General features: G+C 59.3%; 40 protein-coding genes (2 of these 40 running past the window's edge). 17 read left to right on the top strand and 23 right to left on the bottom strand.

Translation table 11 applies throughout. From position 1 onward, the window contains the following. The 4 genes in view from HFK74_RS19525 to HFK74_RS19510 are tightly spaced (at most 29 nt apart) and all read left to right on the top strand, a layout consistent with a single transcriptional unit that may run on beyond the window. Positions 1-8 carry the 3' end of an isopenicillin N synthase family oxygenase gene (locus HFK74_RS19525; protein WP_180204898.1) on the top strand. It extends 1,030 nt beyond the left edge of the window, so the window shows 8 of its 1,038 coding nt (coding positions 1,031-1,038); the start codon falls outside the window, past its left edge; it ends in the stop codon at positions 6-8. 29 nt (positions 9-37) lie between these two features. After that, positions 38-865, top strand: a complete 828-nt coding sequence (locus HFK74_RS19520; protein WP_180204897.1) for a MetQ/NlpA family ABC transporter substrate-binding protein — start codon at positions 38-40, stop codon at positions 863-865. Further along, positions 862-1,839 carry a methionine ABC transporter ATP-binding protein gene (locus HFK74_RS19515; protein ID WP_180204896.1) on the top strand — a complete coding sequence of 326 codons (978 nt, stop codon included), beginning with the start codon at positions 862-864 and terminating at the stop codon, positions 1,837-1,839. The genes HFK74_RS19520 and HFK74_RS19515 overlap by 4 nt, the downstream gene beginning before the upstream one ends. Then, positions 1,836-2,507: a methionine ABC transporter permease gene (locus HFK74_RS19510; RefSeq protein ID WP_180204895.1), complete on the top strand. Its 672-nt coding sequence runs from the start codon at positions 1,836-1,838 to the stop codon at positions 2,505-2,507. The genes HFK74_RS19515 and HFK74_RS19510 overlap by 4 nt, the downstream gene beginning before the upstream one ends. 47 nt (positions 2,508-2,554) lie before the next feature. Here the strand turns inward: HFK74_RS19510 and HFK74_RS19505 are convergent, their stop codons facing one another. The 6 genes from HFK74_RS19505 to HFK74_RS19480 form a co-directional block, all read right to left on the bottom strand. Continuing rightward, positions 2,555-3,343, bottom strand: a complete 789-nt coding sequence (locus HFK74_RS19505; RefSeq protein ID WP_180204894.1) for an SDR family oxidoreductase — start codon at positions 3,341-3,343, stop codon at positions 2,555-2,557. A 561-nt stretch (positions 3,344-3,904) separates the two neighbouring features. Further along, the gene (locus HFK74_RS19500; RefSeq protein WP_180204893.1) at positions 3,905-5,452 is read right to left on the bottom strand and encodes an amino acid ABC transporter permease/ATP-binding protein; all 1,548 of its coding nucleotides are present in this window, start codon (positions 5,450-5,452) and stop codon (positions 3,905-3,907) included. Positions 5,453-5,517: 65 nt separating this feature from the next. Further along, positions 5,518-6,312 carry an ABC transporter substrate-binding protein gene (locus HFK74_RS19495; RefSeq protein WP_180204892.1) on the bottom strand — a complete coding sequence of 265 codons (795 nt, stop codon included), beginning with the start codon at positions 6,310-6,312 and terminating at the stop codon, positions 5,518-5,520. Between the two features lie 45 nt (positions 6,313-6,357). Beyond that, positions 6,358-7,428 carry an isopenicillin N synthase family oxygenase gene (locus HFK74_RS19490; protein ID WP_180204891.1) on the bottom strand — a complete coding sequence of 357 codons (1,071 nt, stop codon included), beginning with the start codon at positions 7,426-7,428 and terminating at the stop codon, positions 6,358-6,360. A gap of 14 nt (positions 7,429-7,442) precedes the next feature. Beyond that, positions 7,443-8,294, bottom strand: a complete 852-nt coding sequence (locus tag HFK74_RS19485; RefSeq protein ID WP_180204890.1) for a sugar phosphate isomerase/epimerase — start codon at positions 8,292-8,294, stop codon at positions 7,443-7,445. 228 nt (positions 8,295-8,522) lie between these two features. Then, complete coding sequence (locus HFK74_RS19480; RefSeq protein WP_180204889.1) at positions 8,523-9,614, bottom strand: site-specific integrase; 1,092 nt, start codon at positions 9,612-9,614, stop codon at positions 8,523-8,525. A gap of 78 nt (positions 9,615-9,692) precedes the next feature. Between HFK74_RS19480 and HFK74_RS19475 the strand changes: the two genes are divergently transcribed. Beyond that, positions 9,693-10,598, top strand: a complete 906-nt coding sequence (locus tag HFK74_RS19475; protein ID WP_180204888.1) for a DNA-binding protein — start codon at positions 9,693-9,695, stop codon at positions 10,596-10,598. A 402-nt stretch (positions 10,599-11,000) separates the two neighbouring features. Here HFK74_RS19475 and puuE read toward each other — a convergent pair whose 3' ends face one another. Both puuE and HFK74_RS19465 read right to left on the bottom strand, forming a co-directional pair. Then, on the bottom strand, positions 11,001-11,894 hold the full coding sequence (gene puuE / locus HFK74_RS19470) for an allantoinase PuuE (RefSeq protein WP_180204887.1): 894 nt from the start codon (positions 11,892-11,894) through the stop codon (positions 11,001-11,003). Further along, positions 11,894-12,766, bottom strand: a complete 873-nt coding sequence (locus HFK74_RS19465; RefSeq protein ID WP_180204886.1) for a GNAT family N-acetyltransferase — start codon at positions 12,764-12,766, stop codon at positions 11,894-11,896. Before HFK74_RS19465 ends, puuE begins: the two co-directional genes overlap by 1 nt. A gap of 562 nt (positions 12,767-13,328) precedes the next feature. Here HFK74_RS19465 and HFK74_RS19460 point away from each other — a divergent pair. The 8 genes from HFK74_RS19460 (at position 13,329) to HFK74_RS19425 (ending at position 32,118) form a co-directional block, all read left to right on the top strand. Further along, complete coding sequence (locus HFK74_RS19460) at positions 13,329-14,420, top strand: DUF3616 domain-containing protein (protein WP_180204885.1); 1,092 nt, start codon at positions 13,329-13,331, stop codon at positions 14,418-14,420. Between the two features lie 97 nt (positions 14,421-14,517). After that, the gene (locus tag HFK74_RS19455) at positions 14,518-16,548 is read left to right on the top strand and encodes a S8 family serine peptidase (protein ID WP_180204884.1); all 2,031 of its coding nucleotides are present in this window, start codon (positions 14,518-14,520) and stop codon (positions 16,546-16,548) included. Positions 16,549-17,375: 827 nt separating this feature from the next. Further along, a complete protein-coding gene (locus tag HFK74_RS19450; RefSeq protein ID WP_180204883.1) occupies positions 17,376-18,449 on the top strand; it encodes a hypothetical protein in 1,074 nt (357 codons plus the stop codon). Between the two features lie 456 nt (positions 18,450-18,905). Next, positions 18,906-19,349: a hypothetical protein gene (locus HFK74_RS19445; RefSeq protein ID WP_180204882.1), complete on the top strand. Its 444-nt coding sequence runs from the start codon at positions 18,906-18,908 to the stop codon at positions 19,347-19,349. 78 nt (positions 19,350-19,427) lie between these two features. After that, positions 19,428-22,652 carry a DUF6603 domain-containing protein gene (locus HFK74_RS19440; protein WP_180204881.1) on the top strand — a complete coding sequence of 1,075 codons (3,225 nt, stop codon included), beginning with the start codon at positions 19,428-19,430 and terminating at the stop codon, positions 22,650-22,652. Positions 22,653-22,654: 2 nt separating this feature from the next. Beyond that, positions 22,655-25,534, top strand: coding sequence for a hypothetical protein (locus HFK74_RS19435; RefSeq protein ID WP_180204880.1), 2,880 nt, complete (start codon positions 22,655-22,657; stop codon positions 25,532-25,534). 4 nt (positions 25,535-25,538) lie between these two features. Next, positions 25,539-30,530 carry a hypothetical protein gene (locus HFK74_RS19430; RefSeq protein ID WP_180204879.1) on the top strand — a complete coding sequence of 1,664 codons (4,992 nt, stop codon included), beginning with the start codon at positions 25,539-25,541 and terminating at the stop codon, positions 30,528-30,530. Between the two features lie 13 nt (positions 30,531-30,543). Next, positions 30,544-32,118 carry a hypothetical protein gene (locus tag HFK74_RS19425; RefSeq protein ID WP_180204878.1) on the top strand — a complete coding sequence of 525 codons (1,575 nt, stop codon included), beginning with the start codon at positions 30,544-30,546 and terminating at the stop codon, positions 32,116-32,118. Positions 32,119-32,244: 126 nt separating this feature from the next. Here the strand turns inward: HFK74_RS19425 and HFK74_RS19420 are convergent, their stop codons facing one another. The 8 genes from HFK74_RS19420 to HFK74_RS19385 are packed head-to-tail and all read right to left on the bottom strand — an operon-like array spanning position 32,245 to position 44,158. After that, on the bottom strand, positions 32,245-34,500 hold the full coding sequence (locus tag HFK74_RS19420) for a S8 family serine peptidase (protein ID WP_180204877.1): 2,256 nt from the start codon (positions 34,498-34,500) through the stop codon (positions 32,245-32,247). Between the two features lie 11 nt (positions 34,501-34,511). Next, positions 34,512-37,319: an amidohydrolase family protein gene (locus tag HFK74_RS19415; protein WP_180204876.1), complete on the bottom strand. Its 2,808-nt coding sequence runs from the start codon at positions 37,317-37,319 to the stop codon at positions 34,512-34,514. A gap of 1 nt (position 37,320) precedes the next feature. Then, positions 37,321-38,538, bottom strand: a complete 1,218-nt coding sequence (locus HFK74_RS19410; RefSeq protein WP_180204875.1) for a hypothetical protein — start codon at positions 38,536-38,538, stop codon at positions 37,321-37,323. Between the two features lie 16 nt (positions 38,539-38,554). Then, entirely contained in the window at positions 38,555-40,144 is a 1,590-nt protein-coding gene (locus tag HFK74_RS19405; RefSeq protein WP_180204874.1) for a glycerophosphodiester phosphodiesterase family protein, read from the bottom strand. Next, positions 40,141-41,796, bottom strand: a complete 1,656-nt coding sequence (locus tag HFK74_RS19400) for a GMC oxidoreductase (RefSeq protein WP_180204873.1) — start codon at positions 41,794-41,796, stop codon at positions 40,141-40,143. Before HFK74_RS19400 ends, HFK74_RS19405 begins: the two co-directional genes overlap by 4 nt. Next, a complete protein-coding gene (locus HFK74_RS19395) occupies positions 41,793-42,275 on the bottom strand; it encodes a gluconate 2-dehydrogenase subunit 3 family protein (RefSeq protein WP_180204872.1) in 483 nt (160 codons plus the stop codon). The genes HFK74_RS19400 and HFK74_RS19395 overlap by 4 nt, the downstream gene beginning before the upstream one ends. Continuing rightward, the gene (locus HFK74_RS19390) at positions 42,272-43,279 is read right to left on the bottom strand and encodes an HAD family hydrolase (RefSeq protein WP_180204871.1); all 1,008 of its coding nucleotides are present in this window, start codon (positions 43,277-43,279) and stop codon (positions 42,272-42,274) included. The genes HFK74_RS19395 and HFK74_RS19390 overlap by 4 nt, the downstream gene beginning before the upstream one ends. Before the next feature lie 21 nt (positions 43,280-43,300). Beyond that, positions 43,301-44,158, bottom strand: coding sequence for a hypothetical protein (locus tag HFK74_RS19385; RefSeq protein ID WP_180204870.1), 858 nt, complete (start codon positions 44,156-44,158; stop codon positions 43,301-43,303). 423 nt (positions 44,159-44,581) lie between these two features. Here HFK74_RS19385 and HFK74_RS19380 point away from each other — a divergent pair, with 423 nt between their 5' ends. Together HFK74_RS19380 and HFK74_RS19375 are read left to right on the top strand one after the other, a co-directional pair. Further along, positions 44,582-46,162, top strand: a complete 1,581-nt coding sequence (locus HFK74_RS19380; RefSeq protein WP_180204869.1) for a hypothetical protein — start codon at positions 44,582-44,584, stop codon at positions 46,160-46,162. Between the two features lie 1,362 nt (positions 46,163-47,524). Then, positions 47,525-47,899, top strand: coding sequence for a hypothetical protein (locus HFK74_RS19375; RefSeq protein ID WP_180204868.1), 375 nt, complete (start codon positions 47,525-47,527; stop codon positions 47,897-47,899). Here the strand turns inward: HFK74_RS19375 and ilvA are convergent. Further along, a complete protein-coding gene (gene ilvA / locus HFK74_RS19370; protein WP_180204867.1) occupies positions 47,891-48,904 on the bottom strand; it encodes a threonine ammonia-lyase, biosynthetic in 1,014 nt (337 codons plus the stop codon). The two genes, HFK74_RS19375 and ilvA, sit on opposite strands and share 9 nt — an antisense overlap. A gap of 351 nt (positions 48,905-49,255) precedes the next feature. Between ilvA and HFK74_RS19365 the strand changes: the two genes are divergently transcribed. Further along, positions 49,256-49,711 (top strand): VOC family protein, encoded by a 456-nt coding sequence (locus HFK74_RS19365; protein ID WP_180204866.1) that lies wholly within the window; start codon positions 49,256-49,258, stop codon positions 49,709-49,711. 151 nt (positions 49,712-49,862) lie between these two features. Here HFK74_RS19365 and HFK74_RS32990 read toward each other — a convergent pair whose 3' ends face one another. The 6 genes from HFK74_RS32990 to HFK74_RS19335 all read right to left on the bottom strand — a co-directional run bounded on the left by HFK74_RS32990 (position 49,863) and on the right by HFK74_RS19335 (position 56,413). After that, positions 49,863-50,651, bottom strand: a complete 789-nt coding sequence (locus HFK74_RS32990) for a 2-keto-4-pentenoate hydratase (protein ID WP_218953739.1) — start codon at positions 50,649-50,651, stop codon at positions 49,863-49,865. A 182-nt stretch (positions 50,652-50,833) separates the two neighbouring features. Beyond that, complete coding sequence (locus HFK74_RS19355) at positions 50,834-51,646, bottom strand: GntR family transcriptional regulator (protein WP_180204865.1); 813 nt, start codon at positions 51,644-51,646, stop codon at positions 50,834-50,836. 40 nt (positions 51,647-51,686) lie between these two features. Next, the gene (locus HFK74_RS19350; RefSeq protein WP_180204864.1) at positions 51,687-53,006 is read right to left on the bottom strand and encodes an MFS transporter; all 1,320 of its coding nucleotides are present in this window, start codon (positions 53,004-53,006) and stop codon (positions 51,687-51,689) included. A 93-nt stretch (positions 53,007-53,099) separates the two neighbouring features. Next, positions 53,100-54,026, bottom strand: a complete 927-nt coding sequence (locus HFK74_RS19345) for a ketopantoate reductase family protein (protein ID WP_180204863.1) — start codon at positions 54,024-54,026, stop codon at positions 53,100-53,102. Then, positions 54,019-55,104 (bottom strand): isocitrate/isopropylmalate dehydrogenase family protein, encoded by a 1,086-nt coding sequence (locus HFK74_RS19340; RefSeq protein WP_180204862.1) that lies wholly within the window; start codon positions 55,102-55,104, stop codon positions 54,019-54,021. Before HFK74_RS19340 ends, HFK74_RS19345 begins: the two co-directional genes overlap by 8 nt. A gap of 379 nt (positions 55,105-55,483) precedes the next feature. Next, the gene (locus HFK74_RS19335) at positions 55,484-56,413 is read right to left on the bottom strand and encodes a LysR substrate-binding domain-containing protein (RefSeq protein WP_180204861.1); all 930 of its coding nucleotides are present in this window, start codon (positions 56,411-56,413) and stop codon (positions 55,484-55,486) included. A gap of 229 nt (positions 56,414-56,642) precedes the next feature. On the opposite strand from HFK74_RS19335, the gene HFK74_RS19330 reads away from it, so the two are divergent. Beyond that, positions 56,643-57,671 carry the 5' portion of a dicarboxylate/amino acid:cation symporter gene (locus tag HFK74_RS19330; protein WP_180204911.1) on the top strand. The gene runs 258 nt beyond the window's last position, so 1,029 of the gene's 1,287 nt are visible here — the first part of the coding sequence; the start codon lies at positions 56,643-56,645; its stop codon lies beyond the right edge, outside the window.

Here is a 57,671-nt window from a genome sequence, read left to right as displayed (position 1 = left end):
GCGCCTGACCCCTCACTTTCGAAAAAGGATTACGAACATGTTCAAGAAAACAGGATTGACCCTGGCCGTGCTGGGCGCTCTGGTAACGTCCTTCAGCGCGCTGGCCCTCGAACCCCTGCGAGTTGCGGCGGACCCCGTGCCCCACGCGCAGATTCTGGCGTACATCCAGAAGATCGACCCGCAGCTGAACCTCAAGGTCATCGAGATTCCCAATGGCGTGAATTCCAATGAACTGCTGGTGCATGGCGACGTCGATGCCAACTACTTCCAGCACCTGCCGTACCTGAAGTCGCAGGAGCAGGCCCTCGGCGAAAAACTCGCGGTGGCGGCGACCGTGCACATCGAGCCGCTGGGCATCTATTCCCATCGCCACAAGAGCTTCGCCCAGGTACCGGTAAAAGGCACGATAGCGGTCCCCAATAACGTCACAAACCTGAGCCGCGCACTGTACCTGTTGCAGGACAACGGCTTGATCAAGCTCAAGGCCGGTTTCAATGACCCGGCCAAGGACCAGGCAACACCGAAGGACATCGCCGAAAACCCGAAGCAGCTGAAGATCCTCGAAATCGAATCGCCGCAGATTCCCCGCGCGCTGGATGACGTGGACCTGGCGGTGATCAACGGCAACTACGCGTTGGAAGCCGGTCTGGTGCCCGCCAAGGATGCACTGGGCCTGGAAAAAGCCGAGCACAACCCGTATGCCAACATCCTGGTGACCACGCCCAAATTGCAGGACGACCCACGGATCAAGCAACTGGCCAAAGACCTGACCTCGCCTGAAGTCGCCAGGTTCATCAGCGATAGTTTCTCCGGTTCGGTCATCCCGGTCGTCCCGGTGAATGTGGCGGCGGCCAGCAAGCCATGATCGTCGTCGAGCGGTTGAGCAAAACCTACGCGTCAGCGCCGTCGCCGGCGCTGGATCAAATCTCCCTGAGCATTCCCGACGGTGCGGTCTACGGAATCCTGGGGCGCAGCGGTGCGGGTAAATCGACGCTGCTGCGTTGCCTCAACCTGCTCGAACGGCCCAGCGCCGGGCGCATCCTGCTGGACGGCGAGGACCTGACGGCGCTGTCCGACCTGGAACTGCGCCGACAGCGCCAACGCATCGGCATGATCTTTCAAGGGTTCAACCTGCTGCACTCGCGAAATGTTTTCGACAACGTCGCCGTGCCGCTGGAAATCGCCCGCGTCAGTAAAGAGCAGCGTCACTCCCGGGTGAGGGAACTGCTCGACCTGGTGGGTCTGAGTGACAAGGCGCGGGCCTTTCCGTCGCAACTGTCCGGTGGGCAGAAACAACGGGTGGGCATTGCCCGGGCCCTGGCAGCACGACCGGCTTATCTGCTGTCGGATGAGGCCACCAGCGCCCTCGACCCGCAGACCACCGCCTCGACCCTGGAATTACTGCGCGATATCAATCGTCAGTTGGGGCTGACCATCGTGCTGATCACTCACGAGCTGGACGTGGTCAAGTCCATCTGTGATCACGCGGCGTCACTGGCCCATGGCCGACTGGTCGAAGCCGGGCCGATTGCCCGATTGCTGGCCGATCCGGCGTCGAGCCTGGGCCGCTCACTGCTGCCGGGGTACACCACGCCCTTGGGCCATGATGACCAGGCTTTGGAACTGAGTTTTTTCGACAACCAGCGGGCTGCCCCGGTGCTCAACGAACTGGCGCAACAGGGCGTGGAGCTGGACTTGCTGGCCAGTGGCATCGAGTCCATCGGCGGACAGAAGGTCGGGCGCTTGCGCGTGGCGTTTCGTGATGCCTTTGATGAACCGAAACTGGCGCAGGTCGTGGCGTTTCTCAAGCAGCGTGGCGTCAGGGTGGAGCGCTCATGAACCGGATCATCGACTGGAACGAGATCTTTCAACTGGTACTCAATGCAACGGGAGAAACCCTGTACATGGTCGTGCTGGCAGGGTTCTTTACCTTGCTGATCGGCTTGCCCCTGGGCGTGCTGCTGTTCATCAGCCGCAGTGGTGGCCTGTACGCGATGCTCCGGCTCAACAAAGTGCTGGGTGGGCTGGTCAACCTTGGTCGCTCGCTGCCATTCGTGGTGATGCTGATTGCCCTGATCCCGCTGACACGACTGGTGGTCGGTACCACGCTGGGCAGCACCGCGGCTGTCGTGCCGATCACCATTGGTGCCTTTCCGTTCTTCGCCCGAATCGTCGAAAACGCCCTGGACGAAGTGGACAAGGGCCGGATCGAAGCGATCCTCGCCATGGGGGGTGATATCTGGCACGTGATTTTCAAGGTGCTGTTGCCCGAAGCGCTGCCGGCACTGCTGGCGGGCATCACGTTGACGCTGGTGATGCTGATCGGGTTTTCATCCATGGCTGGGGTCATTGGCGGCGGCGGGTTGGGCGACCTGGCGATTCGTTACGGCTACCAGCGTTTCAACAACCAGGTGATGGTTGTCACGGTGGTGGTGCTGGTGATTCTGGTGCAGAGCGTGCAAAGCCTTGGCGATCGACTGGTACGCTCCCTTGCTCACCGTCGTTGATGGGGGCGGCCAGGGCTGCAATCGCAAGCCCTGACTCCCTGCCGTGTCTATTGGCTGGAGCGAACAGCTCCACCATCGATCAACAGGTTCTGCCCGGTCAGGTAGCCCGCATGGCTGCTGCAGACGAAGGCGCAAAGCGCACCGAACTCCTCGGGGGAGCCGAAGCGTCTGGCCGGAATTTCGCTACGGCATTCGTCGAGGAATGCCTCACTGTCCTGCCCCGACTCCTGGGCAGCGGCGACCAGGTTGTCACGCAGTCGATCGGTGTCGAATGAGCCCGGTTGCAGGTTGTTGATCGTCACGTTGCGACTGGCAAGGTTCTCCTGCCGGGCAAGCCCGGCGATAAACCCCGTCAGGCCGCTGCGCGCACCATTGGACAGGCCCAGGCTTTCGATAGGCGACTTCACTGCGCTCGAGGTGATGTTGATGATGCGGCCAAATCCGCGTGACGCCATGCCGTCGACCGTTGCCTTGATCAACTCGATGGGGGTGAGCATGTTGGCATCCAGCGCCTTGAGCCAGGCGTCGCGGTTCCATTCGCGGAAATCCCCGGGTGGAGGGCCTCCGGCGTTGTTGATCAGGATATCGAAATGCCCATGGGCCGCGAGGGCTGCCGCACGCCCCTCGGGCGTTGAGATGTCGCCGGCGACGGCAATCACCGTCACTTCAGGGTTGATCGACCGGAGTTGACGGGCTGTCTCATCCAGCGTCTGTTCGCTCCGGGCGGTGATCACCACGTTCACGCCTTCGCTGACCAGTGCCTGTGCGCAGGCTTTACCCAGGCCTTTGCTGGCAGCGCACACCAGCGCCCAGCGTCCTGCTATTCCAAGATTCATGCGTGTGTTCCTGAAAGATAAAAGTTCAAGGGAAAGGGTCAATACTGTTCACTTAAGCATGGGGTTGCATTTAAGAACTGGATTGGGGGGATATCCATTGCTGCGGTAACGGCCACTTATGGTTTCGCCCTTACGGCGAGTCCCTTTTTCAAAACGAACGCCAAAAAAGGAACCAAAAGGCTTTGCCCCACCACTTGGTGCCTCGCCTAGGCTCGGCATGCCGTAACGAAGGCATTGCTCCGTGGGTCGCCGCGCTGGGCCATCCCTGGCCCGGCGCGGCTAAACCGGCGTCCTGCCGGTTTCCCCACTGCGCAATGCCTGCGTTCGGCCATCGTGGTTAACGGGGCACCCAAATCCAAAGCAAAGCGAGGCGGCCTTAAAGCCGACCTGACTTTTGCAGATACCCCCAATCCCCTGTAGGAGCCAGGCTTGCCGGCGAACCAGACGCTGCGGTGTGTCTGTTGTACCGCGTTATCGTTCTTCGCCGGCAAGCCTGGCTCCTACAGGGGAAGGCGGACAGGCCTGCAATCAGGTCGGATTTAAGGCCGCCTTGGGGGCTATTCATGCAAGGTCCACCGTCGCCGACGGGTTTGGCGATCGGGCGGCGATCCCCATGAAGCGTCGCACGCGTTCCCCCTCGGCATCGCAGAGGATGGTGTCAGGTGCGGCATCGAGTTGGATATTGCCGTTCTCCATGAAGATCACCCGATCGGAGATGGACATGGCGAAGTCCATTTCGTGGGTGACGATCAGCATGGTCATGCCTTCCTTGGCCAGGTCGCGGATCACGTTCAGCACGTCGTTGACCAGTTCCGGGTCGAGGGCTGAGGTCGGCTCGTCGAACAGCATGATCTGCGGCTCCCTCGCCAAGGCTCGAGCAATCGCCACGCGCTGTTGCTGCCCGCCGGACAGTTGGTGTGGGTACTTGTGGGCATGGGCCAGCAGGCCGACCTTGTCCAGCAGCGCATACGCACGATGTTCACTCAGCTCGCCCGGCTGGCCGTGGTAACGCGGCGCCAGGGTGACGTTGTCGAGGATGGTGCGGTGCGGGAACAGGTTGAAGTTCTGGAACACCATGCCGATGTGCCGCACGCCTTTGCGCAGGCGGGCGCTGTTGGGTTTGTCCGAGGCTTCGATGAATTTGTCGCCGAACAACAGGATGTCGCCGGTATCGATGCTTTCCAGGCCGTTGACCGTGCGGATCAGCGACGTCTTGCCGGAACCGGATGGCCCGATGATCGAGACCACCTGGCCGTAGTCGACATTCAGGTCGATGCCCAGCAGCACTTTGTGCGTGCCGTAGCTTTTCTGGATGTTCTTCAGTTGCAGGATGGGCGTCGCGTTGTTGCCGGCCGCTTTGCGCGCACTGTCGGGCAAGGCTTCGGCGCAGGCCCTGAACTTGGCCACGGCGGCGTCATCGAGGGTGTGCGGTTTGCGGAAGTTCAGATCCAGGTAGCGTTCCAGGCGCTGCAGGAAAAAGCCGAACACGGTGACGATCAAGACGTAGTAGACGCCGACCGCCGCCAAGGTTTCCATGACCAGGAAGTTGGTGGCATAGAGGCGTTGGCCGACCGTGAGGATTTCGGTCAGGGAGATGACCGAGACCAGCGACGTCAGCTTGACCACCGTGATGTATTCATTGATCAGGGTCGGCAGCGAGATACGGAAAGCCTGGGGGATCACGATCAGGCGCTGCATGCCGAACAGGCCGACACCCAGCGCGCGACCGGCTTCCTTTTGGCCCTTGGCCACGGAGATCAGTCCACCACGGTGGATTTCCGCCATGTACGCCGCTTCCGTGACCACCAGGGCCAGCAAGCCGGAATAGAAGGGGTTGGACAGGATCGGCCCGCTGCCGGGAAACAACTGTGGCAAGTTGTAGACGAAAACCACCAGCACCAGCAGCGGGATGCTGCGGAAGAACCAGATATAGACCGCTGCAGGAATGCGCAGCAAAGGCGAATGGGACAGCTTGGCCGTGGCCAGGACAAAGCCTAGCAGCATGCCGATGAACCAGGCCAGGGCGCTGAGCTGGACCACCGTGACGCAGGCCTTCCAGAAGTCCGGCAGGGAGAACAGGGATAAGAAATACGACCAATCGAATTGCATGGGGCACCTCGATCTGCCGCCCCCGTGCAGGGGGAGACAGATGACCAGACTACAAGGACAGGTTCTTATTTGGCGGTCGGTTCTTCCAGGCCATATTTGCTGAGGATGGCTGCGTACTCACCGCTCTTCTTGATTTCCTCGAAGGCCTTTTGCACGGCCTGGAAGGTTTCGTCGTTACCTTTCTTGACGAAGATGCCCAGGGTTTGTTGGTAAATCGGGTGCTCGGTGGTGATCACTACCCGGCCATTGGTCTTTTCCGCAATCATTTTTGCGGCGCCGGCGATTTCAACCTGGGCCTGGATGTTTTTGGACAACAGGGCTTGGGTCACTTCGGGCGCCGAGGGGTATTCGCTGACGGTGATGGCGCCTTTGTTGTTGGGCACGCAGTACTCATCGGACAGCTTCCTGAACTCCTTGACCCAGGTCGTGCCCTGCTCCAGGCCCAGTTTCAACCCGCACAGGTCTTCAGGTTTTTTCGCGTTGATCTCGCTGCCCTTGGGCACCATGACCGAGGCACCGGTGTTGGCATAGGCGATGGTCTGCGCCTGGGTCTGGCGCTCCGGCGTGATGTACATGCCGGAAATGATCGCGTCGTATTTGCCAGAGTTCAAACCGAGGATCAGGCTCGGGAACTTGGTGTCGACGAACTCCACCTTGGCGTTCATGTGCTTGGCCAGCGCCGCTGCCACTTCGGGGTCCGAACCCACCACGTTCTTGTCCTTGTCATAGGACTCGAAAGGCGGGTAGGTGATTTCCATGCCGACCTTGAAGGTGTCTGACGCGGCCATGCTCACTGAGGCGGCAAGCATGCCGGCGGCCAATACAGCCAGGCCCAACAGGTTTTTCTTATTGTTTTTCATTTTTACTGACTCCGGCGTAGGTAGGGGTGTAGCTGAAAACTTCAATCAGGACGCTTGCGCCTGATTTTTCAGGTGTCCGAAACTGGCGGGCTTGCGTGCCTTGCCTGGCAGTTGAACGTCCCCGTTGGCCACTCGCTGGCGCAGATACTGATAGGTCTGCAGGGCCTGGCCATACATGTGTTCGCCGATCGTGATCTCTTCGTAGTCGTTGCTTGCGTGGGCGAACCCGGGCAGCGGCTTGATCTGGGTGTGATAGTCGCAGGCATAAAACAGCGGGAAGGAGTAACGCTCCTCCTTCACGCTGCGCACCCGGTGCGCGGTCGCAACGAAGGCGCCTGCGGTCATCACTTCCAGCATGTCGCCGATGTTGACCACAAAGGCATCGGCGATCGGTGGTGCATCGATCCATTGTCCGAGGTTGTTCATCACCTCAAGGCCCGGTTTGTCGGCCAGGAGGATGGTGAAACACTCGTAATCAGTATGGGCGCCAAGTCCCGGTGCGTCATGGGCGGCACCGTCGTAGGGGTAGTGGATCAGGCGCAGTTTTGACGGCGGACGGGTGACCAGGCTGTCGAAGTAGTTCTCTCCCAGGCCCAGGGTCAGGGCAAAGCCGCCGAACAGGCGCCGGCCCAAGGCGAAGATCGCTTCATAGTAGGCCGAAACCGCTGCCTTGAAACCTGGCAGCCGGGGCCAGTCGTTGGGTCCCAGCAACGGAGTGTTGGCGAGCACCAGCGGGTCATCGGCCGGCACTTCGAAGCCGACGTCGAAGGCTTCCTTGTGGTCCGGCTTGCCCTTGGAGTAGACCTCTTCGCCTTCGGGTACAAAACCCTTGTGGGTTTGCGAGGTGCCAATGTAGTGCTGCATCTTGGCGTCCAGGGGCTGGTCGAAATAGTCCTTGGCTGCCTTGCGCAGATTGGCGATCAGCTGCGGGTCGATACCGTGATCGGTGATATAGAGGAACCCGACCTCACTGGCGGCACGCCCCAATTGTTCGGCCACGGCCAGGCGGTGTTCCAGTTCAAAACTGAACAGGCCGGCGATGTTGACCACCGGGATGCTGTTGAAGTTGGCTTTGTGTGTGTCAGTGCTGATGCTTTTATTTTTATTGTCAGGCATGACGCGTGGGCTCCCTAAGGATGGCTTGAGTGGTGGAAACGCCCGAAGTGTTCGCGCTCGGTCTGGCCCATCCACACGTTCAACGACCACAGGTCGGCGACCGGGACATTGGTGAAGGGCAAATGATGCAGGTAGCCGTCGGCGCCGAACTCCGGGGTCAGGGTGCTGACCTGGTAACCGCGGGCTTGCTGCGAGCGCCAGATGCTTTCCCAGTGCTGCTGATGGAAAGCCAGTTCCTTGGCATATTCGGGGGCCGCCGGGTGCGGAACCTGGGGGCCCTGGTCATAGCCGACCCGGGCCTGGATATGGTGGACCCGTTCGACGAAAGCACTCAGGTCATCGGCCGGGTCATTCAACAGGCGCTCGCAGGTCACGACCCAATGGCTGATGTCACTGGTGAATAAAAGGTCGGGTAGTTGCCGGATCAACTCCAGGGTCACCCAAGGGTTGAACAGCGATCGCGAGCGGTGGGTTTCGAAACTGCAGACCTGGCCATGCTTGCGCGCCAGTTCCAGTGCCTGGCCGAAGAACTCCACTTGTTGCGCCAAGGACCAGCGATCATTGCCCGCCAGCACGTTGACAAATCGTGGGCCGAGCTCAACGGCCCAGGCCAGTTTCTGGTCGAGGTCATGGAGATGGACGGCGGGGGACGCCGACTGGTCCGGCAGTACATCGTAGGCAGTGAAGACCGTGCTGATGTAACCCACGCGATTGGCCTGGAGAAACGCGCCAAACTCAGCGCGTTCACCGGCGTCCAGCGGCAGGCGTGCTTCCATGCCATCGAAGCCCGCCCGCAGCAACTCATCGAGTGCCTGGGCCTTGCTGGCGGTGTAGCCCCACAGCGTGCGGAAAATTTCCAGCTTCATCGGTGATCCTCGGCTATTTCGCTCTGGAGCCGATGTTAGGCATAGGCGGCGGCGTCAAAGAATCGGAAAAATCAAATCAACACTTCAGACTTTCATCAACAAATAGCTGGCTACTTATCCTGCTTTCCAGGCGGGATTTGAGGGGCGAGCAGACGTCTACGTTGGGGATTAGCGGGAGATGCCACCGTTACGGCATCATTTTGAAGAGTCCCAAGCTACACAGGGCGCTTACGTCTCCTCATCGCCTAGCAGCGACGTGGCTCGGCTGTTCAACAGTGAGCCCGCCTGGAAGTAACCCATTACCGTGGTCACGCTGCGGTGTTCGGTCATGGCCATGACTTCGCCGAGTGGAACTCCCTGACGCCCGGCCTCTGTGACAAACCCCGAGCGCAGGCTGTGCGCGGCCCAATCGCCTTCAAGACCCGCCAACTTGGCTCGGCGCTGGACAATGCGCGCCACCTGATCAGCCGACAAGCCTGCCGTCCCGACCTTGCCACCTTTATACATCCGCCGAAACAGCGGACCCTCCTGCGCCGGCGCAGCCTTGAGCCAGGCCGTCAGCGCCTGCGCCGCAGGGCCGCGCAATGGCTTGTCACGGCGTACGCCGCCGGTGTCGGTCTTGGTCGCGCCCAGGGCGTACAGCCAGGTGTCGGCATCCAGTTGGCGCACATCGCCCACTTGCAGGCCCACCACTTCCGAGCGGCGCCGTCCGCCGCCGCTCCAGGCCAGTAGGAGCAGGGCGCGGTCGCGAATACCGCGCACGCCATCGGTGCAGGTGGCGAGCAGGGCCTGCAACGGTTCCAGCACGATCGCGCTTTTCTTGCGCACCGACACGCCCTGGCGTGACTGGGCCTTGCGCGCTTCGCGCAACAGGGTCTTCAACGCCGATGCTTCGGTGGGGCTGTCCCAGCCATTGATCCGGTGCCATTTGCCCAGTACGGCCAGGCGGTGACTGACCGTGTTGTACGCCAGCGCGCCGGGCTTGCTTTTGACTCGCGCCTTGATCAGCGCCGCGTCGATGCCGGGCGGTAACAGATGCGTCCAGCCACCGTCGGCCAGGGGGCGGGCCAAATGATCAACAACAAACTGAATCGCCACCGCGGTCGGCAGTGGCGCGTCACCCAATGCCTGGCCGTAACGCAATTGCAGCCACGCCGACCAGTAGGTCAGGGCGCTGCGGTAGCTGCGTACGGTATTGGCCGCGGTGCCGGCAGCGAGAAAGGCCGCCGCCGCTTCCTGGGCGTTGATTGCCAGGGAATGCGGGTTTAGCGGGGTTTCGTCCACCAGCGATAATTGATCTGTAATATTTAATACGTTCAACGTATGATAATTCCATTATTCAAAATATAACGTCGGATAACATTCTATTATCAGACCTAATATACCCGGAGGTGAGCCATGGCAGTAGGGGTGCCGGAAAACGACGTGTTTGCAGCGGCGGACGCGGTACTGGCCCGCGGCGAACGGCCAACGGTGGAACGCGTACGCCTGGAGCTGGGGCGCGGCAGTCCGGCGCGGGTCGGTGGTTTGCTCGATCAATGGTGGGCACGGCTGGCCGAGCGGCTGAGCGGCGAGACCCGTCTACCGGCGCTGCCCGGTGAGGTCTCGCAAGCGTTTGTCGCGGTGTGGCAGCAGGCGATTCACCTGGCGCAGGGTGTCGCCGAACAGGGGGTGGTGGAACAACGCAAGGTGCTGATCGCAGAACGCGAGCGGGTCGCCGAGATCGAGGATCAGGCACGTCAGGACGCGGCACAGTTTCGCCAGCAGGCGACGGAGGCCCTGGCGGCGCGCCAGGCAGCGGAGTTGCGTCTGGCAGATCTGGAGCTGCTGCTGTCCCAGCGCCAGACTCAGATCGAGGACCTGCAGCAGCAGCGTGAAGGTTTGTTGCATGAGCGCCGCGAAGCCCAGCAGCACAACCAGGCATTGCAGCAGGATCTGCAGTCGCTGCGGCTCAAGGCCGAGCAGGATTTACAGTCTCTGCGGGTAAAGGCCGAGCAGGAGCGCGTCGCGCAGGAGAGTTATGTGCGCGGGGTCGAGGATCGTGCACACCGTGAGGTCGACCGCGTGCGGGAGGAGGGCAAGGCGATGACGATCCAACTCAAGGCGGCCGCCCGGCAAGTGGAGCAGTTGCAACGCAGAATCGAGTCGGTCCAGACCGAGTCCAGTCAAATCCAGCAACGCGCCGCGGCGCAGCAGGCCCGTGCCGATACCCTGGAACAGCAACTGATCCAGATGCGCGAAGTACCACCCGCCAAGCGCAAGGCGCGTGTCCGCAAAACGCCCGCAGCGCAGGGCGCAGGCTGAGCCCTGCGCTGGACCTGTAGGAGCGCGCCTGCTCGCTGGCCAACAAGTAGCCGCTGGCGCAAATCACCAGCGACCAGCGCAATGCATCGGCACCGGCGATTGCGTTCAGGCTGTCACTGATGCCTGGGGATTCGTGCGCGGTCCCCCCTGTAGGAGCGATGCTTGCTCGCGATGGTCGTTAACGAAAACGCTGGCTGTCTGATTCCCCGCGGTGCTTGTGCCACCATCGCGAGCAAGCATCGCTCCTACAGGGGGGGGGCGCCGCGATGGGCCATCGTGGTTTAACGGGGCGAGGCTGCCTGACAGCCAACCTGACTTTTAGGGCTGCATCTGATCCCCTGTGGGAGCCAGCCTGCTGGCGATGGACGACAACGATAACACTGGCACCTGACACCGAACCCCTCAAGCGGGAAATTCAGCCATCCAGTGCCTGGCAATCTCCTCGCGCCGGCAAATCCACACCGCGTCATGGCCTTGCACGTAATCGAGAAAGCGCGCCAGCGCCAAGGCCCGACCAGGATGGCCACTGATCCGCCCATGCAAGCCGACGCTCATCATCTTCGGCTGGTGCGCGCCTTCCTGCCACAGCTGGTCGAAAGCATCCTTGAGCAGCTGGAAAAAATCTTCGCCGCAGGCGAAACCATTCGGCAGCAGATAGCGGGCGTCGTTGTTGACCAGCGTGTAAGGGATCACCAGGTGGGCGGGCTCGCCCGGGAGCCAATAGGGCAGGTCATCGTTGTAGGCGTCGGAGCTATAGAGAAACCCGCCTTCCTCGCGCAACAGGCGGCGGGTGTTCTGGCTGACCCTGCCTGTGTACCAACCCACGGGGCGCTTACCGCAGATCTGCTCGATCACGTCGAGGGTCAGGCGGATATGGTGCCGCTCCTGGTCTTCAGGCATGTCGCGATAGTCCAGCCAACGGTAGCCATGTCCGGCAATCTCATGCCCGGCAGCGCAGAGCGCATGGCCAATCGCCGGGGTGAGTTCCAGTGCCCGGCCGACGGCGAAGGCGGTCAGCGGCAGGTTTCGGGCACTGAACAACTGCAGAATGCGCCACACACCGGCGCGCGATCCGTATTCGTACATGCCCTCCACGCTCAAGTCCGCTTCCCCCACACGCGGCGGGCGGCCCGGTAGCTCGTGCAGCCAGCCCTCCGACTGTGCATCGCCATTGAGGATGCAAGACTCTGCGCCTTCTTCGATGTTGAGGACGAACTGGACCGCGACGCGCGCCTCACCGGGCCATCGCGGGTGAGGCGGGCAGCCGCCATAACCGATGAGGTCGCGGGCGGCCATCAGCCCAGCTCGAAGGTCGTGACGCCGAACACACGTTCGTGCGCGATCGCAGGGGGAGGGCCGAGGTACATGCGTGCGCAGCCGAAAACCTCGACCATGCCCTGTTGGCGCACAAGCGCCATCGCGGCAGGGTTATTCTCCGGGGCATCGAGAAACAACGGGGCACCCTGGGCAAAATCTGCCAGGCGCACATAGAGGGCATTGGCGGCCAGGGCGTCATCAGCGAACAAGGGGCCGATCTTGAAGCCTTCAAGACAGCGCCTTGCTACGCCATAGCCGCTGAGTTTGCCATCGCGCTGGCAACCCACGGCGAGGGCGTCGGCCTGGGCTATCCACCCCCTCAGGAAGGTGGCGCGCTCGGCCGGGAAGCAGGTGCGGTCGTAATCGACAACCTGATCGAACGGGATGGTAGCCAACTGGACGATGTCCTGATCGTCTGCCTGCGAGGTCGTCGGGCGTTTGGCGGTATCGGCACGAAAACGCATGTTGCGATGGGAGAAAACGAAACCACCCTTGGCGTAGTAGTCCTGCATCGCGAAGACGCCGTCCATGCCGATGCTCGCACCTGGGCGCAGGCGGGCGAGGAGTCGCTCTCTGCGTGCATGCCAGAGGGTATTACCCAGACCGCGACCGCGATACTCAGGCCGGACGATGAAAAAACCCATGAAACCGAACTCGCCATTGTAGGAGGTGATGGCGCCGCCGCCGATCAATTCGCCGCCCAGGGTCGCCGCGATGAAGGCACCAGGGTCGGTAGCCCAGAACAGCTCGGCATCGTGAAAGCCGGGATTCCAACCCTCACGGGCAGCCCAATCGACGAGCTCGTCCATCTCGAGACGGGTCATGTTGCGTATGACTAGCTGATTCGACACTGCGAAGTTCTCCTCAGTCGTTAATCGAGCGTGGGCTCCATCTCCACTCTGAACCTTTTCGGTATAGCTTCAACCCGAGTATTGATCCAGGTCCTCACAACTCCTGTGGCGAGGGCAGGGGAGAGAGGTGTAGATAGTGGCTATACCTCAGCCCGCGGCGCCCAGACATCATTAGTCATCTTCATCGACGAACTTCAGTACGTCGTCGAGCAGTAATCAGTTGTAGAGCTGCTCCCGCATGACAATCACTGCCGCTCGGAAGTCCGTCCACCCACCTCTCAAATTATTCCCCAGCGCTCTATTGATTGTCAGAAAACGTACTAGCAAATGGCCTTGATAATCGTTGGGCAGCTACTAGCCTCGACATCAGATTCGTTGCTGCGCCAAATTGAAAGCGAGCGGTTGCAACAAGTACGCGGACCTGGACAACCCCATCGATGTGACCGAAGCCATCAATGGTGGAACGGTCGGACAGGACGATCGCCAGGATCGGACGAAGGAGACGCGCAAAGTCTGATTCTGAATAGCCTGCGCACAACACCATGAGGACAGGAGGGCGCTAATGAGTAGTCGAAGCAATGCTGCGATGTTGAGATTTGATTCGGCGCTTGCGTCGTTGCGCGACGGCCTTTCGGTCGCTCAGCAGATTGGCAACACACTTTGGGTGGCTAATGACGAAACCACAAACCTGGAACGCCTGACAATCCAGGACACTGCGCCTGGCGACGTCGTGATGTGCGATGAGCACGAATCGTTTCAGCTCTTAGAGTACCTGGACCTGCCCCAACCAAACCAAGCCGCCGAGATCGATATCGAAGGGTTAGCCTATGCCCATGACAGTGGTTATCTTTGGGTGGCGGGTTCCCATAGTCTGAAGCGAACGAAGGCCGAGGCCGGCAAGCCTGCCCAAAAGAATATCGAGCGGCTATCGACGGTGGTGGCGGACGGCAATCGCTTTCTGCTGGCCCGCATCCCTGTGGTTCAGCAGAACGATCGCTATGCACTCGCCAGGAAGGTGGACGCCGATGGACGTACAGCGGCGCAGCTACATGGCAACCAGGTTGGAAACGATCTGACCACGGAAATTGCTGAAGATCATCAGCTACGCGACTTCCTGCGTATCCCGGGTAAAGACAACGGCTTGGATATCGAAGGATTGGCGGTGATCGGCTCGCGCCTTTTTCTGGGGCTGCGTGGACCGGTTCTTCGCGGCTGGGCACTGCTGCTGGAAATCGAGCCCGAGCTGAGCGACAACTCAACTGAAATGCTGGTGCTCAAGAAGATCGGCCCAAATGGGCGCCGCTACCGGAAACACTTCTTCGCGTTAAACGGCCTGGGAGTGCGTGACCTCTGCACGAGCGGCGAAGATTTGCTGATCCTGGCGGGGCCCACTATGGACCAGGACGGTCCGGTGTCGGTCTTGCGCTGGCGTGGTGGTTTCGCGTCCGACGAGCAAAGCGTGGTCTTTACGGATCAATTGGAGAAGGTGTTGGAGGTGCCTTTCGGACAAGGCAACGATCATGCTGAGGGCATGTGTCTGTTCGAGTCGGGCGAGCAGCGTGGGGAGGTTCTGCTGATCCTCTACGACTCCGCGGCGAAGAGTCGTAAACACAACGATACGGATGTGGAAGGGGATCTGTTCATCCTGAGTTAGCGGTGCATCTCGACGTTATCGCGGCCCTTTCTAACCCGCATGCCCTATACGCGACAGTTTGCCAGTCCACCCACTTGAGGGAAATTTGGAGGAAACCATGACGCCTATCATGATCAACGGCATTACGATAAATACGTCAGCTCCCAAAGTGATGCTTGCGGCGCTTTCGCTTGATAACGCGACAGCAACCGATTCGGACTACGTACTCGTCCAAACCTCCCACCCGCTAAAGGCGGCAGAGCGAACTGAACTTGCCAAGGCTGGTGCCCATATTCTCGAGGCCGTCCCCGGCGCATTGATCTGCCACTTCCCCGGAACCGATCTGGCTAAACTCCGAGCGTTGTCGTTTGTTAGCTGGGCAGACGTTTACCCGAACGTCGTAAAGATCGGACCTCGACTTCTTCAGATTCCGCCAAAGCAGGGAGGTGTCGAGGCTGCTGCAGCAGTTATTGCAAAAACACCAGCATTGGATTCTGACCGGATTACGGTCGACGCAGTCCTGCACTGCAATGCAGATGTCAAGAATGCGGCCAAGCGAATCGCCGAAGCAGCTCATCTTCATGAATCGGAATTGTCTATCCAGGGCAACAAAATTCGGTTAACCCTCAAGCGTCGTCGCCTGGCCGATGTTGCGGCGGTTGATGATGTTCGTCACATTGAAGGCGTTGTCGCTCGCAAACTCTTCAACAATATTGCGCGGACAATACTGGGCATTGAAGACCCAAACACGAACACAGCGATCCCGTACACCGGTAAGGGAGAGCTCATTGCAATCGCGGACACCGGTTTTGATCTCGGATCGACTACGGACGTACACGCCGCATTTACAGGCCGGGTGAAGAAGCTCTATGCACTAGGGCGAGCTGGAAAGAAGGATGATCCAGACGGGCACGGGACGCATGTCGCTGGAAGCGTGCTGGGTGACGGTATTTCAACCTCCGACGGACCTGTCAAGGGAGCGGCACCTGGCGCAAAACTCATCTTTCAATCGGTCCTTGACGATTCAGGTGGCTTGGGTGGATTGCCTGACGAACTTGAGCAACTGTTCACAACGCCCTATACATCCGACAAGGCACGTATTCACACGAACTCCTGGGGGAGTACAGGAAATTTTGGTCAGTATGATGGTCAGGCAAGGGCCCTCGATAAGTTCGTTTTTGAGCATCGCGATATGCTGATTTGCTTTGCCGCAGGCAACGCCGGTACTGACCGCGATGCTAACGGACAGATTGATCTAGGCTCAGTTACTCCCCCAGGCACAGCGAAGAATTGCCTGACCGTTGGTGCTAGCGAGAACAGTCGCCCAGAACAGTTCCTGACTTACGGGCAAGGGTGGCCCGCAGAGTTCTCTGCAGATCCTATCAAGTCCGACAGAGTGGCCAACAGCGCTGAAGGCATGGTTGCTTTCAGCAGTCGAGGGCCTACAACTGATGGGCGGATAAAGCCGGATGTCGTTGCTCCTGGCTCGTATATCTTGTCCACCAGGTCACGCGCCACGAGGTCGGAAGGATGGGGGCTCAGCGACGACCCACTCTATATGTTCGAGGGAGGCACCAGCATGGCCACCCCTCTGGTTGCAGGTTCAGCAGCGGTTGTGCGCGAGTTTCTACGAGTGGAGCACAATCTCAAGTCGCCGAGTGCAGCACTCATTAAAGCGCTGATCATCAACGGGGCATATTCCCTGGCCGGTCAGTACCCAGCCTCCGAAGCGGGTGCCTCTCCCAATAACAGTCAAGGTTTTGGACGCGTCGATGTGCATGCAATCGTGGCGGCGGATGGGACAAACAAATCAATTCAGCTTCTTGACGAAGATATGGCTTTAGACACTGGAGAAAACCAGGTCTTCAATGTTCCGGTGCCCATCGATGCAAGCCAGTTAAAGGTCACCCTTGTATGGACGGACCCTCCAGGAGAGGGCTTACAAAACGACCTGGATCTTTCTGTAGAGATTGGGGGCGATGAACGCCACGGAAACATGAGCCCAGGCTCATTGGACTTCGATCGAACCAACAACGTCGAACAGGTGTTCTGGAGAGACGTGCCTGGCGGTACAGCCAACATTACGGTAAGCGCATTCTCCATTGCTTTGGAGGAGCAAAGTTTTGCACTTGTAGTACGTTTTTGTTAGGTGCACTGCACTGGCGTGTTTAACCGGCACAGATCAAAGTTGTGTGAAGTCGCTGTAGAGGGGGTTGGTTATAAGAGTCAGTGCGAAAATCGCGCACCTGCACAAATGTCAGGTTTGCCGATTACCAGTGGTTCCCCCCGGCGTCAGGAAAGTTAACGATTGCAGCGGTTCAGAGAGCGAGGTCAGTTGTCCAACACCAGGAGCGCCGCCGTCTCGGCCAGTGCCTTGTACTTGCGGCGCAGCTCGCACTCGATCTGTCGCTAAACCTGTACAAACTGCTGGCCGCTGTACAGGCTTGACACCAAGCTTGTCCCTGTTTGGGATACACACTTTACGCGGGCAATATTCGACCCGCTCGACTTCTGAGAATACATTGGTCACCAGCACGACGGCGAACTCGGTCGTTGTGCTTTTTTGTTAACGGTTGACGCCAATTGATATCTATCAAATCAGCATAGGTATTCGTTCGAATCGATCTTGATCAATAGGTTCTAACTGCTAAGCTAACCGAACAAAAAGATCTTCAATTTCGATAAGTAGTTACTCGGCGCTGGGCCCTATGGCAGTCACTCCGGTAGTTGGTAAGTGGTAGAGGAGTGTCGGACTTTCATCTCGCTTAAGGAAGGTCGGACAGCAGTAGCCCACGTTATGGTAAGTCAGACTACCCAAAGGAGAGGGTTCGAGAGGTGACCCAGCTGTGGACGAAGCCTATATGAGGATCATGTCCGTTCAGACGCTACGCATCATCCGAAAGCTCGAAGTCAATTCATTTTCAATCCAGGCATCCCTGGCGCTCCCCATACCCGCCAATGGCCGAGGAGAAGAATATGTGTCCACCTCCAGATGCCCCCACCGTAGAGCTCTTCCCACCGGCACCGCAGATCCAGACGAGCGCTGACGATACACTTCAGAACGCTCTCGACCAGGCGATCGACGACGCCGTGCTGCGTCAGGGGATTGCTGCCGGCTCATTCGGCGTCCCCATCACCATCATGGACATCACGGATCCCCTGAACCCCTATCCCATGGCCGGATGGAAAGAGGATGAAGTGGACTACAGCGCGAGCGAGGTGAAGATTGCTGTCCTGTATGGCGCCATCGCGTTGCTGGACATGGTCCAGCGGTTCGTCACTGCGACGAATCCTGGCTCACAGGCGGAACTGTTCTTGAATCTGCAAGCACAGATGGATCCATTCATTAGTTCCTGCGTGCCCGCGCTCTCGACCGCTCCAGGCATAACGGACACGCACCGACTACCCGTCTACGACAGCGTCTTCACATTTATCGGCGGCACTGTGTCGTTTGCTCCGGGCTACGTCACATCCCTGATTAGATCGATCGTCGACAGCAATAACGCGGAGTCGGCACTATGCATCCACGGCGTCGGGTACAGCTACTTGAATGGGACCCTCGCCTCTGGCGGCTTCTTTGATGCAGGGGCCCAGACCGGCGTCTGGCTAGCAGGCGATTTCATGGGGGGCGCGCAGTATCCCTCTGCGAGGTTGGTAAACTCCTTGAATGACGGGCCATCTGCGCAGTGCTCGACCACACGTAGCATCGCCCGGCTTATGACAGCCATGGTCTGCGATTGCGTCTTCGATGCGCCGCTGTGCAGCGCAATGGACATACCGCTCTCTGGGTCGGCGGCAGGTGCAGACCAGCCATGGATCACAAGGACTGTGCCACCGATCATCGACCGGGCCGTCGTCACCCACAATAAGCTCGGGGTCGGACCGCTTAAAACTGGTGGCAACGTCTGGTCCGAGGTGAGCGTGCTCTACGCACCGCTGGCGGCCGACCACCGCTACGTGGTTGCCTGGCAGAACCTCAGGAACAGCGTTCCCGGGTTCAGCGAGATGGCGAAGATTGTCATGGCGACCCTAAAAGAATATGAGCAGTGAAGTACGTACCCGTCTGTTCAGCACCGTGTCTGAAACGAACAAGCACTTAGCTAATCCGTCGTCCAGTACAGGAAACTGTTTGCGCGTTTCAAGCGCGGGCTCATCGGTCCGCTCGGACCTTGCGTAACATACCGCGACAACACTAACAGTGCAGCCGCCTTTCGGTCAGTGCGCTCATTTCAAATGCACTAATATTAAATATATGAAGAATCCAGATATTAGCAATAGCCAATATTCATAGCGCGCCGCTGTTGGCATTCTACACTCACTTACTGCTCCTCAAATGCTTTTCGGTTGGGTATCAACTTTATCATTTGCTCAGGCTATTTGGTGTGAGTCACGCTTGCCTGTGTCAATGCATTAACTATCAGTTGAAGCTATGAATGATGCCGGTAATAGCAGCTTGGTGTATTTGAAGCATGGGTCGTTAGTACCATTGATGATAAGGAGAGCGACATGCATCCCGCGTTTCTAGTGATAAATAAAATTGTGTGTATACAAACTGAAGATCTGATTGAGTCCGATGACTTGTATGGCGTGCTTGGAGATAGTTTGTTGTCCCTTGGGCAGTTTAACGACAATCAAGAACGTGTCGATTACCCGGAAATAATCATTCCCGATGGAGTATTGGAGTTGACACTTGCTGAGCACGATGTTGCAGATTCCGATGATGTGCTGGGTGTCATTGATCTTACTCAGGACATGGACATGGACAGGGAATTTGGAATACTCGAGGGTAGGGCAAGATACAATGTTTACTTTTTTGTTGCTGGCGAGCCCGACGAACAGTTAGTCGATCGATGCCCGGAGGCTTGCCCCACTTGTGGTGGGGCGTGCCTTAGAAAGAATCATGATGGCCAGGTGCATTGGTGCGGCCGTCACGAGTGGGGCGCTAACTAATATTTCGCTGAGCTATATGTGTTCAGACTTTTCATGGCTTTGTCATGGTGGCGAGCCAATAGAGTTGGGTACAACACGATGGCAAATATTCTCGAATCGGTAACCAACTTGCTCTGCAAAAGCCTTGAAGGTGACCCGCCGCCACCCGCCATTCTGCAAACCATCGGTGACCGTCTTAAAGACCTTCTGGAAGTCACCGTTGATCCGAGCGGCGACGGCATCGGCCGTTGGTTGGACAAGCTGCACGCGATCACTAATAACAAGCAGCTGCGAGACACGCTGATCGTACGCACTCTGCAGATGAACTTTCCTCGACTGGCCGAAACCCTCACGTTGCTAGGCATTATTGGCTTCGAGTGGACGGGCAACACACTGTCCACCTTTGTCATTTACCAGGAAAGACTGAACGAGCTGCTCTCCAATCCGGGCGACTCAGCGCTGGAGCTGCTGCTGGGCAGGGTGCAAAAGCTTGGAGACATCAAAGCGCTGCAAGTGCTGGTGCTGATGCTGATCTCGTCGCCGCAGGCGTTGCTGACCCTGGAATATCGCAAGCTGGGCTTTCTCGCGCTGCCCTTGGGAGGCGTGCCTGGGATCAATTCCGAAGAATTGATCAAGATGATCGATAATCTGATCAACTCGCCGCTGAGCCTGCCGCTACCGTTTGATTTCGAGCAGTTCGCAGCACAGGCCAACCGAGCTGCTGCCGGCCCGCTAGGTTCGCTGACACTCGAAGGGCCAGATGATCCAGGCGCTTTCAACCAACTCAAAAATTTCGCGCTGGTTCTACACCTGATCCACTCCGAGCAGGTAAATAGCCACGTCGTCGAACTCCCGCGCGGCTGGACGCTGAAGTTCGCCACCGACGATAGCGGTGACAACAACTACCGCCTCCAGTTCGACGCTACTCAAGTTGATATCGCTGTACCCCGTGGAGACTTCAGTGTTGTCGCGTGTACGCAACCTGTCGACGCCAACGCGTTGCTGCTTGGCGACATCAGTGGCACACATTTCGCGATCAAGTCGGTGCGCTTCGGCCTGCACTTTCGCAGTAGCGGCCCATTGTTCGATGTACTGCTGAAGCTGGAGCAGATCGAATTTGTGCTCAAACCCGACTTTCTCAAGTTTATTAGCTTCGGCCTGAACATTCCGGTGCAGCTGCGATTCGAATCCGGGGTAGATGTGACGTACACGCAGGGCCAGGGGTTGGCTGGCCGGGTTAGCTTAGGAGAGCCGCCAGGACTGAGTGTGCAGTTTGCAACGCCGATCAATCTGAAGATCGGTGGAGCGGGCGCGGGTGTCAATCTCGATCAGGTGGTAACTCGGTTGGATGTAAAACTCGACAATGGCCAACTAAATTTTCGCGCCCAGTTCCAATACGGCGCGAACGCCCAGATTGGGCCGCTTGGTGTGGTCATGGACGGTGCGGGCGTTTGGGTCGGACGCTGGAACGGCGTTAACGGAGATCTTCTGCCACCGCAGGGCATTGGCCTGTCGCTTGAGTGCGGCCCGGTTTCCGGCGGGGGGTTTCTCAACATCGCCAACAAAAATGAATTCGCTGGTGCGCTTCAGCTCAAGATCCTCGGCATCGGCGCGTTCGCCTATGGCCTCTACAAAACGCTGCCCACCGGCGACCCCTCTGTGGTCGCGTTGATTGGTATTCGCCTGCCGCTACCGGGCGTGCAGCTCGGTTTCGGTTTCAGCGTCTCGGCATTCGGCGGTCTGGTAGGCATAAACCGCCGTGTCAATACAGACCTGGTTCGCGAGCGGCTGGCCAGCGGCGCAGCCGGCCAGGTGCTGTTCAACGACAACCCGATGCAGAACGCCCCCAAACTGCTGGGCGATACTCAGCTGTTTTTTCCTGATGAGCCGGGCATTTTTCTGATCGGACCGACGTTCCAGCTTAACTGGCTCTATATCCTGAAGCTCGATGCCGGTGTTTTTATCGAGCTGCCCGGTCCGCGCAAAATCTTTATCGCCGGATCAGCACGATTGGTCATAGGTTCGGAAGAGTTCGCGTTGGTGTATCTGCGCATGGATTTTGTCGGCGGCGTCGATCTGACCAAGTCGTTGATCTTCTTCGATGCACCGCTGGTCAATTCGCACGTGCTGGGTATTTTCCGTATTACCGGTGGCGTGGCGCTGCGCCTCGTCTATGGCGATAACAGCTATTTCCTGTTCACCGTTGGCGGCTTTCACCCGTCGTTCAATCCCGGCGCAATGGAGCTGCCGAAAGTGGCGCGTGTGGGCGTTTCGCTCGCGCTCGGTCCAGTGTGGCTGAAGCAGGAGATGTATCTGGCGATCACCTCCAACACCTTTCAGCTCGGCTCACGGGTGGAAGCGGGCATCGAGATCGGGCCAATGGCAGCGCATGGCTGGTTCGGCTTCGATGCACTTATCCAGTTCAAACCGTTCTATTTCATCGCCCGGGTCGACGCCGGTTTCGATGTCGAGTTCGAGGGGGCATCGATTTGTAGCGTGCGAGTGGAGGGGCAACTGAGCGGCCCTGGCCCGCTGGTGTTGCAAGCCCGTGCCAGCGTGCGGCTGCTGTTCATCAAGGTGTCGGGCAATGTCACGATCACGCTTAGCAGTAACCCGCCCGAGGCTGTGGTCGCCATCGCGAACCTGCCGGAACATTTGCGTGACGAGCTCAAAAATCCCGACAACCTGCGTATGGAAGGCGAGGACCGCAGCGTGGTCTTTGGGCCGTTGGAATCCAGCGCAGCCAAACTGTTCGCCCCGGTTGGTGAGCTGATATGGGAGCAGAAACGTACCCCGCTCAATCTGGCAATCGAGAAGATCGAGGGCGTGAATCTAGGCGGCTGGCACACCCTGGTTGCCACCAGTGGCCTGCCCGAGCAGAAGCCCGAAGACGACTGGTTTGGTGTAGGAACCTATATAAAGCTGGGTGACAGCGAGGCGCTCAATACCAGCCGCTTTGCCAGGCAGCAATCGGGCCTGCGAATCGCCGCAGGAGCGATGAGCACGGGGGACTTTGCAGTTGCCGAGATCGATCTGTACCTGGTGAAGTTGCCGCAGCGCATCAAGAGTCGCATCACCGGCAAACTGTACGCCAGCCTCGTGCTGACGGGCATGCTCGGTGAAAAGTCCCATGGCGCGACTCTCACCGCGGGCGAAGCGCTGGTCGCGGTCAACCAGGAAACCTGGAACAGCCACGACAAACACGGCGTAACCCAGAACGTCACTGCGCAGAACGTGGTGCAAGCTTTTGTCCAAGCCAGGCAGTCTGACGGCATCGCCCTGCCTGCGACCCAAAAGACGCTCGATCTGACAGGAGTGCTCTAGCAATGCCGGAACTCCCCGAAAAACTGACTTTCAAGGCGTGGCAGCGTTGCGCGCTCTTCGAACGTGCGCAGAAGCAAGGGCCACGCCTGGGTGGCAAGCTTGCGCTGACGCTGACCGATTCGAACACAGCGCAGCAGGCTACCGAGGATGCTCGTTTCACGCTGATAGCGGCCGCCGACGTGGCCGGGCTCAAGTCGAGTGCGATCAAGCACATGGCTCCAGCGCCATTCGCCCGCGACGCCGAAACGACCAAGCTGGTTCACATCGACCTGTGGGAGTACGACCTTCCCTGGAGGTACACACCGCAAGTCAATATGCCAAATCTGCCCCCTTGGCTGGTGCTGCTGGTCGGTACCACCGAGGAGATCCAGGTCGACGGCGCCCTGGTGACGCGCGTTGACGATAAAGTGCTCATCGCTCACAACCTGGCGGAGTCGCACCTGTGGGCGCACACGCAGTGGGACGGGCACACGACTGTGGGGCGGATCGTGTCACCACGGGGACTGGAAACCAACGGCGGACCCAAGCCGGTCGGTCTGATGGCGCAGCAGGAATACATCGCAGTGCTGGTTCCGGCATTCAACGACGCAGGGCAACTGATGTGGAACGCCCCGGCAGACCGTCAATTCGGCACCAAGGGCGTGCTCCCGGCATTCCACTCATGGCGCTTCTGGACAGCTGAGTCGGGGGACTTCGAAACGCTGGCCACCGCACTTCACATGCCTGAAGCGCGTGATGTGGGCAAAGCCAATTTGCACTACCGGCGAAAAAGCGTGGGCATCGACGAGACGTTAGAGGTGCGCGGGGCAATCACGTCCTTGCAGCAACCGGAAACTCAGCAGCAAGACCAGATCGATAAGGTGCAGGCTGACTTGGCCCTGATCACAAAGAGTCATGCTGACACAATCGGCCTACCGCAATACGGCCGCCCCTGGCTGCCGAACCCGGAGGGATTTGGCGCAGGGTGGCCGCACGAACTCAACAACGATCCGCGCCTTCGCGGTACCGCGGGCCTGGGTGTCTGGATGGGCGTGGAGGCGCAAGAAGCGCTGATGGACGCCGCTGTGGCCCAGGCCGGGGCGCTACGCGAGGCCGGTCAACGCATCGGACACCTTGCAATGGGTTTGCAGGCGGCGAGCAGCCTGTGGGATCGCCGCCTGCCAGCCGACAAAAATCAACGACTGCGATTGTTCGGCCCGTTGATGTCACGCATGGTGGCGGCCGACGGCGGTATCGTGCTGGACCGCGTCACATCCGGTAGCAGCCCGCTCGTGCAGGCATTGTTTTCAAGTGCGGCGCAGCGCATCCTGCGCGACCGCAGCGCGACGACGCGCCACGTCGCCGATACCAACGGTGGCATCAACTGCAGCGCGGCACTGGACGAAGCGAACCAGCCTGAACGTCAACCGGAGCGCGCCCCCGCCGGTCTGCCCCACGTCGATGCGATCATTCAGCAGATGGGGCTGCCAACCGTCGAAGAGATGTTTGAGCTAGACGAGCGATGGCTCAACACGGTGATGGAAAAGCTCGATGAGATCGTGCGCTTCGTCACGCAAGCCTATCGAGAAAAAAGTCAAAGTTTCATCAAGGAGCACGCACAGGACGACATTCCCGGACTGCGTAAACAGCTCGCCGAACTGCTTTTTTCCAAACTCAGGGGCACCCTGCAGAATCTGCTGGAGGAGCGCGAGTTACCCTGCGAGGCGGACGGCATCGTCGAAGAATTAGGGGATGAGTTTGGGGTGTCGCTGCTAATCTTCTGCGAGCTGGTGATGGCAGACGAGGGCGCCCGGCAGCGGCTTCACGACAGTATTCGGCGTGCGATTCGCCAGTGCCTGGCCAAACGCCGTTGCCGCGCGATTCTGGCCCACGTGCCCGATATCGGGATTTCCTGCGACGATTTGCTCGACAACATGCCGAGTGAGCCGCGGCCCGAGCAAAAACCAATCGATCTCGGGCGCTTGTCCGACACGCTGTTTGGCGCGCTCGACCCACGCAAACCCAGTGCGCCGGCGCGCATCCGCTTGTGTAGCCAGCTAGAGGGCATCGATTGCACCCGCTTGATCCCGCCCGAGTTCCCGATTGGTCTGGATTTTCCCACTTGGGGCTTGCTCAGCCAGTACGACAAGGAATGGCTGCTACCTGGCGCCAGCATGCTGGAGAAGGACTCGATCACGGCGCTGCAGACGAATCCGACGTTTATCGACGCCTTCATGGTCGGCATCAACACCCAGTTTATAAGTGAGATGCGCTGGCGCGACTTGGCGGTGACGCGCACTTGCACGCCGCTGAGGATGTTCTGGGGCCCGGTCAATTACGCCACCCACAAGCGCCAGGGCGATATCCAGCCGCTGGGCGAGTGGGCCAAAGTGCCCGCCGACCCGATCGGCGCGCTAAGCCACCAGTCGATTCAGCCGCACGACGTCGCCAATGCCAATGGCAGCCGCCTGGTGCTCACCTTCCGCAGTGACCTGTTCCGACGCTACCCGTCTACGCTGGTCTACCTGGTCAAGCCCGGTGCTGGCGACAACGTCGACGAATTGCTCAAATCGACCCCGCAGCTCGACATGCTGGAAGGAGCGCCAGACGGAGTGCCGCAGGCCGATATAGAAAAGTGGCGAAGAGATCGCAAGTTCTTCGGGCCGATCTTCGCAGGCACGCTCACACCGGAGCTGACTTTTTTCACCTTCGATGTCGCGCCCAGCGACATCGACCTGTATTGGCTGGTGCTGGACGAGCCGCCCGCCGAGCTGCGCTTTCGCAATGTCAATCCCGATGACAAGCCACTGACGAAAACCAACGCCGCCACTTTCGCACAAACGGCGCTGGATCAGCCGACGCGTGTCGCGATCAGCGGGAAGGAACTGAACAGCAGGGGTTGAATCCATGACTACCTTCACATACCGCGACCTGCGGCGCCAACGGGTCAGCGATGCGCTGACCGCGCTCCAGGATGATCTACAGGTGTTGCGTGAGCCGCTGGAACGCGAGCAGGATGCGCTTCAATCCGGTGACTGGACGGTTACCGACCGCAACTACCTGGCGGTCGCCGAGGATTGGCTGTGGGCGACGCGTTTGCTGCTCAAGGACTCCGTGAACGCCGATCCGGTGTTCACCGCTCTAGGCACAACCACGGCGATCAGCGACGAGCAGGCGGTGGCGATTGAGAACATACCCCAAGGCCCTGGCGGTCCAACGTCCGATTACATGGCGCAGGTGCGGGCCGCCATCGGCGACAACCAGGCGATTTTGACCGAGCTGGTGCACGCCGCCCATCACATCTGGCTGGAGCAGCCCGTCGCCAAGCGCGCCTACCCGTTTGACGATGTCGGCGTGTTGCTGCCGCTGCGCCTGGAGACCCTGTTCGACGCGCCGCAATCGCGCCACAACGACGACCCGACGCACTGGAAGCTTTCGCTTCGAGTAATACCTGACGAGGCCTCAATCTGCCGTGACAATGCCCACGTCAGCGCAGGCGAGCTGAGCACGCTCCGAACCTTCTGGCAGGCTGCGCGCCAACTGGGCGCGTTCGACCCTGGCTGGCTCGACGGTGATGCCGTCGGCGTGGCCTGGGACATGTTCTGCCAGCAAGTCACGCCTGCGCGTGCGGCCTGGCTGGTAGCCAACGTGCTGCCGCAGGTCGATGGCGACGAATTGCGTGTCGATCTGCCGCCCGATATGCCGCCCGATCCTCAACCGAACCGCGTCGGCGGCTTGCCGCCGCAACTGCGTGTCTGGGCCGTTACACGAGATGCCGGCGGCGTTGCGACTCGCCACGAGATCGGGCGGCTGCCGATGCAAGCCAGCGCGACGATCAGCGCCGATGCGCTGCAGTTGCAGCTGCCGAACAAGCCGGCGAACAAGCGGGAAAATATCCGCGACGCCTGGTGGGTCTCTTGGGAGACGGCCAAAGCCGTGGGATTGGCCGGCGAATGGTTGCTCGACACCGGACTGGCGCCCGCAACGCTGGAGGCGATCTATGTAATCGGTATAGGCGATGAACCGCCCGACGCGCACTTTCGCGCCCAGTCGGACGCCGGCGAGCTTGGCGTGTTGCGCCTGGGCACACCGACTAACACTGTGCATGGCGCACCCGCCGCCGACCTCGCCGCCGACGCGGAAAGCTGGCGTCTGGTGGCCAGGGCGCGCATCCGGCAACGCCTGGACCCGAGCACAAAACCGGCGTCCACGAGCGGCAGCAACATCGAGCACCACCTGACCGGCAGCAGCAACAGTTTGCCTGTTTTCCCCGGCGCGGACACGCCGGACGACACCGAAGATAGCCAGCGCATGGCCCAGGCGCTCTGGCCCGCATTGATTGGCCACTGGCTGACCGCTATCTGGGAGGTGAGTGAGGATGCCTTTCGCATGAGTCGGTGGGCATTTCCACTTCGCGACGACGCGATCCCCACCCCTGAAGAGATCAGACATGTGCTTCACCGGCCGTGTAAGGGCGATGAGCGTGAGTCACTGGCGCACAATTTTTGCCCGGAGGGGCCGCTGATGCCGCTGCGCATTGGCGACCAACCCTATGGTTTGCTTCCGGTGACTGCACTCTCGCAGTGGCAGCCTGGCGACGGATTCAGTGCAGAACAAGGCGAGCAGCGACGCGTCGAAGCGTGCATGGCCCAGGCACTGAGCGAACTGCGCAGCACGTGGGCGGCGGCAGCGCGGCGCAATGGCACTGTGGTCGGCGCATCCACGGGCCGGTTCATGGATTTGCTCAGTCGCGATGCGCTAAGCAAACGCTACATCCAGCGCTCGTTTGCGCCGGTGTCGGCTTGGGCCGCGCCGTTTCAGCTCGACCAGGCCGGGCGTGAGCAGTTCGAGGCGTACGCGCGCAAGTTGTACGACGGGGTAGCACGCTTGTTTGGTCATATGCCTAAAACGCTGCACTTGGCCAACGGCTTCTGGCAAACCAACTACCTGCCGCTGGTGCAGCCAGGGCGGACGATCTACCGCCACCAAAACGGCGAGAAACGGGCGCGGGTCGACCTCAAGCGATTTCTAATGCTGCTGCTCGACCTTCAAGAAACGCTCGACATCGACCAGATCTTCGAGCGCTGGTGGGTGCTGGACGAGACCGCTGAATACCAGATGCGGGTGCTACCCGACAGCCTCCTTATCCGACTGCTGATCCACGCCTGCCAGATCAGTACCGATTGGCTGCGCAATCAAACCGGAGGCGATATCGCACTCCCTGTGCTGAAGGCGCAAATCGAGTCCATGCGCGCGATCAGCTGCGAGCTCGACCAGCCCGACTGGAATCAGGACGAGCGCGATCCTGAGACCGGCGAGCCTGTGTTTCTTATCAAACTCCCCGATGAGCGACGCCTCCAACTGGAGCGCGCTCTGCGCGCTACGCTTGACAGCTTTGCTCACCGCATCGACCCATGGATCACCGGTTTTGCCTGGCAGCGACTCAAGCAGCACAGTGCCAGTGCGCGTCATGTTCACCGGCTAGGCGCGTATGGCTGGGTAGATGGCCCGTTTCTTGGCGCGCCAGGGCCTACCAATGCCGGGCGGCTGCACACGCCTTCGTACAACCAAACGCTGGCAGCCATCATTCTGCGCGACAAGTTTCTGTCATCGGCGCGCGCGGCCTCGGCCAACGATGGCGGGCGCAACCCGTGGGAAATGAATATCAGCTCGGGCAAGGTACGCCTGGCCGAGGAGATTGCTGAAGAGGTACGCCTGGGTTTTCATATCTACGAGATCGTTGGGCGACATGTCGAGCACGTCATCGGCACGCACCAAAAGGTCAAGGCGTTGCGCACCAGCCCCCAATACGCAATGCGCGCGGAGCGGCTGGATCAAAACGAGGTCTGCAATGGCATCGAGGCGCTGAAAGGTCTGCTGGCCGGCGATCCACAATTCCCTCTCCAAGAGAGCCAACGCGCTGCGCTGCTGAAATTGCACGAAGCCCTCGACACTTACGGCGACCTGCTGTTGGCCGACGGGATAATGCAACTGATCAATCGCCAGGCCGATCGCGCCGCCGAGACGATGGACGCCGCCGCAGGGTTTACGCGTCCACCAAGCTTCGAGTTCATCCGCACGCCGCCTTCGGGCTATCAGCTAGAAAGCCTGGTGATGGCGGTCGTGCCATATGTGTCGGTGAGCACGGTGCCTGATGATGGGGGGCCGATCCGACTGGCCGATCCATCGCTGGCGGCCTTTGTCGATGACCGCCTGGGTGATGGCTGGACATGGACCGCGACCAACCTGGACGACAATACGCAACTCGGCGCTGTGACGCTCAAGGAGCTGGGGCTCGAACCGCTTGACACGCTGGCTCTGCCAGTTGAGTTCCTGGGCGAGTTGGCGCGCCGGAAGCTGAACCGGCCATTGGTTTACATCAGTGAAGGGCATGCCCGCGAGTGGGTGGTGAAAGATGCCGAAGGCAATCCGCTCGGCAGCGTCTCGTTGGTTGACCTCGGCACGCGACCCACTGAGCTGGCGGCGCTCGATCAGACCGCACTTTACGACAAGATCCGCACGCAGATCGGCGCAGCTGTCGATGCCGTGGTGGAGGAGATCAAGCCCGACGATCTGCGACTGTGGATTGCAGCCGACGAAGATAACGCTCTGCTAGGTATGGCGACGGTTGCAACACTGGGTATTACGCCGCAGGAAGCGAGCGCCAACCAGTCGGAATTGCACCTGCGCATTCGTCAGACGCTGGGCCTTGCGCAGGTATGTATCGACCCGCCGCCGCAGCACCAACTGGCGCAGCACCTCGCGGCAGCGCTGGGTAATCGTCCGGCTGCAGGCCGCGATGTCACTCAGGACGCCTCAACACAACAGGCGGTCGATGCCGATATCTATGTCGAGCTGACCCATCGATACAGCGCGTTGCACAGCGCATGTGTAAACCTGATCGCCGGATTGCGTGCCGCCGGTAACGACGCAGCGCGAACGGTCTTGTTGCGCCGCGCGCTAGGTTGGGGTGTGACGTCGATTAGCAAGCGCGCAGATCGCGAGGCTTTGTTTGCTGCTCTGTGCGGAACGGTGGCATCTGCCAGCGCAAGTCATTTGGCTGACGTCGCTGAAGCAACCGCCAAGGCGCTGGAAGATCGCCTCGGTGGTGCGCCGGAACCTGCAAAATTGGCGGCTCGCGCACGGATCGGCGCGCAGCTGCACGACCATGATCAGCGCAAGCGCGAACAACAGCCCGATGGGATACCGACGTTGGCGCAGGCGATCGCCAACCTGGCAGCTCCCCAAGGCAAGCTGGCGATCCTGGCCTGCTGGTCGCGAAAGACGCTGCTCGGTAGCACGCAGCTGGTTGTGCAGCATGATGAGCCGGCGCTTGACGATAGCTGGCTTACCGTCGTGGCGACCGTGAGGCCGCCGCTGGCGCGGCTTGAGGCATTGCAGCTGGCGTTGGCTGACCCACTCGTCGCCTGGAGCAGTTCGCCCGCTGACCCGTGGCGCACAGGGAAAGCCAACGTCGTTAAGGCGAATCTGAAAAAACGGAGCGAAGCCTCAACGTTGCAAATGTCGCTGAACGAGCGTTTCGTCGCAGCCTATGGCAGCACCAACGCGTGGGCGGGCGACCACGTAGCAGTCGGGCTGATCGACAGCTTTAGCGAGGCGATTCCAATGCCGCACCGCAGCACTATGGCGGCTTTCGGTTTCAATGCTCCAGCTGCCCGCCCACCGCAAGCCATTCTGCTGGCTGTGCCACCGCTGGTGCGCCAGAGGCTGGACGATGATCTGGTGCAGCAAATCGTCGAGCAGACCCGCGAGCTGGCCCATGCGCGCAACGCGCATGTCGAAGATCTTGGCGACCTGCAGGCACTGGCACCCACCCTTTGGTTCCAGTCCTCTGGCCCTAACCGAGTGAGGCTGGAACCCTATCCACTGTTCAGCTAAGGACCGACACGTCATGCCGCTCACAATTGCAACTCATATACGACTGGAGCCGCGACCGCACGAACGAAACCTGGAAGCTGGCATTGCTGCGGCAGTGCACGACCCCCTCTGGTTTTTAGCGCGCCAATGGCAGATGGGCGAACACCAGGGCGAGAACGCATCGTCGCCCACCTGGGTCAGTTATGGGCTGAGCAGCCAAGGTATCAGTGCCGCAGATCCACGCTTCGACCCGATGGTCATTCCCGCAGAGGCGATTGTCGAGTCAGAGATTGATGACTGGTGGACGATGGGGCGTCGGGTGCGTATCGGTAGACGCTTTGAAGATCACCCGGCCGTGGATAATGTCCGGAAACTGATGTTTTTAAAGCCGCCGCCCCCTTATGAGTACTTTGAAGGGCAGCCTGATGGATTGATGATCTGGCTGGGACGGGCAGGGCTGGGGATAGCCGATTCCGAGTTCGGGGTCGACATCCCGATCGATAGTGCATCGGCGTGGGATAGCGCGTACCTGCTATACCAGCAGAGCGAGCAGACGGCATTTACCGCCGACCAGCAGCGGCTGATGGTGCAGCGCCACCACGGCGGGCTAATGGACTGGTACTCGGTTGACGCAATCACGCAGGCCGGCCAGGCGGTGCCTGAGCCCGAGGCGTGTGAGGCGATCCCGACCGCGCTGAACTATCCAGGCGCGCCATCCACGCGCTGGTGGGAGATTGAAAACGCCGAGGTCGATATGGGCGGCTACGCGCCAGACAGCGCGCACACACCCACAGCGCTGCTTACCGACCTGATCTTTTCCCACAGCGATGACTGGTTTCTCTTCCCAGTGATGGCGCAGGCCGGGAATGTTGTAACCGTTGAGTCGATCGAGGTGCGCGACGCGTTTGGACGCACTTATGGCAGTCAGGACAAGGACGAGGCGGGTAACCCGCTATGGAAAGGCCTGCATCCGCCTCAAGGCTGGACGCTCTTCAAGGTGGACGGCACGACGCCCGAAGACGCCGGATTGGCGTCGCAAAATTTGATCCTTTGGCACGTGGCCGAACTCCCGTTAGAAAGCGCACCCCTTGAGAGGGTGCAGTTTGGGCTGGACGAAGAATCCAATCTGCTTTGGGCCGTTGAGCGCACGGTAGATGGGCGCGAAGTCGAGCTGCGCGAGATCGATGCACCCGACTCCCTCAGGTTCAACGACGGCAAACCGTCTGGCGATGCGTGTAATGCCCGTGAGTATGCCTATGTGCCGGCACAGGGCATTGTTCCGCACTGGCATCCGTACACCCTCAACGAAGAGGTTGAGGGTGGCCAGCGCCGTCTTGTGCAGCGCCACCTCTTAGACTTCTCGCGTCAGGAGCCCGTGACCATGCCTGCGCCAGAGGCGGCAGTGTTACAGGCCGACAAAAACGATCATCCACACCACATTGCGCCGCTGGCAATTCCCGTCAATGGCATTGAGGTGGAGCGGCGCTGGATGCTGGCGAGGGATATGAACGGGCAACCCGTACTCTGGATTCAACGCTGCAGGCGCTCATTGTTGTCGCCACTGGCCAGGCGCTTGCGGTTCGATGTGATGGAGGAGGCGAACGAATAGAGTCCATCAAAAACCCAGGCAGCGATCTCCGGTGTGTGACTGGCGTATCCAGCCGCCGGCTTGTGCGTGCCAACGGTATGACCATTCGCAGTACCTGGAGCAGGCTGCATCGAAGGAAGCGATGGCCTAGGTGAACGTGGGATCGATATCGCCTGTGGCAACGATGGCGAAGCCCTGCGGCCCGAACAGGGTGTTCTGGGCGGTCACCTGCACGACATAGACGCCTGCCGGTGCATCGAAGGCTACCTGTTCAACGTTGTTGGTGCGGTCGAATTTCTGCCAGCTCTCTCGCGATAGGTGCTCGTTGCCCGGGCGCGGCTTCCGCGCGGAGTCGACCACGACGAGGTCGAGATTGTGCTGCAGCCCGTGTGCCGGCGGATCGGTCCAGGCCAGGGTCACCGACAGCCGCGTGTTCGAACGGCAGGTCACTCGGCGCCGCCACACTGAGTGCTCGGGCTGGTCGGCCTTCAGTGCGTTGTCGTCGCTGTTCGCAATGTCCTCGAATGCTATGTCGAAGCCGTTTTTGGGGTACACACCGTCCAGGTCCAGCAGGCCGAAGCCCTGGTGGAAGTTCGGTCGGCCCACGGTCGTGTCAATCGCTGACTTCCGCTCAAGCCAATGGCAGCTGTTGATCAGGGCTGCCTTCAGCAACGCGGCTGACGGTGTCGGCGTGTTGCGCTTTTCGATGAACCAGCGGCGCAGCAGGGCGGCGCTGGCGGCTACCGCGGGCGCAGCCATGCTGGTACCGCTCATGTAGCAGTACTTGTCGCCGTGGCCCGGGAAGGGCGTGGTTGGCGACGATGCGACGCTACGAGCGGACACGACGGCGGTGCCCGGCGCGACGAGGTCTGGCTTCACACGGCTCTCGTCCGTGGGCCCGCGACTGGAGAAGGCCGCCAGCACGTCCGGTACGCCGCAGATCGGCTCGTCGGCGACGATAGGGAAGGGGAAGCGGCCGGCCCAATTGCTCCAGCTCATGCCCTCGTAGGCACCATCGGGGCGCGGCGAGCACGATGCCCCGACCGAGAGCGCGTTCTTGGCCGTCGCCGGCGATTGCAGTGAGTTGTAGGCAATACGGCCCAGCCCGTTATCGGCCCCAGCCTGCTGCCCAGCGTTGCCCGCCGCAATAACAATGAGGAAGTCCGGATGCTCATGGACGAACTGGTCCACCTCGTAGGCGTCAATCGTGTAGAGTCCGGCCGCCAGTGCCCCCCACGAATTGTTGTGGATGCGCACGCCTTTGTCGTAGGCCTCTTGAAACAGGTCGTTCAGGTCCACTGGGATGCCGCTGAACCGACCGCTTGCGTCGGCCAGCGTTTGCACAAACAGCTCTGCCGCCGGCGCCACACCCAGGATCTCGTGGCCGGACGCGGTGCCGTCGCCCGCAATGATGGCGCAGACATGGGTACCGTGGCCGGCAGGGTCGCCCTCGATGGTGTTGGTTGCAAGGAGCACCACGTCCTTGATGCGCGTCCCGAAATCGGGGTGCGTACGATCGACACCGGTGTCCGCGACGCCGATGAGTTCGCCCTTGCCCTGGGTCGGGCCCGGTGCGGCGGCGTCGGCCGCCGGGGCGTGTATACCCGCGCGGACGAATTGTGCGTCGATGGTGGGATAGTGGAAACGTTCCACCACCGAGATTTGCGGCACGCTGCCCAGGTTCTGTTTCACCACTTCCTCGGCAGCCCCGTCTGCGAGCCAGAGGCGGGCGCGATTGCGGCCCACCACGACACGCTCCAGGCGCGTGTCGGTCATCAGGGCCGACGCCACTTGCTGCAGGTCGCGATTATCGTGGCATTTGATGTCGAAGATGACTTCTTCCTGCGGCCGCTTCGGGCTCATCACCTCGATTTCCTCTACGACTCGCAGTCGCCGAAGTGTCTGCTCAGCGGAGAAAGGCACAATCCGGCGCACCTCAGGGCGCAGCAAGAGGTCCACCCTTTGGTCGTCCGTCAGCTTTACCTTGTAGGCGAACTCGGGAACGTAACCACCGAGCGCAATGCCGCCGGCTGCGATCTCGGCCCGGAGCGGGTCACTGAGCGGGCCGAAGAACTGGACGACGTAGTACTCAGGGCGGCCCGGTTGCGCGAGATCCCGATATAGCACGGGTTCCTCGGCGCCAAGCGCCTCGGGCGGCGGCGGGGTGGTAGGGTCGGGTTCTAGCCAGCCGATCGTCAATTTGCGGTCCGCGGTGGGCAGGACCTCGACGATCTGGCCAAGGCGCTCGAGCGCCTTGATGTCGCGGGCTTTGAGACGACCGAGCCGGTACGCACCCTGTCGCTGGAATTGCCCGTGCCGCAGGAGAGCAGCCTCGGTGGCCTTCACGCCCGAGCCGCTAGTCGCCATGACGCTAACCAGGATCAGGTCCGAAACCTTAACCATATCGTCCACCCTCATTGACTGTAGTATTGCGAGACTCCGTCTTCATCGGTCAAGAAGTCGGGCAGGTGTGCAAATGTCGCTAATCGGCCGAAGTACCCTGGATCGTCCACTATGGTCAGCGTGTCGAGGATGATCGACGCCACTGGCGCCACCTCTGCCAAAGCAGCGAACTCATCGTCGGCTTGCAGGTCGAGCTCGATCTCGGCGGGTTCGTCGGCCAAGGGAAAGAATGCCGCCCGAGACCGCGCTCGCTGGATGTCCGACATCTCGTCCGCGAGGATCGACCGCGCGAAGTCGAGTGTGACGTTGTTCAGCGGCGAGGCCGGGTGGTTCAGGTTGAGCCGCTTGGCGCGTCCGCCCACCGTAGTTGCCTCGCCCGCGGCGGGCGCGATGCCGGCAGTCGTCATCAGGTCCGCATCGCCGTACCGCGCGTGGCCGGCCACCACCACCAGGCGCACATTGGCCTCGGTCGCAGCCACCAGTGAGCTGTACGGATCGCCACCTTTATCGTCCACGACCAGCAGGTCGGCGTAACGGCCTGCCGCCAGCACACCCAACTTCTCGCCCCAGCCAGCCGCCTGCGCAGCCTTCACAGTGACACCCTCGGCGATGGCGCGATCGGTCAGATCGGCACCTTGAGCATCGGCGACACGCCGAGCGACTTTCATCTCCAGGAGGATGTTACGGCTTCCGGACGGCGTCCAATCGCTCCCTAGCGACAGCGATACGCCCGAGTCCAGCACGGCCTTGAGGTTCAGGGTTTGGCCGTAGAGGAGCAGGTTACTTAACGGCGACCAGACCACCTTGGCGCCGGCCTCGGCCAGCCGGTCGAAGTCTGGGCGCTTGAGACCCACGCAGTGGATCGCCAGCATCTTTTCCGAAATCAGGTTGTGCGCTTCGAGCAACTCGAACTGGCGGTGCGCCTTCGCATCCGCGCCCTCCGCAAGGTGGAAGAAGAACGGCGCCCCTGAGTTGATCAACCCGCGGAAATCGACGAGGTCCTCGGGCTGGTCGGTCAGGTCGCCGACGCGGTGGCGGGCGGCCTTCAGATGGGGATCACCCGTCACCTCGAAGTTGCGAACAATACCCCGATAGAGCGATTCCCCGCGGAAGCGACTGTGCATGCCCTGGCCAGAGGTCACACCGCCCATTAGCAACTTGGCCTCGACGTAGCGGACGATGGGCTTGATGAGATCCTTGCGCTCCTTCGCCAGGATGGTCATTGGAATCGAGATGAAGCGCCGGTAGTCTGTGAGGCCTTGCCACTGCGAGCGATTGTCGAAGCGTCGGTTGGCGTTCCATAGTGGCAGGATGTTGTAGGCAAGGTGGTTATGCAGATCGAGCAGGCCGGGAACAATCACCCCTGCGGTCTCGATCTTCGCCGCTGCTTCGAAGCTCGGGGGCGGCGGGGCATCGCGGTCCTGTACTGCCACGATCAATCCAGCCTTCAGATACACCGCGCCGTTCGGGATCGGATCGCCCGCCATCGGCACCACTTTCCCGAAGAGGATCAAGGGCGGTGCCGATGGCGCGGCGGCATCGAGCGCCTGGACCTCCAGGCCGGGCCGGGGCGGCGCCATGAAGTCGGCCAGCAGCCGCTCTTGGGTTGTGCGTTCGGTCAGCGGATCGGGCGGTACGGCCGCCGCCGCGTCCAGCGGTCCCACAGCACCCACCTCGAGGGGGCGCAGCTCGGCGCGGTAGTCACAGGGGCCGATCCTGTAGAGTTCGTTCGTGCAGAACACGCATCCGCCGCGCGGACGCTCCAATCGACCGGTCTGCGGGCGAAAGCGGATCCGGCCCGCGGCCACCTCCTGGCGAAGCTGTTCGATCGTTTTCGGCAGGGCTACCTTAAACTGTGCCGGGTTGGCCGATGCATGTGGCATAAACAGCACCCGGGCGTCTAGAAGCGTGCCATCGGCCAGGTGGCCGTATTGCAGTCGGATCTCCCGCTGGGCCAGTTGATCCAGGTCTTCGTCGGGGCTCGGCGCGCCCTGGGGACTGAAGTGCGTCTTGAGCGCGGTGATGAAGGGCCGCGCGGTGGTGGCGCTGAATACCAGGATCACCGCCGGCAGACTCTGCAAGAGCTGCCGCAGGAAGTGGGTTCGTTCGTAGAAACACTCGGAGACGATCCCCTGTTCGCGCTTCGCCCCCATCAATGGCAGGTCCGGCGCTTGCGGATTGGGTCGTGAGGTCCAGCGCGCGGATGGGCACGCCACCATGTTGGCGTAGCTCAGGTCCTCGCCGACCACGAGTTTGCCGGCCGGCCAGCCTTCGGCGTCGGCCAAGCCGTCGAGCAGCGATTGGTAGGCCAGGTACATCGTCACCGGATGGAGCTCGACCGGGATCTCAGTACCTTCGGGCATTAGCGGCTCCGCCACGCCTGGCCCGTCCTGGCGTCCGGCCAGGGCCGCCGCGTAAGCCGCCTCCGGCATGCGCAGCTTGGCTGTCGAACGATAACGGAAGTAGTGGGCGTATTGGAGATAGTCCTCGAAGTACGGATTGAGCGCGTTGTGATCCCACCAACTGGGCAGGTTGGGATTGATGCCGACGCACATGATTGGCGCCTTGCGACAGCCCGACAGCACCTCGGGCAAGAGGGGCCGCTTACCGCGGTACACTGCTGACTGGATGACGCCGGGCGCGGGCGGCGGGCCCGATTTCGCATAGTCGAAGCTATGGTGTAGTCCCCACTCGGCGAAGTGGCCGCAGGGATGCGGCGCGGATCCTGAGTCGTAGGTTCGGCGCAGGCCCTGGCAGGGCATTACGTCCAGGACCAGTTCCACTTCGGTGGGGAGTGTGCGGACTTCGATCTCGTCCATTTCAGGCCACCATCGCCCAGACGCCAATGGCGCTGTTGACGCTCGTCCAGTAGCCGTAGGCCTCATAATACCAGACCGCCCAGTGCGCCTGCATGTTCAGGGCACGGCGCATTCGTGGGTCAATTTCGGCCACCTGGCCGTCGGGCAGACCACCATTGATCTGCGGATCGGAAGCATTGCGGATCACCAGCCAGTCAGGCGCGGTCTTTTCGGCGTCGCGCAGTTCCTTCACCACCATGCCCAGGACGGCATCGCCCATCTCAACCCCACAGCCCTGAAGTTGAAGGTCGTTGGTCGAGGTTCCGAACTCGAAGAAATCGGTGGTCAGGATGGGGTGGAAAGCCGGGAAGTCCTGACCGTCCAACCGCAGGTTCGGATCGTTTGGATGGCCCGGAACCAGCCCGCCCTGAGGCCAGGGGTACTTGGTGCTTGGCGGGCCGAACGCCGGCTCCGTAAGTTTGGTGGCGTGCACCTTCAGTAGAGTTGCCGCCTGAGCCAGTCGGGAGGTCGGCAGATTGTGATTGGACGTGTACCCGGCGTGAGCGAACGCCTCGTTGGCGAACTCCTGCGAGAGCCTGAACTTTGCTCCTCGGGTGATCATCACGTCGCCTAGTTCATGGGCCGGCCAGTTTTGTCCACCGATCGAAGCCTGCCCCGTCGGTGGAAACGTCGCACCCGCCGTGCCGACTGTGATGACGAGCGACGGCTTAACTTCCTCGATTATTTGGCGGAAAAGATCCGCAACCGGTAGCGTTGCTTTACCGGGCGCCGTGCGTATGCCGTCCTGATTGAGGTGGAGCTCGGACTTGAAGAGCAGCAGTGACTTGCCCGCGATCTCGGTGAGGTAGTACGAACCTAGCCGCCTCGCGGCGTGGGCCGGCGCGCCACCGCGGATCTTCCCTACATAGTCGCTCTCAAACTTGTGTGCATAGCGGTACCAGCTGTTGCGGCCGATACCGGGCGTCAATACGTCGGCCAGGGCTTCGACCTCGGCGACCGTCCACGTCACCACCAGCACATCGGCGTGGGGCAGTGGGGTATCGCGGTCCGGTTCCGGTATGATCGCCTTGGGCTGGGGCGCCAGGCCCGGAGGCCAAGGCAATCCAAGGTCCAGCAGGGCAGCCGCCGTCGTCGCCGGATCCAGGCGCGGGCCCAGATCCTCCGCCGTCAGACCAAAGTCGATTTTTTGGCGTTCGAAGTCGGGTTCGATGAATGGCATGGGCGCTCCGGCTAAGTTAGGGGAAACGGCTGACCTTCAGGCTCTTGAACAGGAACCGATTGGCCAGGATTGGCATGTATCTATCAGGGTCGTCCTCGCGCTCCTGGCGCCAGCGCTTGCCAGCGCAGCGCAGGAAAACCGTGGGGTTCATCGACTCGTTGCGGATTGCGCCCACTGCGACCCAGTCGGACGGCCCCAGAGGGTTGTCCATTGCGTCGACACCTTCACGGTAGTAGGCCGTGAATACCGATCCACGACGCTCCAGGCGCAATCGTGCTCCGCGGGGAGAACGACCGTCGCCCACTGGCTTGCCGTACTGATTGCTGTCGTACTCGACACCGAGGTTCCAATTGATTCGGTAGCCGTCGTCCTCATCGTGCTCGACGCCCACGTAAGGCGGCGCCCCATGCGGGTCGTAGAAGCTGTCCTTCTGGCGGAAGGTTGTCGCAGGCGTCGCCTGATGGGCGCCAGGGTCCACGTTCGTGGCGGCCATCTCAAGTGTCGTGGCCTGGCCTACGGCCTCGACGTGGTACTGCGTCTCGGCGACGAAATCGCCCCGGATCCCGACCACGGTGCCGAGGCCGCCGCCGGAGTAGTACGGCCAGTCCTTGGCCGCATACATCAGGCGATTCTCCAGGCGCTGAAGCCGCGCTTCCTCAGGCGTGGTCGGTGCGGCAGGGAACGGGTCGTCGTAGGGTGCGATGTCGATGTGGACGCCATCCTGCTGCCGGATCCACGCGAAACGGTTGGCCTTGGCATAGCCCAGAGCGATCTGGGTGGTGTCGACCTGAGTGCCTGCGAACCGGGTGTCCAGGTGCGTCAGACCACCGGGGCGCACGCCCGGCTCCTGGGGTGAGTCGGTGAGCGCCCCCCAGATCCAGGCGTGTGCCGCAAGCTTCGCCCAGTCGCTCGCCGGCAGCGTCGGTACCGAGGGCTGGACCAGCACGCCGAGGCGACCTTCATGCTCGAATGCAGCTTTGAAAGCCTGTGCCCGAGTGCTCAGTCCGCCGTCCGCGTCGAATAGCTCGTCGAGGGATGTGACTGTGCCGTCCACATTGCCGTTCAAGTAGGCAGCCTCGTCGGCGAAGGTAATCACCCGCGTTTCGGGCGCGATCGCCCGCGCCTTGGCCGCCAGCGCCGCAGTTTCGACGCACAGCACGACGCGATCCAGGACGCGGTGCAGGGCGAGCAGGCTCACGACTTCGCCGATCATTACGTCAGCCGCGTCCTCCGGCGGCAGCGGCGCGACCACGAGGTCCACGTCGTGGGGCAATTCGGTCAACACGGAATGGAGGGTAGCGATCCGTAGTTTGCGGCCGATGACGGACGGGTCGTAGTAGTGGAAGTCTGGCGATGCCGGCGGGCGGAAGGTCTCCGACATGTCCAGCGCCAAAAGGTCCGCCAGGGTCGACGTCGAAACTTTCATCGTTGTTCCCGTCAGGCGCGAGAGGTCGTCGTCAGCCGCCAGCACCAGTTGGCCGTCCACCGTGCGGCGCACCTCGATGGCCAAGCCATCTGCGCCGGCAGTATAGGCGCTCAGAAGCGCCACCAAACTGTTCTCGGGCGCGTGCCGGGCGGCCCCCCGGCGGGCGATTAAAAGCGTCATGGCCCCGGCACCGACTGGCAGACGCGAATGGCGTTGGCGATCTGCGTGAGCGTCGGATTCGACGCACCCGCCGTCGGCATGAAGGCGCAGTCGAGCACGTAGAGGCCCTTCACGTCGTGGGACTGGCAGTTGGCGTCCAGGACACTGGTCTGTGGGTCGGTGCCTGCACGCAGCGTACCGTGGTTGTGGCCGTATCCTTCATTTGCTAATTTCTGAGGATCGAACTTGCGCAGCTCACCGCCCGCATCGACCATGATCGTGACCACCCGCTCCAGGCAGTACTTGCTGATCTCCAGGTCGTATGGGTGGTGCTTGTAGAAGACTTTCGCCATCGGCACGCCCCAGGGGTCGACGGCCTCCGGGTCCAGCTCGACGCGATTGGATTCCATCGACATGGTCTCGCCAGTAAACGAGAACTGCACGCCGCCCTGATCGCGCAGTTCGGCCAGACGGTTCACGAGGTCGGCGCCCCAGAGATCGCCAGCGAGCTTTCCGGCGCCGCCGGTGCGCGAGATGCACTTGATCGGAGGCGCGACCGTCATCGGGTCGTAGATCGAAAACTTCCCGCCCTTGGTTAACTCAGGCCGCTTCGGATCGCGGATCACATAGAGGTCGCGCAGCTGCAGGCTACCCAGCGATGTCTTAGGCTGGAAGATGCCCTCCGGCCCCTCGTTCCATGCCGGCTGGCCGGGAAAGGTCAGTTCGGCCGTGCCCTTTGTATGGTAGGTCAAGTACTTGCCGACGTTGGGATTGGGCACCTTTGACAACAGGAAGAGCCGCGCCGACTCGATCGCCTGGATCGACACGAAGACACGCGACGCCTTGATGACCTGCCGCGCGCCTTTAGGTTCGGTGATGTACTCGACGCCCACGACCTTACCCTTTTCGTGGACGATGCTAGTCACGTAGTGCCCGGTGCGAACCTCGCACCGGCCGGTTCGTAGCGCGCGGGCGAGCACGGTGTTGGTACTGCTCGACCGGTCGTTCACCGCGCATCCGAAGCCCTGACAGAAGCCGCAGAACGGGCAAGCAGGGCGGCTATCGAATGTACGCGAGTTGATGCCGCGCGGGCTCAGGTAGGGTTTCATCCCGGCCTTTCCAAAGGCCTCGACCAGGAACGGCGTCGATCCGTGCGGTCGGATCGGTGGCATGGGGTAGTCGTAGCCGGCCCGCGTTGGTTCCTGCGCGGGGCTTTGGTTGGTTCGGCCCGAGACCGCCCACTCCCATTCGGCCATCTCGAAATAGGGGTGCCAGTCGCTGTACCGCCATGGCCAGTCGGGCATTGAAACGTCCGCAGGCTTTTGCGGCATCACGCTCGAGAGGGTGAAATCCTCCTCGGTGTAGCGGGGCAGGTTCGCTTCCCAGAGCATTGTGGAGCCGCCCACCATGTTGCCGATCCACCAACGCTCGACCCGGCGCGATTTGGTCGGATCGACGGCGTCGACACAGATTTGGCCGTCCTCGATCGATGGGATCAACGCCTTGTGCTCGCTGAAGTGAATCTCGTCGAAGGGCAGGAACTCGTCGGGGTGGCGCCAGTCGCCTTTCTCCAACACCAGGACGTTCCAGCCGCGTTTGGTCAGGACCCGCGCGGCGGTGCCGCCACCGGCGCCGCTGCCAACGATGATCGCGTCATAGGTCTTGTCCATCATGCATCCTCCGTCGCCGGCAGCAACGGATACCCGATCGCCCGCCACATCTTGGCCCCACGGTTACCGCCCCAGCGGGGATCGCCGAAACACCCCTGGTAGCAATGTCGCAGCAGTGTCTTGAACCAGGTCTTCTGGTCAGCCGCGGCGATGCCGGGCAGTCCGCTGACCTGCAGGCCGTTCAGCACAAAGTCGACCTCCGCCTGCGTAAGCCCGGTGAGCGGACGCCCGAACTGGTTCAGTGCGTAGCCGTCGAGGCTCGCCAATGCAGTGGGGTAGAGCGTCCGCCAAGTCGATATCTCATGGTAGGCGTCGGCCGTGCGCCCTAGCAGCCGGCTAACGAAGTTGGCCGCGCCAACCTCACCTGCAGACGGAATCCCGCGCCGTGCATCACCCGGTAGCAACCGGTCCATGAGCACCGCGAGCTGGGCAAGTTGTTCCGGCGTCAGGCCTTCGGCCTGCGAAGTCTGTGTCCAGCTCATAGCCCCAGCTCCTTCTCCAGCATGGCGATCAGATTGATGTAGAGCGTGATGTCCGGCGGCCCGATCCGGCCGATCAGGTCCGCCATGAGCGCGTCGTCCTGGTCGCTCAGACGGTCGCCGATCTTCTTGAAGAGGATGTCGTCTTCGTACTTGCCGTGGGTTTTGTAGAGGTTCGCGAAAGCGCCCAGCAGGGCCGCGAACTCGACCGTGGCCGCCCGATTGCCCATGCAGACGCGCCGGTAGGCAGCGCCCATGGCCCGGAAGTAGGCCCGCCCTTGGTCGTGATCGACCAGGGTGCCGGCCAGGTCGGCGGGATCGACCCCGCACATCATCGCGAATGGGAAAAGTACCTCCTCTTCCTTGCGGTGGTGGTAGGTGTCCACGAAGTTGTTGGTGAGCCAGACGATCAAGCCCATGGGCCGCAGTAACGTGCGCACCTCGTCGCTTGGCCCCAGGGCGTCCAGCTTCTCCTTCAGCTTGACAGCGCTCAGCACGATTCGCTTGGCGATAAGGTGGTCCTCCTCCAGAAGGACTTCGCTCAGCCGGCCGCTGGACGTGTCCGAGATCTGGCCGGCGGCGAGCGGTTTCTGGAGGAACTCCCGGCCCGGCGGAAACGGCTTGAGCACCGCGCCCATACCGGCCGCCTGTGCGCCGACTACCTCGGACAGATTCTCGCCAATGAAGATGCAGTCCTCTGTGAGCAGCCCCATCTTCGCTGCGGCGAACCGGTATATCGCGGGATCCGGCTTGTCCGCGTTGGCGTCGTGGTTGGTCACGAAGCCATCGGGATCGATGAACCCGTCGATGCCGGCGTCCTTGACCATCTGTAAGCCTGCTTGGGTCGAGACGTCGCTCGGCAGGTTGGTGATTAGCCCGACACGCAACCCCATGGCTTTGAGACTCTTGAGCAAGTCGACGCTCGTGGGTCTGTACAGGACCAGGTGGCCCTTGTAGTCGACGATACCGAGCGTATCGCGGATGTCGCAGAATACGGCCTTAGCCATCGCGTCCTCCTTTCCTTGGTGTCACCAGTTGATCGCGGTTTCGCCCAGCGCTACGAGTTTCGTATTCACTTCATCGAAGGGGTTCGGGCCCGCCAGGAACCCTTGCGCGGCGGGATGCAGCAGACGTACCTCGTCCACTTCGACGCCCCAGCGACCTGCGGCTTCGGCGGTCTGGCGGATGCCTATCCTCTGTGCCAGCGTCTGCGCGTATCCGCCCAGCAGCAGGTAAACGACCGGCCTGTCCTGGCGCGCCGCAAGATGACGTAACACGCCGCCAACCACCGGCGCCCAGAATGGGATATGGCCGAGCACCTGTTCTGGCGCGCCGCCTTGCAGATAACGGGTCAGCGTAAGACCGGCGTTCAGGCACAGCACGCCGTTCTGCTGCCAGCGATCGAACAGCGCCTGTGGAGACTCGAGCGGCAGTGCGCCCGACATCGCGTCGGCCACGACCGTCGACCAACCGTCCTGGGTAACATAGGCCGATTTACCCGTGCGCGACTGTGCAAGCTTCTGCACGAGGCATCGGAGGCTAGGCGCTATCTCGTTGGATTTCGTGGGCCAGGTCTGGAGGTCGCCTTGTTCAAACGAGCGGCCAGTGGCGCGTGCAATGCGAGGATAAGGGTCTTGGCCGACAAGCACGCACCGGACGTTCTCCGGCGCCAGGCCGTCGAAAGCACGGAACACGTGAGCGTCTGCCCGGGCGTCCGGTAGCGGACTTGCGCGTCGTGCGGGGTACACCGGCTCGGGCCCGAATGACAGGGAGGGTGCGACGTCGGCGGCGGCGGGCTCGACTGAGCCCAGGACGCTTCGCCAAGGCGAGGGGAGATCCAGCTGCCAGTCGGTGGAGAACAGAACAAGCGCATCACGCAGGAGCATTGTTCACTTACCTTCCCACCGCGTCCTCCTACATCAGCGCACCCGTGGTGGGATCCACCGGCACTTCTAGGAAATAACTGAATACGCGTTTGCGACCCAATCGTCGTTACCGGTCAGGACTCGATTCGATGGCTAGCCCATAGGCAAATCGCCACCATATTCGCTATGTATAGCACTACCCACTGAAGATACAAGGTGAAAGCAAGTGGGAGTTTTCGACTTCAATTCTGGCAGGAATTGGTGAATCAACCTGACCCCAGTCATGCATGTTGCTCCGCGAGGTGCCGGGCGAATCGTTGACAGGGGATACCGAGCCTTTGGGCCGCGTAATCAGCAATCCGCGATGGCGGATATTTTCAACGCAGCTCTGCTATACCTTTCTGGGAATGCTCCTCTGCATGGCTGATCATAAGGAAAACTTCAATGGAACCGTTCGAGCTGGTCGGAACTTATACCTACCGTCGTTTGAACAACGAACCGGCCATTGTTGGCGATTTCAGTAAGCTTCAGCTTGCTGAGGCCGAAATGACGATATTTTCCAACCTTGGCGGTGTCATTACCGGGAGCCTTTCCTGGCCCGAAAATGAAGAGGATACTCAGCGCGCGGTACTGATTATTACTGGCCAGGTCGTCTCTCGTGAGCCGTTAATTCTCCGCCTCCACGGCACCGGGGCCAAAGGATCCTCCACTGAGGGCTACGATTATGTTTACGACTTAACGCTCGCACCACAATGGCCCGAAACGACTGACCGCCGTACCTGCCTCGTCGGCTCGGTCATGCGTGCCAAAGATCACGGTAACGATGCTGCCGGGGTCACAGCAAGTGTCGTTGCAGTACAGCGAGAGTTCGTGGAGCCAAGAGATATTAAAGGTGTCGGTTTATCGTCATCAGTCCTTGCCATGCTCTCAAGCAAGTGGCATAGGCTATGGCATGCTACATGGCATACCGTGCGGGGAGGGTGGCCTAATTTTAAGAACCCCGATACCTATGCCGACATCACCAAGCTTGGTTGGGCGGTCGAGCGTCCGCCTCGCAAGGCTCGAGACCAAGGGGGTAGCTTGATTCTCGACAATGGGGCTGGAGAGGATTTTCTTTTCATGCACCGATGGATGATCAAGATGGTGCATGACAGTTATGTCCGAGAAGGTTTACCGCCTCCCACTTCCTGGGAAAATATTCCGTCTCCAGGTCTTGCCCAAACTGTTTATGCTCCGGTCAAAAACGCATCGGGTGAGGTGATCTACAGCAAAGATCTCACCCTGTCCGGCAACATGGTCCCATCCACCTCCGAGTGGGCAAAATCTTCGGATTATTTCGCAAGTGTCATGCGGCAGTGGGAGCTGCAGTTTAAAAGTCCTACGACGCTCGCCAGTCTAAGTCTTGGGGCATTGGGCAATTTGCTTGAGTTCACCATTCATAACGCGATGCACAATCGATGGGCTACGCCAGCTCGTGATCCCGAGACAGGGCAGCTGGTAGTAGATCCGGTAACAGGAGAAGCCTCCGAGCGAGGCCCATTCGATTTTGCCGATAAGTGGAATTCCCCAAAATACGATTACCTTGGTGAGTTCTACTCATCTCACGTAAACCCGGTTTTTTGGCGTCTTCATGGCTGGGTCGACGATCGGATTGAGGACTGGTTTAAAGCTCAAGAAAACGCTAGCCCCGGAAAAATCAAGCGCCAACAAATGCTTGGTATCGATTGGTTTGAAGTTAACCCACCTTGGGTGATTACTGACACTCCGTTCCTTGGTGTGAGCCTTGACTCACATGGCGAGCAGCCCCCACATGATGGTCATGGCGGCGGTATGGTGCACGGTGGAGAGAGTCATCAAGCTGCCGAAATTGAGGCAATGCTGAAAGTCATGGACTTAATCAAAAACGATACGACTCAACCTGTGCTTTTAAACATCACGCCTGATGTTGATAAAACCACTGCGGCGCATGACCGGACTATAAGTATGCGGTTTGAGATGCCCGGTGATAGCAATGACATCCTTTAAAATATAAACAGGGGGAGGAGGGGTGGAATAGTTAGCCTTGTTGAGTACACGGTACGTGCATTTTTATGTAAGGCGATAATCTATTAACCGCTCCACACCATCTTTCCTAATGATCCAGGCAGGTCCGCTGAAGGGATGACTGGACTCGCCATAAAATGGAAATAAATCTAACTCAACTAAATACCCGTTTAGTTGAGCTAGCTAATCACTCCACGTAAAGATCATTACGTTGCCATGGGCGGTAGACCATCTTCAAGAGCTCATATCTCTCACCAGACACGCGGCGTCGGGGCTCTCTGATGTGGTCCAACCTAATCTAGCAGGGTGCCAAAATTTGAAAGTTGCGGCTGACAGAGCAGCGCGAGTGATAGTAAGGGTAACATTCCAACCGGCAAACCCCATAGCTCCAACAGCATTACGCAGCTTTGAAATCCCAGGCGTGCTGGGCACGTAGGTTCGACATTACGCTGTAAACCTGTTTTTTGACTTGTTAACTACGGTGGTTAACAAGTCAAAATTGTGGTTAACAACGGTACCGGACGAGCATTTCACTGAGCTTTTCATCTAACCAGATTTCGGCGAGCACAACGTGTGCATCGCCAAACCGTCAGGGTCTGCAAGCAAATAATGGGCGTTTGTGTTTTCCCCGTATGGCAATCTTGAAATCTGCGCATCAACTCCACGCTGAATGCTACAGATTTCGCACAGCGACGTGCTTGCAGGCTTACAGGTGGACCTGTGGCGTTAGCAATGCCGTAAACGAACAAGCGGTTACCAAAAAGACCCTTTATATCAAACGAACAGACGAACTCGCATACGGTGCACGATCACGCGAATCTAGGGCAATTTCACACGATTTCTTCCAAGATCTGCGGGCTCCGACGACAGGCATGCTCACGTGAGGCCGCGAAGAGCTAAAATGTCAGATGGGACTCATCGATGTAGTGCATGGGTTAAGTCCAATGTACTGAGTGGGACAGCACCGATTACTTCATATGCTGAAACCACGAAGAATCATTTTCGTGACTTCCTAGGTCCATGAATTTTCGAGAATATTTTTTTAAGATGATTTTTCTGATTTTTAAGTGACGACGACAGGCACCCTGTGTGGAGTACCTATGAATACGCATAATGTATATTATGTTAAATTGCATATCCTCTCCGTTTCCCTACCGTCCACTTTTCCCTTGGCATACATTGCGCCAGTCCTTCGAACTAATGCGGCAATCGCTATTCGATGCGACTCCAGACGTCTCTTCGCTGAACCCGCGCAGGATTGATTCTGGCAAGCGATGAGCAGACATTTTTTTTGCGATTTACTCTGATACGCTGCTGAAACACTCGTTTACAGGAGTTGTTCGCATGATTGGCAAGTTGATTTCGACGGGTTTCAGTTTGGCCACCTTGCCCGCCCGCCTGACTTTTCGCAGTGTCCGCGCCTTGGCCATGACGCCTGCCGAAGCCAGCCGTCTGCTCGCGGACATGCGTCAGGCATCGGATCAGGCGGTGCAGGAACTCCAGGGGCTGTTGGCCAACGTCGATGCGGACATGACCCACAAAACGGCGCACCTCAGTGCTGCCGACAAGCGCCTGACAGCCGAACTGGCCCTGCACGCCGCCGAACAACACCTGAATATGGCCGCGATCAACATTCTGCGGGCCGTCTGGCTGACGCTTCACTCGACGCCGAACTTGCCGCCAAGCAAGCCCGATAAGCGGCTTGAACAGTTACGCTGACGCCTCACTCGATGCGACGCGTTCGGCCACATGCCGTAAAGAGTCGAAATTGATATTGGCACCGGAGTCGATCGCGATCAGTGCCTGATCCCGCACACCTGTTCGCGCAACGTATTTCTTGATGCCAGCAACGGCCAGAGCGCCAGAAGGCTCAGTGATAGAGCGCGTATCGTCGTAGATATTCTTCATCGCAATGCAAAGCTCATCGTTACTGACAGTCAGTACCTCGTCGACGCAAAACCTGCACACCTCAAATCCGTGTGCGCCGATCTGTGCAACCGCAACACCATCGGCAAAGGTGCCCACACTCGGCAGCACCACTCGATCATCGGCCTGTAGGGCTGCGTACAAACAGGCTGAATGTTCCGACTCGACGCCAATGATGCGCACCTCTGGCCGCAAGTATTTGACGTAAGCCGCGATGCCGGCGATCAAACCGCCACCGCCTACCGGAACAAAGATGGAATCCAGCGCCCCTTGATGCTGACGCAGAATTTCCATGGCGACCGTGCCCTGCCCGGCTATGACATCCGGATCATCGAAAGGCGAAACAAAAGTTTTGCCGGTTTGGCTTGCCAGTTCTAGCGCATGAGATAAGGCAAACGGAAAACTTTCTCCGTGCAGCAGCGTCTCGGCACCGCGACTGCGCACGCCGCCCACCTTCAACTCTGGCGTTGTAGCGGGCATTACGATGGTTGCCTCGATGCCCAACTCCCGAGCCGCCAGTGCCACGCCCTGGGCATGGTTGCCGGCGGACGCGGTAATCACGCCGCGCGTTTTTTGCTCATCGCTCAGGTTAACCAGCTTGTTGTAGGCGCCACGAATCTTGAAGGAAAAGGTCGGTTGCAGATCTTCGCGCTTGAGCAGGATCTGGTTACCCAATGCCAAGGATAATGCGGGTGCCGGCTGCAGGGGCGTATGCACGGCCAGTTCGTACACCGGCGCGGCGAGGATCTTTTTGACGTACTGCTCAAGTAGGGTTTGTTGGTCGCGTGTGCTGGGCATGATCGTCTCCTGACATTGATCAGAGCCCCGAGACAGAAAATGAAAACCCGCCTCTAGGGCGGGTTGGGTGCTGCAGTCGTGAGCTAGCCCGCCAAATGAGGAATGGCGGTAATAATGCTTGGCTGACAGCGCAATACGATGGAAGTCATGCTCAGAAATTAGCTGGCTGCTGATTGCAAGTCAACAGCCAAACTCCACAAGCCTCGGCTGTCATACGCCCTGTTTGTTGTCCCGGGAAAAGAAACATTAAATCCGTCGCCCAGATACTTGACGCCTGGCTCACAATCAGTGCAAAGAGGAAACCGTTATGGCGTGTTTACCATGGACGCCGTTTCAACAGGAGGACTGCAAATGGATCTGAAATTCAGTCACGTAGATGTACTGGTCAAGAATCTCGACGAAGCCTGTGCTTACTACGCGCAGGTACTTAACGCCAGGATCTCCAAAACCCTCGTCTGGGAACGAGGTGGTCTGCATGTGCGCTACGCGATTGCGCTGATGGGCCAAGAGCGTTTCATGCTGGTACAGCCGTTGGCGGGGAATCTGAAAGCGCTATTGGATACGTCCGGTGAAGGGATGATTTACCGCCACTGCTACTCGACACCGGACATTGAGAAAGCCTATGACGAATTGATGGCCGCCGGTGTTCAGCCAGAAGACGAAAATGGAAAGCCATTGGCTCGTGCGAACCTGCAATCCCCGTCTGGGGCACGCATCATTTGGTTGCCCAAACGCTTTGGGCACTTCTCTATTGAGATACTGGAAGATAAAGCGCTAGAGGCATTTATCGAGGCTGCGTTTTCCTAAGAAAATTCTGCAGTGGGTGCGGGCTTTGTGAGTGCAAGGCGCGCCCTGAAATGGCTAATGCTTTCCAATGAGGTACCGCTTTCCGTAGTAGCGCTGCCCTTCTTAGTAATCACCCCTGCCCTCTCAAGCTCTCCATTCAAGCGGCACCTGATTAGACGAAGAACTCGAGTGATTTACCGAGGTAAGTCACCGACACATGGTGCTCTCCCGACGCCGCTAAGTCGAAGGGCTCGCACATCGCTCCCGTGGAGATGATATCCCCCTCTCTGAGGGTATAGCCTCGCTCGGCAGCATGTTCGTACAGAGCAGAAAGCGAATTAAATGGATCTGTGGCGGGATCCCCAAAAAGCCCCTTCGCCTTGGGCTCGCCATCCAAATACACGACCACCGAGTGAGGAAGACTACGCACCAGATCCTCATCAATGCCTGCGCAGATCGGCTCCCCGACAACAAGGGCCTCAAATCCAACGTTGTCTGCAGTGAAGCTTGGCCAGCCGACCGTCTTTCTATCTGTAAACCGGGAGCGAACGACTTCAAAAGTGATGGTGGTAGCGCGAAAATCAGCGGCCTCTGGCGCCTTACCACGTTGCGGGGACACATCACGATCCAGGATGAAAGCGACCTCACACTCAATCGTCACAGGTGCGTCTGACGGCATCTGCAGTCTCACTCCACTAGCATGAAGGCGGGCACGTTCGAGCTGTCCAACCAGAGGTCGATCCAGGTTCGCCAAGCGCATTCCTGCCGGACTGCCAACACCCAGCTTCCAGCCAGCTCTTTCACCACCCGCTATGCTGAACAGTTGCTCCTGAGCCTCGTAACCTTGGTCTAAAGATTCGGGCCTGACATCCGCAGGCAGAGAATCCATGTGCTGACCGCTACGCCAAGAGTCGAGAATGAGCCGCGCTGGGGCAGCGGGATCGAAGCTTTTGAATGTCATCGGAAGTCCTAGATTACTGAGCGTCCAGGCAGAAATATGCCTTTAACACTAATGAAGACACCATGTTTTTATTAGCTTTAAACTGAGCACCACCATTAAAGTTACGCACTGCAAAGCTTACGAGAACGGCCGCTGAAGAACGAAGACGTGCCCTCGCCACTGTAGCTCATCGAGCGTCTGGATTAATTGGTTTTCTCAGCAAAAAACTGATGCAGTTGATCACGTGGAGACTGCAAATCCTGCAAGATCGGCAGCAGTGTGTTCATTCCGCGAGTGCGATGAGCTTCCAACGCAGCTCGCGCCAATTCCGGTTCACGACGGATAATTGCATCCAGAATCTCCTTATGATCCTGATTGGATCTCAGAGGCAGTGGACGCTTGTCCAAAGTCAGTAGACGTGCTCGATGCGCCTTCTCCCGGACATTCGCAGCAAGACGAGACAAGAGTGGGTTACCGCTGCTGTCGACAAAAAGCGTATGGAACCTGTCATCAGCACGAGCCCAGCCCTGCAAATCGTGGTTTTCCAATGCCTTTTCGCCGTCAAGCCGAGCTTGCTCAAGCTGCAAATCGACACCGTCGTCTATATCTTTAGGGCGTGAAGCCAGTCGGACAACACCCAGGGATTCCAGGCTCATAAGGATTTCATAAACGTGGGCCATCTCTTCTGCCGTAACAGTAGAAATAGCCACCCCCTTGCGCGGCAAGAACGTCAGCCAACCTTCCTGTTCAAGCCGAACGACTGCTTGATGAACAGGCGTACGACTGAAATCGAGGTACGCGGCCAATTGCTGCTCGGAGTGCTTGGAGCCCGGTGCCAGAGCGCAGACCAAGATGGCGTCCTTGATCTTTTTATAGGCTACATCGCTCAGCGGGAGCTCTTTGCCTACCTTCTCGGTTACCAGTGCTTCCATGTTACCTTCGTCTTGGGTCATCTGGCGCCCGGAAAGGACGCCATATTTCCAATCATCGGGCTTACCAAGCAGCTCCGTCAACATTTCAACTCCCTCGCCATCACATACCTGCATGCGTATTTCGTTAGACTTCCTTGCGTCTCAGGGACTCGGGCGCACCGAAGAACAACAGCGCAGAGCAAATCACACACAAGCCGGCAATTAGATACAGAGCTAAAGTTGTGCTTCCTGTGACATCGGTGATTTTGCCGATCATCAGAGGGCTCACCACCCCGCCGAGCTGACCGCAGGAGTTGATCAACGCAATACCTGCTGCGGCACCAGAACCCGTGACTATCTTCTGCGGTAGCGTCCAGAAGGTTGGAATGGTCGTCAGGATGCCGATACCCATGATGGTGAGGCTGATCATGAGGTACACAGGCTGAGTCGCGAAGTACGCTGCCCCCAGAAAACCAACGAAGGTGACTAGCATGCAGCCGCTAAACACAACTCTGCGGTTACCCAGGCGGTCTGCATATGCACCAAGAATCAACATGCATACACCACCCAACAGATAAGGGAGCGCCGTCAACCAGCCGATGGTCATCGCATCGTCGAAACCGGCGCTACGAATCATCTGAGGCATCCAGAAGTTCATTGCGTAGGAAGCGTTCTGTACCAGGAAGTAGACAAGTGCCAACAGAATGAACGCCGGAGATTTGATAGCAGCCAGCAACGTATGGCTTTCAGCAGTCTTGGCGTCTTTATCCAACAGCGAACGAAGGTGTACCTTCTCCTCATCAGTCAGGAACTTCGCATCCTCTACACGATCGACGAAAGTTCTGAGCACCAAGAAAGCCAGGATCAGGCATGGGATACCGCCCAACAGAAACAGCCAATGCCAGCCTGCGAAGCCAGCCACTCCGTCAAAGTTACCCAGAATGAAGCCAGAGATCGGAGCGCCAATGATCCCAGACGCAGCCAATGCAATGTAGAGAAGCGAGCTTACGCGTCCTTTCTGTTTAGCTGGGAACCAAGTGGAGAGGTAGTACAGAATACCTGGAGCGAAACCAGCCTCTGCCGCGCCGATGATGAACCGGGCAATGTAGAACTGAGTTTCTGTCTCTACGAATACCATACACGCGGTCGCGATACCCCATGTGGCCATAATGCGCGCAATCCATTTGCGGGCGCCAACACGGTAGAGAATGGAGTTACTAGGAACTTCGCAGAGAACGTAACCGACGACGAAAAGTGAAGCTCCAAGACCATATGCCGTGTTACTTAGAGCCAGGTCTGATTGCATGTGAAATTTGGCAAAACTGATATTGATACGGTCGTACCAAGCGAACAAATAGCAAATTACGATCAGAGGAATAATGCGCAATTTCACTTTGCGCATTAGTGCCGCTTCAAAGTCTTCAACCGTGCGCACCGAAGGTGTAGTTTCGGATATAGCTTTCATGGGGATCGCCTCATTGTTTTTATAGGTCGGTCGCTTGCAGCAAGGCTGCCCGCTCTCGCTGTTCGTGGAGCGAGAACGGGCTAATCACAACGCTTACTTGAACTTCGACTCTCGGGCCTTGATCAGGTTAACCAGAGTGTCGTTGACGGGAGTAGGCACGCCTACCGTCTTGCCCAAGCGGCTGATTGAGCCGTTGATTACATCCACCTCACCACGCAGGCCAGCGGTGTGATCCAGCAGCATCGAAGGACGTGCATTAGGGATCTTTCCACCCAGTTCGCGGATGTGCTCTAAGGGGTCACCGACGTCCAGGTTGACGTTCAGTGCCTTGGCAACCGCGATGGCTTCCCGAGCACAGCCTTCAGCAATGGCCCATGCATTCGGATTGGCCATGACTTCTCCGATGGACAAACCTGTCGAACAGGTAGAACCGGAGAAAGTGACGTTCATGATCAACTTTTCCCAGATCATCTGTTGTGTGTCATCAAAGTGTTTTACCTTGAAGCCCGCAGATTCCCAGATATCGGTAGAACGCTTGAGCGCTTCACGTGACAGACCGGCATATGACCCGAACCAGGTGATTTCCATCCCGTTGTGATGCACGTGACCAGGAGCGCGGCGTGATGCGCCGAACCCACCAACGACACCAATTGCGAGCTTATCCTCACCTACGATAGGTGCGACGCGCTCCGAGGAGCCGAGACCGTTCTGCAGGGTCTGGACAACGGTATCTTCACCGATCAGCGGCAAGGACGCTTCAGCGGCAGCTTCAACATCAAAGGATTTGGTCGCAATGATGACCAGATCGCAGATGCCAATACCTTCAGTGGTGGTAGAGGCACTGGCGAGACGAACAGTCCGGTCGCCGCTCGCGCCTTCCACGCGAATACCATTCTCATTGATGGCGGCGACGTGGTCTTCCCACAGTGTGACCGCGTGCACTTCATGACCGACGTCGCTCATAAGGCCGGCATATACCGATCCCATGGCGCCACAGCCGACAATCGCTACCTTAGCCATTGAATTGCTCCAAACGCTCGATGATTGCGGAAGTGACGTCAGAGGTGCTTGCTTTGCCGCCCAGGTCACCAGTCAGCACGCCATCTTTCAGTGCAGCTTCTGTTGCGGAACGGATGCGTTTGGAAGCAGCCAGCAGATAAAGATCTTGGTGTTTCTCGGAGAGCCACTCAAGCATCATAACGGTGGACAGAATCATTGCCACCGGGTTCGCAATACCCTTGCCAGCAATGTCAGGCGCGGTGCCGTGGCTTGGCTGGAAGACGGCGTGAGTCGCGCTCACGTCAGCCGATGGGGCTACACCCAAACCACCCACTACACCCGCAGCGATTTCTGAAGTGATGTCCCCGAAGACGTTTTCAGTGACGACAACGTCGTAGCGCTCAGGATTGGTTACAAACATCATCGAACCTGCGTCGATGTAGATGCGGTCGCTACCGATGCTCGGGTGACGTTTTGCAACGTCGTCGAACACCTTGCGCAGAAACGCGTTACTACGCAGTACGTTTGCCTTGTCCAACAGTGTCACGTGGCCCGGAGTGCCGTACTTGGCGCGACGTTGTTTGGCCTGATCGAACGCCAGTTCGAACAACTTTTCGCTGGTAGCACGAGTAATGGTCAGACGATCACTCATCGACTCATCACTATCTGGTTGAACATCATGGCGACCAGCAAACAGACCCTCGGTCAGCTCGCGGATGACCAGCATTTTCACGTCAGTCGCTTTGGTGCGGGTTGGAACACCTTCCAGCAGGTGGCAAGGGCGCAGGCTTGCAAACAGACCGTAATGCTCACGCATATCGATCTGTGGGGCGATCTCGGTTCCATCAGGTTTGCGGACACTTGGAAGACCCATCGCTCCTAGGAGCACTGCATCCGCTTTACCGACAGCTTCCATCGACTCTGGCGAAATCGACATACCAGACTTCTGGTAGTAGTTCGCGCCTGCTTCGTATTCGGTGTAGGTGAAGTTCAGGTCATCCAACTGGGCAGTTTGTTTGAGTACTGCCAGAGCGGAGTCCATCACTTCCGGGCCAATGCCATCACCTGGGAGCAGGGCAATTTCGTAGGAGCGCGACATGATTCAACCTCTGTGGTGGTTTGTTGTTGTGTGGCTCCTTTTTACGCTCCAAATCACTTGCATGCAAGTGATGCACGCAAGATAAATTTCAAGGAACTACGCCCTACAGTCGTGCGAAATGGCCGAGATAGAGACTTTTGGCCGAGAAAGTCACGCCCCCAGCACTTCATCACCTCTTCAAAAACGATGAACGGTTTGCTAAAGATCTGTCATTCATTCGTCTGCCAGGATGAGTAACTTCTGATCAAATCAGATGCAGTGTGACGGCAGGAACGAGCCCGGTACCGAAGGTCTCGAAGAGAAATGAATCGCCGCTCCAAAGACAGATGGAGGACATTACCCATACTTGAGGGGTGCGTTTCGAGCTTTGGAGCTCCGATCAACTGGCCGTTTTGCCATGGAGATCGCGGGAGGCTCCTTCGAGGGTTTTCCACAAGCTGCGCATCGTAGGGTTCTCATTCGTAATGGAGCAGTAGGAGCGTATCTCCAGTCGCGTGCTCCATTCATCACCACCCGCTTTTACCAACTGTCCTCGCTGAAGCTCGTCTACGACAGCGCTTTGTGGCAACCATGCCACCCCATAACCCTCGACTGCCATTCGCATCAGTAGCATCGTCATATCCGCCTCGTAGCACCGCTCCAACATGCATGCAGTCGGGCCATTCTTTATGACGATGTCGGCAACGCGACCTAGAAAAGTCGTGGCTGTATAAGCGAGGTGCGGAACTGTCTTGCTGGAGGTACCCGGTAAGGGATACAGCGGATTCCCTTCGCTGTCAGGTGCGCACACAGGAATGAACGCGTCATGACCCAAGGTCAAACTCCCGAACTTTTCCGAATCGAGAAGAATGGGCGCCAAGGGGTGATGATAGACAATCATCAGATCACAACTCCCCTCCTCCAGAGATATGACCGCGTCGTGGATGTTGGCGGCAACGACCCGCGCATTGAATTGCTCATTGTGCTGCTGAAATTGCTTCAGCCATTTCGGCAGGAATGTCATCGACAGACTGTGGCCGGCAGTGACCTGGATGGATCGCCCTGGCATCCGCTCTACCTCGCGAAGGCTTGAGCGCAGCCTCATTAACCCCGCCAATGCCTCGCGACTTTCTTCACAAAATGTGCGGCCAGCAGAGGTCAGTTGGACAGGATAGGTGCCACGATCGACCAACTCCGCACCTACCCATTCTTCAAGTGACTTTATACGCCTCGACAAAGCCGACTGGGTCACACAACGAACCTCCGCAGCCCGAGAAAAATTCTTCCACTCCGCGACCGCCAGAAGGTCATCCAGCCATTTGATTTGCATACCGACACCTCATGTCCCGAATGGGCAGTTTACTGCGGGCCAGTGAGGAGCAAGCAGCAGATTCGAAAACTATTCCAAAAGCGCATGGGGCTATCGGGATTACTCATCACGCCCTTCCAGGCCCGACCCTAGAATCGAAAACGTTGGAGCGAGGCCACAGAGCTTCGACCGAATGACACTTGTCTCCTGCCAAGTAAAAAAAGCAAAAAAACCACTTGAGGAAAGCTCCGTGAAGAAAAATAAACTTCCACGTCGGATCGCAATTGGCATCGCCTTAGGCGTGCTTGTCGGTTGGGCGTGCCACCACTTCGCAGGGAGCGAACAAAGCGCCAAAGAGATCGCGTCTTACTTCTCGATGGTCACCGATATATTTTTACGCATGATCAAGATGATCATCGCGCCTCTCGTGTTCGCCACCTTGGTCGGCGGCATTGCCAGCATGGGAAACTCTCGCTCCGTTGGGCGCATTGGCCTGCGAGCCATGGCCTGGTTCGTTACCGCTTCGGTGATATCGCTGGCAATCGGCATGGGACTGGTGAACCTGTTCCAACCCGGTGCAGGGCTGAACATGGAGGTCGTCCAGCACGCGGCGAGCCCCGTGGTGAACACCGGGGATTTCAGCCTCAAGGTTTTCATCAGTCACGTGTTTCCCCGCAGCATTGCTGAAGCAATGGCCAACAACGAAATCCTGCAAATCGTGGTGTTCTCGTTGTTCTTCGGGTTTGCCTTGGCGGGTGTGAAGCGGGCCGGTTACACAACGATTGTCGATGGCATCGAAGAGCTGGCCAAGGTGATGTTCAAGGTCACGGACTTCGTTATGGCTTTCGCGCCAATAGGCGTCTTCGCAGCCATCGCATCGGCCATCACTACCCAAGGCCTCGGTTTGATAGTCGATTACGGAAAATTGATTGCCGAGTTTTACCTGGGCATCGTGATTCTGTGGTGCGTGTTGTTCGCTGCCGGCTACCTGTTCCTGGGGCGCTCAGTGTTTACCCTGGGCAAGCTCATCCGCGAACCGGTTCTGTTGGCATTTTCCACTGCCAGTAGCGAGTCCGCGTATCCAAAAACCATGGAAGCATTGGAGAAATTTGGCGCACCGAAGCGCGTATCCAGCTTCGTCCTTCCGTTGGGGTATTCATTCAACCTTGATGGCTCGATGATGTACCAGGCGTTCGCCATCATGTTCATTGCCCAGGCCTACAACATCGACTTGAGCTTCACACAGCAACTACTCATTTTGCTGACGCTGATGATCACC

Origin of the sequence: Pseudomonas sp. SbOxS1, assembly GCF_013416725.1 — a bacterium.
Classification (GTDB): domain Bacteria; phylum Pseudomonadota; class Gammaproteobacteria; order Pseudomonadales; family Pseudomonadaceae; genus Aquipseudomonas.
This window is presented reverse-complemented; position numbering and strand designations above follow the sequence as displayed.

What these genes read in the sequence shown, in the direction of transcription:
- HFK74_RS19520 (WP_180204897.1), top strand. Translation starts at nt 38, where the DNA reads ATGTTCAAGAAAACAGGATTGACCCTGGCCGTGCTGGGCGCTCTGGTA.
- HFK74_RS19515 (WP_180204896.1), top strand. Translation starts at nt 862, where the DNA reads ATGATCGTCGTCGAGCGGTTGAGCAAAACCTACGCGTCAGCGCCGTCG.
- HFK74_RS19510 (WP_180204895.1), top strand. Translation starts at nt 1,836, where the DNA reads ATGAACCGGATCATCGACTGGAACGAGATCTTTCAACTGGTACTCAAT.
- HFK74_RS19505 (WP_180204894.1), bottom strand. Translation starts at nt 3,343, where the DNA reads ATGAATCTTGGAATAGCAGGACGCTGGGCGCTGGTGTGCGCTGCCAGC.
- HFK74_RS19500 (WP_180204893.1), bottom strand. Translation starts at nt 5,452, where the DNA reads ATGCAATTCGATTGGTCGTATTTCTTATCCCTGTTCTCCCTGCCGGAC.
- HFK74_RS19495 (WP_180204892.1), bottom strand. Translation starts at nt 6,312, where the DNA reads ATGAAAAACAATAAGAAAAACCTGTTGGGCCTGGCTGTATTGGCCGCC.
- HFK74_RS19490 (WP_180204891.1), bottom strand. Translation starts at nt 7,428, where the DNA reads ATGCCTGACAATAAAAATAAAAGCATCAGCACTGACACACACAAAGCC.
- HFK74_RS19485 (WP_180204890.1), bottom strand. Translation starts at nt 8,294, where the DNA reads ATGAAGCTGGAAATTTTCCGCACGCTGTGGGGCTACACCGCCAGCAAG.
- HFK74_RS19475 (WP_180204888.1), top strand. Translation starts at nt 9,693, where the DNA reads ATGGCAGTAGGGGTGCCGGAAAACGACGTGTTTGCAGCGGCGGACGCG.
- puuE (WP_180204887.1), bottom strand. Translation starts at nt 11,894, where the DNA reads ATGGCCGCCCGCGACCTCATCGGTTATGGCGGCTGCCCGCCTCACCCG.
- HFK74_RS19460 (WP_180204885.1), top strand. Translation starts at nt 13,329, where the DNA reads ATGAGTAGTCGAAGCAATGCTGCGATGTTGAGATTTGATTCGGCGCTT.
- HFK74_RS19455 (WP_180204884.1), top strand. Translation starts at nt 14,518, where the DNA reads ATGACGCCTATCATGATCAACGGCATTACGATAAATACGTCAGCTCCC.
- HFK74_RS19450 (WP_180204883.1), top strand. Translation starts at nt 17,376, where the DNA reads ATGTGTCCACCTCCAGATGCCCCCACCGTAGAGCTCTTCCCACCGGCA.
- HFK74_RS19445 (WP_180204882.1), top strand. Translation starts at nt 18,906, where the DNA reads ATGCATCCCGCGTTTCTAGTGATAAATAAAATTGTGTGTATACAAACT.
- HFK74_RS19440 (WP_180204881.1), top strand. Translation starts at nt 19,428, where the DNA reads ATGGCAAATATTCTCGAATCGGTAACCAACTTGCTCTGCAAAAGCCTT.
- HFK74_RS19435 (WP_180204880.1), top strand. Translation starts at nt 22,655, where the DNA reads ATGCCGGAACTCCCCGAAAAACTGACTTTCAAGGCGTGGCAGCGTTGC.
- HFK74_RS19430 (WP_180204879.1), top strand. Translation starts at nt 25,539, where the DNA reads ATGACTACCTTCACATACCGCGACCTGCGGCGCCAACGGGTCAGCGAT.
- HFK74_RS19425 (WP_180204878.1), top strand. Translation starts at nt 30,544, where the DNA reads ATGCCGCTCACAATTGCAACTCATATACGACTGGAGCCGCGACCGCAC.
- HFK74_RS19420 (WP_180204877.1), bottom strand. Translation starts at nt 34,500, where the DNA reads ATGGTTAAGGTTTCGGACCTGATCCTGGTTAGCGTCATGGCGACTAGC.
- HFK74_RS19415 (WP_180204876.1), bottom strand. Translation starts at nt 37,319, where the DNA reads ATGGACGAGATCGAAGTCCGCACACTCCCCACCGAAGTGGAACTGGTC.
- HFK74_RS19410 (WP_180204875.1), bottom strand. Translation starts at nt 38,538, where the DNA reads ATGCCATTCATCGAACCCGACTTCGAACGCCAAAAAATCGACTTTGGT.
- HFK74_RS19405 (WP_180204874.1), bottom strand. Translation starts at nt 40,144, where the DNA reads ATGACGCTTTTAATCGCCCGCCGGGGGGCCGCCCGGCACGCGCCCGAG.
- HFK74_RS19400 (WP_180204873.1), bottom strand. Translation starts at nt 41,796, where the DNA reads ATGATGGACAAGACCTATGACGCGATCATCGTTGGCAGCGGCGCCGGT.
- HFK74_RS19395 (WP_180204872.1), bottom strand. Translation starts at nt 42,275, where the DNA reads ATGAGCTGGACACAGACTTCGCAGGCCGAAGGCCTGACGCCGGAACAA.
- HFK74_RS19390 (WP_180204871.1), bottom strand. Translation starts at nt 43,279, where the DNA reads ATGGCTAAGGCCGTATTCTGCGACATCCGCGATACGCTCGGTATCGTC.
- HFK74_RS19385 (WP_180204870.1), bottom strand. Translation starts at nt 44,158, where the DNA reads ATGCTCCTGCGTGATGCGCTTGTTCTGTTCTCCACCGACTGGCAGCTG.
- HFK74_RS19380 (WP_180204869.1), top strand. Translation starts at nt 44,582, where the DNA reads ATGGAACCGTTCGAGCTGGTCGGAACTTATACCTACCGTCGTTTGAAC.
- HFK74_RS19375 (WP_180204868.1), top strand. Translation starts at nt 47,525, where the DNA reads ATGATTGGCAAGTTGATTTCGACGGGTTTCAGTTTGGCCACCTTGCCC.
- ilvA (WP_180204867.1), bottom strand. Translation starts at nt 48,904, where the DNA reads ATGCCCAGCACACGCGACCAACAAACCCTACTTGAGCAGTACGTCAAA.
- HFK74_RS19365 (WP_180204866.1), top strand. Translation starts at nt 49,256, where the DNA reads ATGGATCTGAAATTCAGTCACGTAGATGTACTGGTCAAGAATCTCGAC.
- HFK74_RS32990 (WP_218953739.1), bottom strand. Translation starts at nt 50,651, where the DNA reads ATGACATTCAAAAGCTTCGATCCCGCTGCCCCAGCGCGGCTCATTCTC.
- HFK74_RS19355 (WP_180204865.1), bottom strand. Translation starts at nt 51,646, where the DNA reads ATGTTGACGGAGCTGCTTGGTAAGCCCGATGATTGGAAATATGGCGTC.
- HFK74_RS19350 (WP_180204864.1), bottom strand. Translation starts at nt 53,006, where the DNA reads ATGAAAGCTATATCCGAAACTACACCTTCGGTGCGCACGGTTGAAGAC.
- HFK74_RS19345 (WP_180204863.1), bottom strand. Translation starts at nt 54,026, where the DNA reads ATGGCTAAGGTAGCGATTGTCGGCTGTGGCGCCATGGGATCGGTATAT.
- HFK74_RS19340 (WP_180204862.1), bottom strand. Translation starts at nt 55,104, where the DNA reads ATGTCGCGCTCCTACGAAATTGCCCTGCTCCCAGGTGATGGCATTGGC.
- HFK74_RS19335 (WP_180204861.1), bottom strand. Translation starts at nt 56,413, where the DNA reads ATGCAAATCAAATGGCTGGATGACCTTCTGGCGGTCGCGGAGTGGAAG.